The organism is Agathobaculum sp. LCP25S3_E8 (assembly GCF_052117165.1).
In the GTDB taxonomy this organism is placed as follows: Bacteria; Bacillota; Clostridia; order Oscillospirales; family Butyricicoccaceae; genus Agathobaculum.
In genome coordinates this window covers 1-57,671 of record NZ_JBQKJR010000015.1, presented here as the reverse complement: position 1 = coordinate 57,671, position 57,671 = coordinate 1, and the positions used below count along the sequence as shown (strand labels likewise).

57 protein-coding genes and 1 pseudogene (1 of these 58 running past the window's edge) are annotated in these 57,671 nt (G+C 53.2%); 13 read left to right on the top strand and 45 right to left on the bottom strand.

Features of this window, described 5'->3' with window-relative positions; all coding sequences use genetic code 11:
• Positions 1-911, top strand: the 3' portion of a protein-coding gene (locus tag ACTQ34_RS07625) for a DUF4179 domain-containing protein (protein ID WP_441363259.1). The gene continues 142 nt to the left of window position 1, outside the view; only the last 911 of its 1,053 coding nucleotides appear in the window; its start codon lies beyond the left edge, outside the window; it ends in the stop codon at positions 909-911.
• 80 nt (positions 912-991) lie between these two features.
• Here the strand turns inward: ACTQ34_RS07625 and ACTQ34_RS07620 are convergent, their stop codons facing one another.
• The 26 genes from ACTQ34_RS07620 to ACTQ34_RS07495 all read right to left on the bottom strand — a co-directional run bounded on the left by ACTQ34_RS07620 (position 992) and on the right by ACTQ34_RS07495 (position 27,615).
• Complete coding sequence (locus tag ACTQ34_RS07620) at positions 992-1,933, bottom strand: magnesium transporter CorA family protein (RefSeq protein WP_441363258.1); 942 nt, start codon at positions 1,931-1,933, stop codon at positions 992-994.
• 180 nt (positions 1,934-2,113) lie between these two features.
• On the bottom strand, positions 2,114-3,262 hold the full coding sequence (ftsZ, locus tag ACTQ34_RS07615) for a cell division protein FtsZ (protein ID WP_441363257.1): 1,149 nt from the start codon (positions 3,260-3,262) through the stop codon (positions 2,114-2,116).
• Positions 3,263-3,531: 269 nt separating this feature from the next.
• Entirely contained in the window at positions 3,532-4,521 is a 990-nt protein-coding gene (locus tag ACTQ34_RS07610; RefSeq protein WP_441363256.1) for a cell division protein FtsQ/DivIB, read from the bottom strand.
• A 20-nt stretch (positions 4,522-4,541) separates the two neighbouring features.
• On the bottom strand, positions 4,542-5,678 hold the full coding sequence (murG, locus tag ACTQ34_RS07605) for an undecaprenyldiphospho-muramoylpentapeptide beta-N-acetylglucosaminyltransferase (RefSeq protein ID WP_441363255.1): 1,137 nt from the start codon (positions 5,676-5,678) through the stop codon (positions 4,542-4,544).
• Between the two features lie 55 nt (positions 5,679-5,733).
• A complete protein-coding gene (locus tag ACTQ34_RS07600) occupies positions 5,734-6,999 on the bottom strand; it encodes an FtsW/RodA/SpoVE family cell cycle protein (protein WP_441363254.1) in 1,266 nt (421 codons plus the stop codon).
• A 36-nt stretch (positions 7,000-7,035) separates the two neighbouring features.
• Complete coding sequence (mraY, locus tag ACTQ34_RS07595) at positions 7,036-8,037, bottom strand: phospho-N-acetylmuramoyl-pentapeptide-transferase (RefSeq protein ID WP_441363253.1); 1,002 nt, start codon at positions 8,035-8,037, stop codon at positions 7,036-7,038.
• Positions 8,034-9,527 carry a UDP-N-acetylmuramoyl-tripeptide--D-alanyl-D-alanine ligase gene (locus ACTQ34_RS07590; protein ID WP_441363252.1) on the bottom strand — a complete coding sequence of 498 codons (1,494 nt, stop codon included), beginning with the start codon at positions 9,525-9,527 and terminating at the stop codon, positions 8,034-8,036. The genes mraY and ACTQ34_RS07590 overlap by 4 nt, the downstream gene beginning before the upstream one ends.
• Positions 9,466-10,908 (bottom strand): UDP-N-acetylmuramoyl-L-alanyl-D-glutamate--2,6-diaminopimelate ligase, encoded by a 1,443-nt coding sequence (locus tag ACTQ34_RS07585; RefSeq protein WP_441363251.1) that lies wholly within the window; start codon positions 10,906-10,908, stop codon positions 9,466-9,468. Before ACTQ34_RS07585 ends, ACTQ34_RS07590 begins: the two co-directional genes overlap by 62 nt.
• A 10-nt stretch (positions 10,909-10,918) precedes the next feature.
• Complete coding sequence (locus ACTQ34_RS07580) at positions 10,919-13,324, bottom strand: penicillin-binding transpeptidase domain-containing protein (RefSeq protein ID WP_441363250.1); 2,406 nt, start codon at positions 13,322-13,324, stop codon at positions 10,919-10,921.
• Positions 13,325-13,417: 93 nt separating this feature from the next.
• Positions 13,418-13,903, bottom strand: coding sequence for a hypothetical protein (locus tag ACTQ34_RS07575; protein ID WP_441363249.1), 486 nt, complete (start codon positions 13,901-13,903; stop codon positions 13,418-13,420).
• Positions 13,904-13,931: 28 nt separating this feature from the next.
• Positions 13,932-14,867 (bottom strand): 16S rRNA (cytosine(1402)-N(4))-methyltransferase RsmH, encoded by a 936-nt coding sequence (gene rsmH / locus ACTQ34_RS07570; protein WP_441363248.1) that lies wholly within the window; start codon positions 14,865-14,867, stop codon positions 13,932-13,934.
• Between the two features lie 21 nt (positions 14,868-14,888).
• Entirely contained in the window at positions 14,889-15,308 is a 420-nt protein-coding gene (mraZ, locus tag ACTQ34_RS07565; protein ID WP_302665823.1) for a division/cell wall cluster transcriptional repressor MraZ, read from the bottom strand.
• 407 nt (positions 15,309-15,715) lie between these two features.
• Positions 15,716-16,171, bottom strand: a complete 456-nt coding sequence (locus tag ACTQ34_RS07560) for a hypothetical protein (protein WP_297274869.1) — start codon at positions 16,169-16,171, stop codon at positions 15,716-15,718.
• A 3-nt stretch (positions 16,172-16,174) separates the two neighbouring features.
• Positions 16,175-16,660, bottom strand: a complete 486-nt coding sequence (coaD, locus tag ACTQ34_RS07555; RefSeq protein ID WP_441363263.1) for a pantetheine-phosphate adenylyltransferase — start codon at positions 16,658-16,660, stop codon at positions 16,175-16,177.
• Between the two features lies 1 nt (position 16,661).
• A complete protein-coding gene (gene rsmD, locus ACTQ34_RS07550) occupies positions 16,662-17,216 on the bottom strand; it encodes a 16S rRNA (guanine(966)-N(2))-methyltransferase RsmD (protein ID WP_441363247.1) in 555 nt (184 codons plus the stop codon).
• Between the two features lie 3 nt (positions 17,217-17,219).
• Entirely contained in the window at positions 17,220-19,043 is a 1,824-nt protein-coding gene (gene uvrC, locus ACTQ34_RS07545) for an excinuclease ABC subunit UvrC (protein ID WP_441363246.1), read from the bottom strand.
• An 86-nt stretch (positions 19,044-19,129) separates the two neighbouring features.
• On the bottom strand, positions 19,130-19,393 hold the full coding sequence (locus tag ACTQ34_RS07540) for an HPr family phosphocarrier protein (RefSeq protein WP_107632189.1): 264 nt from the start codon (positions 19,391-19,393) through the stop codon (positions 19,130-19,132).
• A gap of 205 nt (positions 19,394-19,598) precedes the next feature.
• Positions 19,599-21,992: an endonuclease MutS2 gene (locus tag ACTQ34_RS07535; RefSeq protein WP_441363245.1), complete on the bottom strand. Its 2,394-nt coding sequence runs from the start codon at positions 21,990-21,992 to the stop codon at positions 19,599-19,601.
• Between the two features lie 24 nt (positions 21,993-22,016).
• Positions 22,017-22,442 (bottom strand): hypothetical protein, encoded by a 426-nt coding sequence (locus ACTQ34_RS07530; protein WP_441363244.1) that lies wholly within the window; start codon positions 22,440-22,442, stop codon positions 22,017-22,019.
• Entirely contained in the window at positions 22,439-23,200 is a 762-nt protein-coding gene (recO, locus tag ACTQ34_RS07525) for a DNA repair protein RecO (RefSeq protein WP_441363243.1), read from the bottom strand. The genes ACTQ34_RS07530 and recO overlap by 4 nt, the downstream gene beginning before the upstream one ends.
• On the bottom strand, positions 23,201-24,097 hold the full coding sequence (era, locus tag ACTQ34_RS07520) for a GTPase Era (protein WP_441363242.1): 897 nt from the start codon (positions 24,095-24,097) through the stop codon (positions 23,201-23,203). It lies immediately after the preceding gene.
• Complete coding sequence (locus ACTQ34_RS07515; protein WP_441363241.1) at positions 24,094-24,561, bottom strand: diacylglycerol kinase; 468 nt, start codon at positions 24,559-24,561, stop codon at positions 24,094-24,096. The genes era and ACTQ34_RS07515 overlap by 4 nt, the downstream gene beginning before the upstream one ends.
• Before the next feature lies 1 nt (position 24,562).
• A complete protein-coding gene (gene ybeY, locus ACTQ34_RS07510; protein WP_441363240.1) occupies positions 24,563-25,057 on the bottom strand; it encodes an rRNA maturation RNase YbeY in 495 nt (164 codons plus the stop codon).
• Complete coding sequence (locus tag ACTQ34_RS07505; RefSeq protein WP_441363262.1) at positions 25,054-26,028, bottom strand: PhoH family protein; 975 nt, start codon at positions 26,026-26,028, stop codon at positions 25,054-25,056. The genes ybeY and ACTQ34_RS07505 overlap by 4 nt, the downstream gene beginning before the upstream one ends.
• An 84-nt stretch (positions 26,029-26,112) precedes the next feature.
• Complete coding sequence (locus tag ACTQ34_RS07500; RefSeq protein ID WP_441363239.1) at positions 26,113-27,339, bottom strand: sporulation protein YqfD; 1,227 nt, start codon at positions 27,337-27,339, stop codon at positions 26,113-26,115.
• Between the two features lie 18 nt (positions 27,340-27,357).
• On the bottom strand, positions 27,358-27,615 hold the full coding sequence (locus ACTQ34_RS07495; protein WP_373164719.1) for a YabP/YqfC family sporulation protein: 258 nt from the start codon (positions 27,613-27,615) through the stop codon (positions 27,358-27,360).
• An 89-nt stretch (positions 27,616-27,704) separates the two neighbouring features.
• Here ACTQ34_RS07495 and ACTQ34_RS07490 point away from each other — a divergent pair, with 89 nt between their 5' ends.
• From ACTQ34_RS07490 to ACTQ34_RS07480, 3 genes are read left to right on the top strand one after another with little or no spacing between them, the layout of a single operon-like run.
• Positions 27,705-28,748, top strand: coding sequence for a hypothetical protein (locus ACTQ34_RS07490; protein WP_441363238.1), 1,044 nt, complete (start codon positions 27,705-27,707; stop codon positions 28,746-28,748).
• 36 nt (positions 28,749-28,784) lie between these two features.
• Positions 28,785-29,024: a hypothetical protein gene (locus ACTQ34_RS07485; protein WP_441363237.1), complete on the top strand. Its 240-nt coding sequence runs from the start codon at positions 28,785-28,787 to the stop codon at positions 29,022-29,024.
• The gene (locus ACTQ34_RS07480; protein WP_441363236.1) at positions 29,014-30,507 is read left to right on the top strand and encodes a D-alanyl-D-alanine carboxypeptidase family protein; all 1,494 of its coding nucleotides are present in this window, start codon (positions 29,014-29,016) and stop codon (positions 30,505-30,507) included. The genes ACTQ34_RS07485 and ACTQ34_RS07480 overlap by 11 nt, the downstream gene beginning before the upstream one ends.
• A 133-nt stretch (positions 30,508-30,640) precedes the next feature.
• On the opposite strand, the gene ACTQ34_RS07475 is transcribed toward ACTQ34_RS07480, so the two are convergent.
• From ACTQ34_RS07475 to ACTQ34_RS07455, 5 genes and pseudogenes are all read right to left on the bottom strand, one after another.
• The gene (locus ACTQ34_RS07475) at positions 30,641-32,452 is read right to left on the bottom strand and encodes a polysaccharide deacetylase family protein (protein WP_441363235.1); all 1,812 of its coding nucleotides are present in this window, start codon (positions 32,450-32,452) and stop codon (positions 30,641-30,643) included.
• A gap of 94 nt (positions 32,453-32,546) precedes the next feature.
• Positions 32,547-33,437: a DegV family protein gene (locus tag ACTQ34_RS07470; RefSeq protein ID WP_441363234.1), complete on the bottom strand. Its 891-nt coding sequence runs from the start codon at positions 33,435-33,437 to the stop codon at positions 32,547-32,549.
• A 12-nt stretch (positions 33,438-33,449) separates the two neighbouring features.
• On the bottom strand, positions 33,450-33,638 hold the full coding sequence (locus ACTQ34_RS07465; RefSeq protein ID WP_441363233.1) for a hypothetical protein: 189 nt from the start codon (positions 33,636-33,638) through the stop codon (positions 33,450-33,452).
• 641 nt (positions 33,639-34,279) lie between these two features.
• A pseudogene (locus tag ACTQ34_RS07460) lies at positions 34,280-35,041 on the bottom strand (hypothetical protein); the annotation flags it as partial.
• 183 nt (positions 35,042-35,224) lie between these two features.
• A complete protein-coding gene (locus ACTQ34_RS07455; RefSeq protein WP_441363232.1) occupies positions 35,225-36,295 on the bottom strand; it encodes a tetratricopeptide repeat-containing glycosyltransferase family 2 protein in 1,071 nt (356 codons plus the stop codon).
• 176 nt (positions 36,296-36,471) lie between these two features.
• Between ACTQ34_RS07455 and ACTQ34_RS07450 the strand changes: the two genes are divergently transcribed.
• The gene (locus tag ACTQ34_RS07450; protein ID WP_441363231.1) at positions 36,472-37,788 is read left to right on the top strand and encodes a hypothetical protein; all 1,317 of its coding nucleotides are present in this window, start codon (positions 36,472-36,474) and stop codon (positions 37,786-37,788) included.
• A gap of 49 nt (positions 37,789-37,837) precedes the next feature.
• Here the strand turns inward: ACTQ34_RS07450 and ACTQ34_RS07445 are convergent, their stop codons facing one another.
• The 4 genes from ACTQ34_RS07445 to rpsT all read right to left on the bottom strand — a co-directional run bounded on the left by ACTQ34_RS07445 (position 37,838) and on the right by rpsT (position 40,752).
• Complete coding sequence (locus ACTQ34_RS07445; RefSeq protein WP_441363230.1) at positions 37,838-38,929, bottom strand: S-layer homology domain-containing protein; 1,092 nt, start codon at positions 38,927-38,929, stop codon at positions 37,838-37,840.
• A gap of 217 nt (positions 38,930-39,146) precedes the next feature.
• Positions 39,147-39,800, bottom strand: a complete 654-nt coding sequence (locus ACTQ34_RS07440; RefSeq protein ID WP_441363229.1) for an SdpI family protein — start codon at positions 39,798-39,800, stop codon at positions 39,147-39,149.
• Entirely contained in the window at positions 39,787-40,068 is a 282-nt protein-coding gene (locus ACTQ34_RS07435) for an autorepressor SdpR family transcription factor (protein WP_373164697.1), read from the bottom strand. The genes ACTQ34_RS07440 and ACTQ34_RS07435 overlap by 14 nt, the downstream gene beginning before the upstream one ends.
• Before the next feature lie 420 nt (positions 40,069-40,488).
• Complete coding sequence (rpsT, locus tag ACTQ34_RS07430; RefSeq protein ID WP_054326254.1) at positions 40,489-40,752, bottom strand: 30S ribosomal protein S20; 264 nt, start codon at positions 40,750-40,752, stop codon at positions 40,489-40,491.
• 141 nt (positions 40,753-40,893) lie between these two features.
• On the opposite strand from rpsT, the gene gpr reads away from it, so the two are divergent.
• From gpr to ACTQ34_RS07400, 6 genes are all read left to right on the top strand, one after another.
• A complete protein-coding gene (gene gpr / locus ACTQ34_RS07425) occupies positions 40,894-41,781 on the top strand; it encodes a GPR endopeptidase (RefSeq protein WP_441363228.1) in 888 nt (295 codons plus the stop codon).
• Between the two features lie 75 nt (positions 41,782-41,856).
• Complete coding sequence (gene spoIIP / locus ACTQ34_RS07420) at positions 41,857-42,915, top strand: stage II sporulation protein P (protein ID WP_441363227.1); 1,059 nt, start codon at positions 41,857-41,859, stop codon at positions 42,913-42,915.
• A 44-nt stretch (positions 42,916-42,959) separates the two neighbouring features.
• Positions 42,960-44,411, top strand: coding sequence for a spore germination protein (locus tag ACTQ34_RS07415; RefSeq protein ID WP_441363226.1), 1,452 nt, complete (start codon positions 42,960-42,962; stop codon positions 44,409-44,411).
• Positions 44,408-45,040 (top strand): Ger(x)C family spore germination protein, encoded by a 633-nt coding sequence (locus ACTQ34_RS07410; RefSeq protein WP_441363225.1) that lies wholly within the window; start codon positions 44,408-44,410, stop codon positions 45,038-45,040. The genes ACTQ34_RS07415 and ACTQ34_RS07410 overlap by 4 nt, the downstream gene beginning before the upstream one ends.
• Positions 45,033-45,866 (top strand): hypothetical protein, encoded by an 834-nt coding sequence (locus tag ACTQ34_RS07405; protein ID WP_441363224.1) that lies wholly within the window; start codon positions 45,033-45,035, stop codon positions 45,864-45,866. The genes ACTQ34_RS07410 and ACTQ34_RS07405 overlap by 8 nt, the downstream gene beginning before the upstream one ends.
• A gap of 61 nt (positions 45,867-45,927) precedes the next feature.
• The gene (locus ACTQ34_RS07400) at positions 45,928-46,263 is read left to right on the top strand and encodes an arsenate reductase family protein (RefSeq protein WP_441363223.1); all 336 of its coding nucleotides are present in this window, start codon (positions 45,928-45,930) and stop codon (positions 46,261-46,263) included.
• Between the two features lie 57 nt (positions 46,264-46,320).
• On the opposite strand, the gene ACTQ34_RS07395 is transcribed toward ACTQ34_RS07400, so the two are convergent.
• Positions 46,321-47,643: a class II D-tagatose-bisphosphate aldolase, non-catalytic subunit gene (locus tag ACTQ34_RS07395; RefSeq protein WP_441363222.1), complete on the bottom strand. Its 1,323-nt coding sequence runs from the start codon at positions 47,641-47,643 to the stop codon at positions 46,321-46,323.
• A gap of 228 nt (positions 47,644-47,871) precedes the next feature.
• Between ACTQ34_RS07395 and fba the strand changes: the two genes are divergently transcribed.
• Entirely contained in the window at positions 47,872-48,723 is an 852-nt protein-coding gene (gene fba / locus ACTQ34_RS07390) for a class II fructose-1,6-bisphosphate aldolase (RefSeq protein ID WP_441363221.1), read from the top strand.
• A 51-nt stretch (positions 48,724-48,774) separates the two neighbouring features.
• On the opposite strand, the gene ACTQ34_RS07385 is transcribed toward fba, so the two are convergent.
• Together ACTQ34_RS07385 and nagA are read right to left on the bottom strand one after the other, a co-directional pair.
• A complete protein-coding gene (locus ACTQ34_RS07385) occupies positions 48,775-49,305 on the bottom strand; it encodes a hypothetical protein (protein WP_441363220.1) in 531 nt (176 codons plus the stop codon).
• A complete protein-coding gene (gene nagA / locus ACTQ34_RS07380; RefSeq protein ID WP_441363219.1) occupies positions 49,298-50,443 on the bottom strand; it encodes an N-acetylglucosamine-6-phosphate deacetylase in 1,146 nt (381 codons plus the stop codon). Before nagA ends, ACTQ34_RS07385 begins: the two co-directional genes overlap by 8 nt.
• A 181-nt stretch (positions 50,444-50,624) precedes the next feature.
• Here nagA and ACTQ34_RS07375 point away from each other — a divergent pair, with 181 nt between their 5' ends.
• Positions 50,625-51,800: an AraC family transcriptional regulator gene (locus tag ACTQ34_RS07375; protein ID WP_441363218.1), complete on the top strand. Its 1,176-nt coding sequence runs from the start codon at positions 50,625-50,627 to the stop codon at positions 51,798-51,800.
• A gap of 22 nt (positions 51,801-51,822) precedes the next feature.
• Here ACTQ34_RS07375 and yajC read toward each other — a convergent pair whose 3' ends face one another.
• From yajC to agaB, 7 genes are all read right to left on the bottom strand, one after another.
• Positions 51,823-52,098, bottom strand: coding sequence for a preprotein translocase subunit YajC (gene yajC, locus ACTQ34_RS07370; RefSeq protein WP_373164684.1), 276 nt, complete (start codon positions 52,096-52,098; stop codon positions 51,823-51,825).
• A 193-nt stretch (positions 52,099-52,291) separates the two neighbouring features.
• Positions 52,292-53,473 (bottom strand): SIS domain-containing protein, encoded by a 1,182-nt coding sequence (locus ACTQ34_RS07365; RefSeq protein ID WP_441363217.1) that lies wholly within the window; start codon positions 53,471-53,473, stop codon positions 52,292-52,294.
• 116 nt (positions 53,474-53,589) lie between these two features.
• A complete protein-coding gene (agaF, locus tag ACTQ34_RS07360) occupies positions 53,590-54,018 on the bottom strand; it encodes a PTS galactosamine/N-acetylgalactosamine transporter subunit IIA (RefSeq protein ID WP_373164682.1) in 429 nt (142 codons plus the stop codon).
• Between the two features lie 29 nt (positions 54,019-54,047).
• A complete protein-coding gene (locus ACTQ34_RS07355; RefSeq protein ID WP_441363216.1) occupies positions 54,048-54,743 on the bottom strand; it encodes a hypothetical protein in 696 nt (231 codons plus the stop codon).
• Between the two features lie 111 nt (positions 54,744-54,854).
• The gene (locus ACTQ34_RS07350; RefSeq protein WP_441363215.1) at positions 54,855-55,856 is read right to left on the bottom strand and encodes a PTS system mannose/fructose/sorbose family transporter subunit IID; all 1,002 of its coding nucleotides are present in this window, start codon (positions 55,854-55,856) and stop codon (positions 54,855-54,857) included.
• A complete protein-coding gene (locus tag ACTQ34_RS07345; RefSeq protein ID WP_441363214.1) occupies positions 55,846-56,670 on the bottom strand; it encodes a PTS mannose/fructose/sorbose/N-acetylgalactosamine transporter subunit IIC in 825 nt (274 codons plus the stop codon). The genes ACTQ34_RS07350 and ACTQ34_RS07345 overlap by 11 nt, the downstream gene beginning before the upstream one ends.
• A gap of 34 nt (positions 56,671-56,704) precedes the next feature.
• Positions 56,705-57,181 (bottom strand): PTS galactosamine transporter subunit IIB, encoded by a 477-nt coding sequence (gene agaB / locus ACTQ34_RS07340; protein ID WP_441363213.1) that lies wholly within the window; start codon positions 57,179-57,181, stop codon positions 56,705-56,707.
• Positions 57,182-57,671: the final 490 nt, after the last annotated feature.

Below are 57,671 nucleotides of genomic sequence, written 5' to 3'. Positions count from 1 at the left end.
CGGCCGTAGCAGCATGCGTGCTTGCTTTCACCGCGGTCGCAGGTGCAGTTGTCGGCTTTTTCGCTGACCCGGAGGCAGGCCGCACACGACTTGCGGAATTTTTCCAGATGTCTGGCAGTGATGTCGAAACGGGGACAGGTTTTGTCGCCAGCGGTGCCAGTGATACCGCCCACGGTGTGACCATCTCGCTTGACGGCATCTACGCTGATGAGCAGACCGTATATGCAATTTTCTCCGCCGTCAAAGACGATGGTATACCGTTTGTCGATATACAGGAACACCCAAATACCGACTTCCTAACCTTTAGAGACTACGAAGTACGCACCGACGGCGAATGGAGCTTCGGCAGCGGAAGCCCAAGCAAGACAACCGACCTGACGCAGTTTTTCTTCCAGATTGAAATGGATATGAGCAACACTGACCAGTGGAAAGGCAAGACCGTACGCTTCACCTTCTCCGACATCATCAGCCATATGACAAAAGGCAACTATTGCGGACCGGATCAAACCCTTGTCTCCGGTAACTGGAGCATCGAGGTGCCGCTCGAAAGCACTGATACCGCAGTCTATGCGAAGGCCGGTCAGGTCATCCCCTATGGCAATCTAAACGTCACGATCGACAGCATCGCATTCACTCCGGCCTTCTATCATCTGGAATGGCACTTCGACAAAGAGATGACCTTTGACGATGATATGAACTTGTATTTGGACGGCGTGCCGGACGAATACGACAATCAGTATTACACAGAGGGAAGTTCCCCCATTTTGACACTTAAGGACGGCACAACCTATGATCTATGGCAGATCGGTCACGCTAACACCGGCCTGCTTCCGCAAATTATACCGCTGCAAGAGATGGAATCCATCACAATTTTTGGTCAGACCATTCCGCTTGTATGGGAAAACGAATGAACAGCAGAAAAGGGCGCGCAGCTGCGCGCCCTTTTCTTTTTCCCGAAAAATAAAAAGCGCCGCAAATGCGGCGCCGGAAATCAATCTAAATTCTTCTTTTTGAGCATGAACCACGCAAAAAAGCATGCAGCGACCGAAATCAGCAACGGAATCCACCAGACAAAGTCGCCCGGCAAGCCGCCACCCTCGATATTCATGCCGTAAAAACCAAAGATAATATTAGGAATGGTCATGATGATAGTCAGAACTGTGAGTACCTTCATGATGATGTTCAAGTTATTGGACACAACCGATGCATATGCATCCATCGTACCGGACAAAATGCTCGAATAGATACCGGCCATCTCGATAGCCTGTCGAATCTCAATCAGTGCATCCTCCAGAATATCACGGTCATCCTCGTACAGCTTGAGCACGCGCCCACGCAGTACTTTTTCCATCGTCACTTCGTTGCCCTTGAGTGATGCAGAAAAGTAAACCAATGATTTAGAAAGTCCGAGCAACTGAATCAGCTCTTCGTTTTTGAGCGAATCATACAACCGCTTTTCGATACGGGTAAAGTCACGCTCAATCATACGCAGGTTTTTCAAAAAGCGTCCTGCCACGCGCAGCAAAATCTGGAAAACAAATCGCGTACGCAGTGCTGTATGCACACCTTTCACCGCACCCTCCGCGATTGAACGCAGGATGATGCTGTCCTCCAGGCAGACCGTGATGACCGCATTCTGTGCCACAACAATACCCATAGGCAAAGTGCTGAACATTTGACCGCCATCTTCAACCGAGCTTTTTTCTACCATCGGAATATCGACAATCATCAACAGCTGATCGTCCTCCGTTTCGACACGCGAACTTTCCTCTGGGTCGAGTGCCGCGCGGATAAATTCCTCTTCTACATGCGCCTCACGAGCGATTTCCTCCAGCTCGTCCGAACTGGGGTGCACCATATTCACCCAGCAACCTTCAGCGAAGTCGCTGATCTCCGTAATTCTTCCGTCAACAGTCTTGTAAAATTCTACCATACCTTACCGCCTTTCCGAGGCTTCACATCGCCGTGTCACCGCGAGTTTGATTTATCTTTTTACTTCGAGGGTCTGCACTCACGGTAATCACGCTCCCTTTTACAAGAATTTTACAAGGTCTCATCACACCAAAACAGCCCTAAACAGGGCTGTTTTTCAAGGCGCTATTTTCAACTGAACTCAGCGATGATCCTTATCAAAAATACGCATCAACACATCAAACGCTGCATCATCTGAACCCAGATCGCTGGATTTGGACTGAGTCGAAGCAGGCTTCTCTTCTGCTGCCGCAGTGGATGCCTCGGTAAACAAACCGGAGCCGGAAGCCTGTTCGGGCTGCTTGCCATCCATATTCATTTTTGCAGAGTTCGGGATGCTGTCAAACCCGGTTGCGATGACTACCACGCGAATCTCATCATCCATGGTATCATCGATAAACGCACCGAAAATGATATGCGCATCCGGATGCGCCGCCTGCTGTACCATGGTAGCCGCCGTCTCAACCTCATCCAGACCAATATCATCCGAACCGATAACAGAAACGATGACACCGTGTGCCATATCAATCGAGGTTTCCAGCAGCGGGCTGGAAATTGCCATACGGGCCGCTTCGGCGGCTTTATCTTTCCCAGCGGCACGGCCGGTGCCGATATGTGCATAACCTGCGTCCTTCATAACCGAAGTAACATCGGCGAAGTCGAGGTTGATGAAGCCCGGAACCGTAATTAATTCGGAGATATTCGCTACCGCCTGACGGAGCACACCGTCCGCAATTTCAAATGCGTTCTTAAAGGTAATCTTCTGCTCGGATACGTACTTGAGGCGCTCGTTCGGAATGATAACCAGCGAGTCAACATTTTTGTTTAACTCATCAATACCACCCAACGCCTGCTCCAAACGCTTCTTGCCTTCAAATGCAAACGGACGGGTAACAACGCCAACCGTCAGGATACCCATTTCACGAGCAATCTGTGCAACCACCGGCGCCGCACCAGTACCGGTGCCGCCACCCATGCCGGCAGTGATAAAGACCATATGTGTGTTCGCAAGCGCCGCAGCAATCTGATCCTTGCTTTCTTCCGCCGCCTTGCGGCCAATCTCCGGGTTTGCGCCTGCACCCTGTCCTTTTGTCAGCTTCTCGCCAATCTGGATCTTGGTACCGGCCTGAGAATAGTTCAGCGCCTGCATATCCGTGTTGATTGATATAAACTCAACACCCTGCACACCACTTTCGACCATGCGGTTGACCGCGTTGCCGCCGCCGCCGCCTACGCCGATTACTTTAATGTTAACTACACTATCCAAGCTCTGTTCAAACTCGAAACCCATTATTGCCATCCTCCGTTTTATGATAAAGAATCGTTCAGATTATCTCATACGTTCTTTTGTGCGGACGCTGCTGTCTATCGCAAGCGAGCTGTCCCTATTGTTTTAATTTTACCTCTAATTGTTCCATTTTGCAACAGAAATTAGTGAATTACTCAAAAAAAACTGAAAGTTTTCTGTATCTTTCCACCAAATTTATGCCAAATGTCCTTGCAAATATATGCTACACAAGGTATTCCGGCCTTCTTTTGTCCCTTTTTCCTCCCTTTTCCTTACACATCCCCGTCAGCATCTTGTTCATCCGCCGTACTTACTTCTTCCCCAGAACCATTATTTGAACTCTGCATCTCATCAACGCTGTCCTCAGACAAATCAGACGATTGCGAAGCCTCTGTATCTGTTTGCTGCGTGGTATCTTCTGTCACCGCATCTGTCACAGTGGCGGATGTAGTCAGCCCCATACCAGCTTTTTCTATATTTTCCGCTGTATCCGGCACATAATGCAGACGATTCTGCGCATCCCAGTACAGTTGTCCAATATCGGACGGCGACAGGCGATCCTGAATGACCGTTTGTGCAAAACGCAGATAATACGCCAGATTATCCACCGAATTAACTCGGATATCAAACCGCTTTTGATACCCGATGTGAACATCATGCAGATCGGACAGATTAATAAAGTTGAGATCACTAAGCATATCGGCGGCATCCAGAGTCTGCAGGATGGTCAACAACTCCTCTGCCGACTCGCTGGAGTCTTCCGTCAAAATCTTTCCGAGCGGCACATCAGATAGGGTCATCCCCGTAACGACCGGCAAACCGTTACTCGTTGCACTCTGTTCCAGCGCCTTACCCTCTTTACTCAGCAGCAGATACCCCCCATTGGATGCAATGGCTACCGACGCCGAACACTCCGTCACCGAAACTACCAACGCATTGGGCAAATGCCGGCGAATCTGCACGCTTTGGAGATACGGAAACTTTTCCAGCATCGCATCGCAGACCTTGACTTTGTTCCATAGATAGAGGTTGTCCCCTTGCTTGACATCCATGCCTGCAACGATTTCTTCCGCCCGGTATTTCTGCGCACCTTCTACCGTTATGGTGTCCACCTTAAAAAAAACCGTCAGCGCCAAAATCGCCGCCGCCAGCAAAATCCCGAGAAACAGTATGCGCCCAATCGTATGGAAAAATCGTTGTCGCCGGCTGACGCGCCGGCGCACCTGCTCGGGCGTTTTATGTCTTCGCCTTCTGCGTCTCATGATGGCGCCCCTTCGTTTCTTTATTTCCCGTGATGCTCAATTGCCCACAGGATCTCACGATAAATCTTTTCACTTGCGTCATGTGCGGCCAAACTGGTCGCAGCACGTCCCATCTGCTGCAGCCGATCGCGATCGGCAAGCATCAGCTGTATCTCGTCATACAGCTTTTGCGGCGAAGCATCCTTTTCCAGCAGCACACGACAGCCGCCCGCCTTTTCCAGCGCACGGGCATTCTTCTCCTGATGGTTTTCCGCCACAAATGGAGACGGCACCAGAAGCGCAGGCCGTCCCAGCATGCACAACTCCCCCAGCGTCGCCGCACCCGCGCGACAGACAACCAGATCAGCCGCAGCCAGACGATCGGCCATATCGTAAATATATTCCGTCACTTCAATGTTGGGGTGCTGTTCCAAATCCGCACCTTGCTCTTTCGCCATACGCGGCAGCCATTCGCGTGCCGCCGCACCTGTGGCATGCACATGATGATACGGCACGTTATTTTTGCACTCCAGCGCGATCGTGCCCGCCATATGCTCATTCATATATTTTGCGCCCATCGACCCCCAGAAGGAAACCACCAGCTGATCCTGCTCGGTCAGACCAAAACGCGCACGTGCTTTCTCGCGATCCGCCGCGAGAATTTCCCCGCGCACAGGAGCACCGGTCAGCACAACCTTATCTCCACCACCTAGGATTTCCTTAGCCTGCTCAAAGCAAACCAGCACACGATCTGCTTTTTTGGAGAGCATTTTTGTCACCTTGCCGGGCAGCGCGTTCACCTCCAGCAGCACCGTGGGAATTCCCATTTGTTGCGCGGCCCGCACCACGGCAAACGACGCATAGCCCCCGCAGCCGATGACACAGTCCGGTCGCGCCTGACGCAGCAGCTTTTTTGCTTTACCGACAGCCGACACCGCCAGTTTTGCCGCCTTTATATTATGTGCCAAGCCTTTTGGGCTGAGCGAACGCGACATACCGATAATTTCAATCGCATCCAGCGGATATCCTTCGCGCGGTACCAGTTTATTCTCTATTCCGCGCGCCGAACCCGCAAAACGAACCACCGTGTCCGGGTGCTTATGTTCAAAGTAGCGTGCAATCGCCAGCCCTGGCGTCACATGTCCGCCCGTACCGCCGCCGGTGATATACAGTCTCAAGTGAGTTCCCCCTTTTCCGAAAGCCCTCTGCCTTATTGAATAGGTCAATCTTTCCTCATTCTTCCGCACGGGTCTCCACTCGTGCATAACGCGAAATATTCAGTAGTATGCCCATTTCTCCCATCTGCATCAACAATGCTGTTCCGCCGTAGCTGAAAAACGGCAGACTTGCACCCGTAACCGGAATGATGCCTGTGATAACAAACAGGTTCATCAGCGTTTGAATCGCCAGCTTTGCCGTAATGCCGGTCGCCAGCAGACAGCTGAATTTATCCGGGGCTGCCCGTGCAATGCGGAAACCGCGGAATATCAGGTAAGCAAACAGCAACAGTACCAGCAATGCGCCCACGAGTCCCATTTCCTCACACCAAGAGGAGAAAATAAAATCGTTTTGCGGTTCGGGCAGATACAGATGCTTTTGCATTCCTTTGCCCAATCCGCGACCCAGCAAGCCACCAGATCCGATGGCAATCTGGCTCATTGCGCCCTGCCAGCCCTCGCCCTGCATGTTGGCAAAAGGGTCCAGCCAGACGGAAAAGCGTTCTCGCACGTGCTCAAACGCAAAATAGAATCCGGTCAAAATGCCTGCAGCGGCCGCAAAGATCGGCCCGAAATACCACAGGCGCATACCGCCCGCCACCAGAATCACAACGCCCAGACCACAGATAATCATCATGGCCGAGGTATGCGGTTCAAGAAACAGCAGCACGATATATGCTACCAAAAGAAGGCCATACGGCTTGATTAGACCTCTAAAAGTTCGAATTCTCTGCGTATCGCGCGCAATCCAATAAGAGAAACAGACGATAACCGTAATTTTCGCCAGCTCGGACGGCTGAAAGCCAAACAGCCAGCGCTGCGCACCTTTGGACGCCGTGCCCAGCGGCGTGATGACCAGAACCAGCAGGATAAGCGATAAAATCATCAGTTCCTTGTGAAATCGTGCGTACAACTTATAGCTGATTTTGGAAATCACGATCATTGCAACAACGCCGGCTGCCGCATTGACACCCTGACGGGAAATAAAATATGTAGCGCTGCCCTGATAAAACAACGCATTGGAATAGCTTGCGGAAAACAGTGCGATAAGACCGACCACCAGCAACAGCAGCACCGACCCAAACACACCCACATCCCATGCATGCGCGCGTACCCGCGCCCGTTTGTGTGTCCGCGCAGGCGGATTTGCATGCGTTTGCATCATAGCTGCATCACGCGGTACAATCGCGCGATCCGGCCGAATCGTCGAACGGGTTGAAGCAACCCGCCGCCGTGGTTCCGGTCGGCGCGGCGAACGCGCCTGTCTGGTTGTTGAAGCCATGAGGACACCTCCGAAGGGTTTAGGTTTAAAAGTTGATTAGGGCAGCACCGGAGCCAGCGCCACAAAATATGCCAGCAGGCAGAGCAGCACCGTGATGCCCGAAAAGGTCAGCACGATTTTTTTCTCGCCCCAGCCACACATTTCAAAATGATGGTGAATCGGCGCCATTTTAAACAGGCGTTTACCGTGCGTTGCCTTGAAATAGGTTACCTGAAGAATAACAGACAGGGTTTCAATGATGTAAATCAAACCGACAATCAGCAAAATCAGCGGCATGTCGCATGCGAATGCCAGACCTGCCACCGCACCGCCAAGAAACAGAGAACCGGTATCGCCCATAAACACTTTGGCGGGATTGAAGTTATAAATCAGGAATGCTGCCAGACCGCCTGCCAGCGCTGCTGCAAAAATCACAACGCCCGCATCATCGCGCGCAATGCCCACAAAGACAAAGAACAGCGCGACCGGCAGCGTGACCCCCGCTGCAAGGCCGTCGATGCCGTCGGTGAGATTAACCGCGTTATCCGCACCCACGATGACAAATGCCGCAAAAATGATGTACAGCGGCCACGGCCAAATAAAAACAATGTTGGTAAACGGAATCCACAGACGCGGCGCGCTGTCTGCTCCGAGGAAAAGCACCAGAATAAATGCGCCCGCCACGAGAATCTGAAGCACAAGCTTCTGCTTAGGGGTCAAGCCCGCATTTTCCTTTTTGCGAATCTTGGCATAGTCATCCACCATGCCGACCGCACCGTATGCCACAGCAAGGCCAAGCACCGCGAGCGAGGACATGCAAATCTGCCCTGCGAAGCTATTGCCCGCCGCAACCGCAACAGCAATACCGATAATGAACATGAAGCCACCCATCGTCGGGATATTCTGTTTATTCATGTGCCATTTCGGCCCAATCTCAAGGATTTTCTGACCGAATTTCATCTTGCGCAGATAACGGATCACGGCAGGCCCGATCGCCGCGGTCAAAACGAACGCAACCGCACAGGCAATCAGTGCCGTGTAAAGATTTGCTGGTGTCATTCTTCCACGTCCTCCCCTAAGAACATCGCAAGCACGCGCTCCATCTGCATGCCGCGGCTGCCCTTAAATAGTAAGGCGTCTCCCTTTGCTGCGTCCTGCCGCAGCGCTGCGACCAATTCCGTCTGGTCATCAAACGCAAACGCCCGTTTCATTCCGTTTTCTTCAGCCCCCGCAACCATCGCTTTCGCATCCGGTCCGTAAGCATACAGCGCATCTGCATACCGAGCCGCCGCACGGCCCGCTCTGCGATGCCCTTCCTCCGCATAATCGCCCAGTTCGAGCATCGAACCGAGCACGGCAAAACGGCGACCCTCCGGTGCCATCGTACCCAGTACCGCCAGCGTCGCTTCCATAGCATCCGGGCTGGCATTGTAGCAGTCGGCATAAATCTGATAACCGTCCTGCTCGTAAATGTTCTGCCGCATACCGCTGGCTTCATAAGCAGCAAGGCCCTGCGCAATCTGCGCGGGTGTCTCGCCCAGCAGCAAACCAACCGCTGCCGCCGCCAAGGCATTGAGCACATTATGCGCGCCCTGAATGGCGAGCTTCGCAGTAAAGTGCTCACCGCATGGCAGAGCCACCTCGGGCAGTTTGTTGTTTATAATATCAAATGTACCGTCTGGATGCAAGCATGCGATCAAATCACATGCAGAATTTTCGATACCATAAGTGACCACCCGGCAACCCAAACTCTCGCGTTTGTCCCACAAAAGCGGCTCATCACCGCACAGTACGGCGCAGCCGCCCGGCTGAAGTCCTTCCAGAATTTCGAGTTTTGCCTTGCAGATGCCCTCACGCGATCCAAGAAACTCGATGTGCGAGGTGCCGATGTTGGTGATAACCGCGATATTCGGCTGTGCCGCCGCCGTCATGCGTGACAATTCTCCAAAGTGGTTCATACCCATCTCGGCCACCATCACCTCTGTATCCCGCGTCATACGGAATAAAGTCAGCGGCAGTCCAATCTCATTGTTCAAGTTGCCTTCCGTCTTTTGCGCACGCAGTCCCTGCGACAGCACCGCATACAGCAGCTCTTTGGTCGTAGTCTTTCCAACCGATCCGGTTACGCCAACCACTTGGCCACCGCACAAACGCCGGTATCCGCCTGCCAAATCCAGCAGTGCCTGCGAGGTATTTTCCACATACAGCGTCGGAACCGGATATTCTTCGTTTTGCCGGTGGGACATCACCGCAGCTGCTCCGTTTCCGATTGCCTTATCTATAAAATCGTGCGCGTCAAATCGCTCGCCTTTGATCGGCAGGAACAGCGCATCAGGTGGAATCTGCCGGGAGTCGGTCGAGACAGCCGTTAAAACTGCCTCACCGGTTGTTTCCCCTCCGGCCCACTCCGCCGCCTGCGCCAGCGTAAATTGTTCCATGCACTCGTTCCCCCACTGTTTGTGATTTGCGCGAATCTCGCGCTTTTCCTCATCCTTTATTGTCAAAAAACGACGCAACAATCTCGCGCTCATCCATATGATGCTTGACATGATTGACCTCCTGATAGGTCTCATGCCCCTTCCCCATCAGTACAATTACGTCATCCTTTTTCGCATGCGCCAGCGCCCAGTGGATGGCCTCCGGCCGGTCCACAATCACCTGCATCGGGGTTTTGGTTCCCTTCATGCCTTCCAAAATGTCGTCAATAATCGCGTTCGGGTCCTCGGTGCGCGGGTTATCGCTCGTTACAACGCAGAAATCCGCCAGTTCCGCTGCAATCTTCCCCATCTTCGGGCGTTTGGTGCGGTCACGGTCACCGCCGCAGCCAAACAGCGCAACCACACGGCCCTTGGCAAAACCGCGCACCGCTCGCAGCACATTTTCCACGCCGTCCGGTGTATGCGCATAGTCAATCAACACCGTATAGTCCGTATTGGTCGGCACAACCTCCACACGGCCCTTGACGCCTTTTGCCGTTGCCAGCGAATGAGCCGCATCACTCAGCGGCATACCGGTTTGCAGCACCATACCCAGCGCAGCAAGCGCATTTTCCACTGAAAAATGTCCGGGGATTGGCAGCTTAACACGTGCAATCTCACCTTTTGTCGCTGCAACAAACTCCACGCCATCCGCATGCAGCCGGATATTTTTGGCCGTCAAATCTGCCGCATCCTTTTCGCACGAAAAGGTCAGACACGGGCATTTGGCGTCCTCCAGCATCGCCTGTGCTGCGTCATCATCCAGATCGATGACGCCTTTGTCACTGATGGCAAACAGCATCGCCTTTGCTTTACGATACTCCTCCATGGTCTTATGAAAATCCAGATGATCCTGCGTTAAGTTGGTAAATGCGCCAACTGCAAAGCGAATACCGTGTACTCGGTCGAGTACCAGCGAATGCGAAGAAACCTCCATAACGACATGCGTGCAGCCTGCATCGCGCATACGCGCAAACAGCGCGTGCAGCTCATAGCTTTCCGGTGTGGTACGTTCGGTTTCGATTACTTCGTCGCCAATCAAATTCTGGTTGGTGCCGATAAGGCCAACCTTGTGACCTGCATCCTCCAACATATGCTTCACCAGATAAGTGGTCGTGGTTTTGCCGTTGGTACCGGTCACGCCCAACATGACCATGCTGTCTGCCGGATGTCCGAAACGGTTTGCGGCAATCTCCGCAAGCGCCTGCCTCGCATTTTCCACCACAACTGCCGGCACGCCTGCGGGCGCTTCTTCACACACCACCGCAACTGCACCTTGCTCAAGTGCTTTACCGATATATTGATGTCCGTCTGTTGCAAAACCGCGGATAGCGACAAACAGATCGCCTGCCTGCACAGCACGCGAATCATACCGCACTTCGCAGATTTCCAGATCGTCGGCTGCTGTGCTGTTTTTCACTGCAACCCCACGGAGCAGTTCCTGTAATTTCATATTTCTCCTCCTATCGGTCGTTGACGTTCGTGGTATCCGAGAATTCTACCGTTACCACTGCGCCGATATTCACCTTTGTACCAGATGCCGGGCTTTGCTTGCTTGCCGTCGTGTTGCCCGTAACCTGCGAAGAGGCGACGCCCTTCTGCTTCAGATACAACCCATATTCTTCCAATGTACTACGACATTCATCCGGTGTCAAGCCTGTCAGGTTAGGCACAGTGATCTGTTCGGTCGGTTTGCTCTGGCCCTTATACAGAATTACCTTGCCGCTTGCCGGGATGCGCACGCCACCCGACGGTACCTGATCGGTGACTGTATCGCCGTCACCCACCACACGGTATTCAAAGCCTGCCTGCTGCAATGTGTTTGCAGCCGCTTCTTCCGTCGAACCAATCACACTGGGTACAGTCAGTTCACGACGATCGTTTTCTTCATCCGTGTAAACCGGCGTTACGCCGATATACGGCAGCACATCTTCCATGATACGGGCCACTACTGGCGCTGCGATTGCGCCGCCGCCGTGAGGCGCCGACTCCGGCAAGTCGTTGATAGCCACCAGCACCGCGATTTGCGGATCGTCCATCGGCGCTACACCAATGAAAGATGCGGTATACCGAGCCTCCTTGTCAATCACGTTGCCCTCGTCGTCATACTCCGGCAATATCTCCGAAGTCGCTGTTTTGCCGCCAATGCGATAACCAGATACATAGGCATTTTTACCCGTGCCGCCGGATACAACCGCTTCCATCGCCTCACGCATATAGGCAGAGGTTTCCTCCGAAATAACCTGACGAACAACCGTCGTCTCGGTCGTAGACTTAACCGCTCCATCCGAACCAAGGATTTCCTTGACCACATACGGCTGCTTGAGCTTACCATCGTCCACAATCGCGCAAACCATGTTCAGTTCCTGCAACGGTGTTACTGTGAAACGCTGACCGAATGATGCCGTCGCGAGGGATACTTCATTCCATTCGCTGCTCACATTCACATCGTGGAACTGACCCTTACTTTCGCTGGGCAGGTCGATGCCGGTCGGCTCAGTCAGTCCAAACGCCTTGTAAAATTCGTAAAATCGGTCCTTACCAGTCTTGGCAACGATTTGCATCATTGCCACATTGCACGAATTCATCAATGCTTCCGTCAGTGTCTGCGAGCCGTGACCGCTGGTGTTCGAGCACTGAATCGGCTTGGACCAGTCGCCTACCATCATCGATCCGCTACAGTAATAGGTATCCTCTTCATGCGCCACCCCTAACTCATAGGCTGTTGCCACATTCATCAGCTTAAAGGTGGAGCCAGGCTCATAGTTATCCGTTACTACCGGATTATACCACATTTTGTAGAGCTGCTGTGAGCGAATATTGGTTAATTCGTCGACCAGTTCATCGTTTTCCTGTATGCTTGCCGGCAGGTTCGCCAGCCCGCCTTCCTGATAATATTTATCGCTGATTTCCGCTGTAACGCCAGCCTCCGCCAAGGCGGCCTGCACATTGGTTTTCAGCTCCTCAATGTAACACTCATCCGTAATTGTGTAGGAGTTATTGGGGTCATAGTCCGGCAGCGAAGCCATTGCAAGCACCTCACCGGTCTTGACATTCATTACAATACCGGAAACGCCATCGCGCGCCTGCGGGTTATCCGCCAGTGCGGTTTCCAAATGCTTTTCCAGAAAGTTCTGAATGTCGCTGTCAATGGTCAGCACCAGAGAATCGCCATCCTGTGCCGGAATATATTGTTCGGTATCGGGCGTCATATCTTTATTCTGCGCATTTTGCACACGCACAATACGTCCAGCCGTACCGGAAAGCACGTCGTTATATTGGGATTCCAAGCCATATGCACCATTATTGTCGCTGCCGACATAGCCAAGCACGGCAGATAGGAACGCGCCTTGCTGGTAATACCGTTTGGTATCCGGCTCAGAATACACGCCCGTACAGCCCGCCTGCTGTAGCTTCTCATACAATTCTTTGGAAACGTCTTTATCCACCTTTTGGGCAATAATTTCATACTGAGAATCGGTTTTTTGAATTTTTTTCAGCACCGTATCGTAATCCAAGCTCAGTTCGTCCGCCAAAATTTGTGCCAACGTCTGCTGCTGTGTCTGGGCAGAAATGCCATCGCTGACCTTTGCCTCGTCTACCGCGCCCTTCGGCGAAACAACGATACGCTCTACCTCGGCCGATTCCGCCAAAACCTGCATGTTTGCATCATAGATTTTACCACGGTTCGGTGTGATAAACGTATCGCGCGTCTGTAGCGAAGCCGCCTGTTGCACATAAAAATCATGGTTGAATACCTGCATAAACAGCAGGCGAACACCAACCAACCCAAATCCAAACACCACAAACGCCAAGGTCATAACACCGATTCGTGCGCGCATTTGATTGTTCGGTCCCTTTGCTGCCATGGTATTCCCTTTCCTCCGTAATCTCGTCATAAAAAGCGTAAGGAGTCAGAAGTTTCCACCTCTCACTCCCCTGTACGCATCCTATTCATTTACTTACCGAATATATTCCACAATTGCAGAAAAGCTGCGCGCCAAACCGGCAAAAAGCGATCCAAGCGATACGCCGCTATCCGCTACCGTCACGGTATCCGGATTGGTCAACTCCACATATTCTATCTGGGAATTATCCATCTTGACCATTCCCATATGATTTACCGCGTATTCCTCTACCTCATCCATATTGACGCTATTGATCTGCTTGGTTGTCAACGATACGTTTTCCGCCGTCAGTTCATTCAGCATATCGTTCTGCTCGCCAACCTCGGCGCTTAGCTGCGTCAGCTGCATCTGGCAAAACAAGATGTACACCGCGGCAATCGCCACAACAGCAAAGCAGCCCAGCAAACCGGGTCTTACGCGCGCTTTTCTACGCCGACGCGGTGTGGGCGCTACGCGCAAATTGCGTCTCTGCTCCTGAGGCACCGGAAAACGTTCTTCGTATTGTTCATAGGCCACGCTTTCCCTGCTGGCAGTCATCATTGCATTTCCTTTCTCCTGCGGTTGCTATTCATATCTTTTCGCAGACGCGCAGCTTGGCGCTGCGTGCTCTGGGATTTTCTCCGATCTCTCTTTCATCCGGAAGAATCGGCTTACGCGGAGTAAGCCGCACCTTCGGTTTTTTCCCGCACACACAAACCGGAAACTCCTTCGGGCAGGTACATCCCTGCGCCGCCTGTTGAAACGCCGCTTTTACGATACGGTCCTCCAAGCTATGGAATGTAATCACCGCAAGCCGTCCGCCCGGATTGAGGCAATCAATCGCTTTGTCCATCGCCTCCCGTACCGCACCCAGTTCATCGTTTACCGCAATACGAATCGCCTGAAAGCTGCGTTTTGCCGGATGCTGCTTTTCGCGCTTTGCCTTGCCCGGCATCGCGCCTTTGATCACATCAACCAGCTCCAGTGTGGTTTGGATCGGTTTTTTTGCCCGTTCGCGTTCGATCGCCGCAGCAATCAGCGGCGCATACCGTTCCTCACCATACTCGAACAAAATCCGTCGGATCTCCTCCCGGCTCCAGCCGTTGACCACCTCGTAGGCGGTCAGCTTTTGTGACCGATCCATGCGCATATCCAGCGGCGCATCCTGCATATAAGAAAAGCCGCGCTCCGCATGATCAAGCTGCGGTGAGGAAACGCCCAAATCAAACAGGATGCCGTCCGCACCCGGCAAACCAAGCGATTCCAGCACATGGTCGATTTCACGAAAATCACTTTTGACCGTTGTCACACGCTGCCACACGTCGTGCAGCCGCGTTTTGGCATTTTCCAACGCCTCATCATCTCGGTCAATACAAATCAAACGACCGGTATCATGCAAACGCTCCGCAATGCGGAGCGAATGTCCGGCACCGCCGGTTGTCGCATCGACGTACACGCCGTCCGGTTTAATCTGAAGCGCTTCGAGGCATGGTTCAAGCAGAATGGATACGTGATGAAATTCCATATTTCCCTCCTGCCTGTCCGGTTAAAAATCCATATCTTCCACGTCAGCGGCAACGCTCTCTGCATCAATCGCTTCATTGTAAACGCGCCACTTTTCACTGTTCCAAATTTCCGCATGATCCAGCTGACCGATAACAACTACGTCCTTTTGCAGATCGGCAAACTCACGCAAATTTGCAGGGATGAGAATGCGGCCCTGTGCGTCGAGCTGTGCATCAAACGCATTGGCAAAGTAGTACCGCTTTACGCGACGTGCCTTTTCACCATTGCCCAGACTGCGAATGCGATCCTCCAAGGCTTCCCATTCCTTTTCCGGATAAACCGCAAGGCATCCATCCAGACCCTTGGTGACGGTGAAGTGCTCGCCCAATTCCTCGCGCAACTTGGCCGGCATTGCCAGCCGCCCTTTTGCGTCAACGGAATGTTTGTATTCGCCCTTCACCGGATTCACACCACACTTTCGTTTTGGTGGAATCTGTGACACTTTACCCCACTTCTCACCACCTTGTTTCCATTATAGCGGTATGCCCAATATATTGCAAGGTTTTTTTCGTATTATTTTGCAGAAGATTATGGCCAGAAATTCGTTGTTTCGACGATTTTTGCAATTTTCAAACACTTGTTCGATAGTTTTGTTTTTTTCTCTTCCAGTGCCCTCCAGTGGGGGAAAATCCCACCATCTCCCCACTCTTCCAGCAGGATTCTTACGTCTCTGTGGAAAGGAATAATGCAGCATCTACCCTGTGTGGGACAAAGTGGGAAAGGCTATTACAACTATACTTTCCACCCAATCTTTTTTCGAAGCATAAAAAAACAGCTGCCCATTCGGCAGCTGTTTATCCCATTTTATCACTTGGCAATACTCTTAAAGCGCTGGCGTGCCTTACGCACTTCTTCCAGCGAAAGCGCCACTGCTTCCTCTGTGCGTTTCAGGGTATCCTCACAATACTCATTGGCCACGCGACGCAGTTCCCGCGCTTGAATTTCCGCATTTCCCTGCACCTCTTTTGCCTTACGGCGAGCCGCAACTACAATTTCAGTTTCCGAAACCATCTGGCGGGCATCTTCCTCCGCCTGACGACGGATTGCCTCTGCCTCGCGCTTTCCGGAAGCCAGCATCTCGCTGCGCTTGGCTACGATATCCTGCGCGGCCTGCAAATCATTCGGCAGCGTCGCGCGCAGCTCATCGAGCAGATCGAGCAGATGATCACGTTCGATGATGCATTTTTCGCCCGCCAGAGGAATTCCCTTTGCATCCTGCACCATATCGTACATGCTGTTGATCAGTTCGTCCAAAGTTGCCATCGTTTAGCCTTCCTTTCTTGTGCGGCGCACAATATCCTGCACGATCCTGTCAGGGACAAAGCCGACGACACTGCCGCCGTGTACTGCAATGTCCTTCACCACGGAGGATGACAGGTACATATATTCCGCGCTCGTCATCAGGAACACCGTATCCAGTTCCGGATTCAGCTTCCGATTCGCCAGCGCCATCTGAAATTCATATTCAAAATCCGAAACCGCACGCAAGCCTTTGACCACCGCGCAGGCCTCCTGCTGTCTGGCATAATCCGCAAGCAGACCGCCAAAGGACGCAATCTCCACATTGTGCAGCTCATCCGTTGTCCGCCGGAGAAACTCCATCCGTTCCTCCACCGAAAACATCGGCTTTTTGTTCTGATTGTGCATGACCGCAACAATCAAGCGGTCAAACATGACCGACGCACGGCGTATAATATCCAGATGGCCCAAAGTGACCGGGTCAAAGCTGCCCGGATAGATCGCAGTTCTCATGTTATTCATCCGTTCCGCCGTCCCGCTGACGCAGAACGCTAATCATTGTTGCACCATAACGACGCTCACGAACGGTCTCAAAACCGTGCGCGAACCGATCCTCTGCTGCACTTTCGCATATTATTATACCATCCGCAGAGAGAATGTCAAACGTTTCTATGCTTGCCAGCGCATTTTCCAAAATCCTACCGCCGTACGGAGGATCGAGAAAAATCAGGTCATAGCCCTGTTTTTTGGCGTGCGAAAGGAACACATCCGACTCCATTCGATGTAAGCCGGCACGCTCAGACACACGCGCTGCTTCTGTATTTTTACACACGATATTGTATGCTGCTTTATTATGCTCCACAAAATCACAGTACTGTGCACCACGTGACAGCGCTTCGATACCAAGCTGTCCCGTACCTGCGAATAAATCGAGCACGCGCGCACCACGCACATGATCCTGAATCAGATTGAACACATTTTCCTTAACACGATCGGTTGTCGGTCGGGTATTCATCCCAGGGACAGGCTGCAGCTTACAGCCTCGCGCCGTACCGGATACCACACGCATCACTCAGTCCTCCTTGTGGAAATAATCGAATACCGCCTGCGCAGCATTGCGCGGCAAAATCCGCGCCAGCTCCTGTTCGCTTGCTTTGCGGATATTATCAATACTGCCGAAATGCCGCAGCAACTCTGCACGACGCTTATCACCCACGCCCGGAATTTTATCCAACGTCGAACCGCGCACCTTTTTACCGCCCAGCTTACGGTTGTACTCAATGGCAAAGCGGTGTACTTCCTCCTGAATACGCCCAATCAGCGCAAACAGTGCAGGTGTAGCCGAGATACCGAATTCACGTCCGTCCGGCGCCACCAACGCGCGCGTGCGATGCTTATCATCTTTTACCATGCCGAAGCACGGCGTTTGCAAACCAAACGAATCGAGCACCTCTTTGCATATGCGGACATGTCCCAGACCGCCGTCAATTAGGAACGCATTCGGCAGTGGGGTGAATTTCTCATCCCCGTCCACGTACCGCTGTACGCGGCGCGTCAGCATTTCCCGCATGGAGGCATAGTCATCCTGTCCATTCGCGGCGCAGGCAATCTTAAACTTGCGATAGGCGCTCTTTTTCGGTTGTCCTTCTACGAACACAACCATCGAACCGACGGTATCCTGTCCGGCGAAGTTGGATATATCATACGCTTCCAGCCGCAAAGGAAGCGCCAGCATACCTGTTACGTTTTGCAGCAATTCCAGCGATTTATGCCGTCTTTCCGACTGTTTTTCGCGCCGTTCAATCTCCTCGCGCGCATTTTTTTCCGCCATCCTCGTCAGTACACGGCGTTCGCCGCGCTGTGGCACCGCAAGTTCGACCTTACGCTCCGCGATTGACGACAGATATTCCCCCACCGCGTCCTGCTCCTCAATTTCATGCGAAAGCAATACGGTTTTGGGCACGGTGCCGCGCTGCGCATAGTATTGCTTGACGAAAGAGGACAACACTTCAGCCGGGTCGCTTCCGGTCAAGTGGAACAGCGTATATTCCTTATCCTGCAAAGCGCCGCCCGCATAGTGCAGCACGCACACACACGCGCGCGTCTGGCCCTGCACAAATGCAATCACATCCAATTCAGCAAACGCGCCCGCGACAACATGCTGCCGCGTGCCTAGCTTTTGTACCGCACGCAGCCGGTCGCGCAGCATTGCCGCACGCTCAAACTGCAGTTCCTCCGCCGCTTCGTTCATCTTTTCAGTCAAGTCTTTTTCCAGCTGCTTTGCATTGCCCTCAAACAATGCAATCGCCTGCTGGATTAGCGCATGGTATTCCTCCGGGCTGACCTTGCCCGTACAGGGCGCACAGCAGCGCCCCAAATGCAGATTGAGGCACGGGCGGTCTTTGCCGATATCACGCGGGAAAACTCTCGAACAGGTTTTGAGCAGCAACGCTTCACTAATCGTATCAATCGCGCGACGTGCCGCTACACGCCCCGGATAGGGGCCGAAATAGCGTGCGCCGTCATGCCCCGGACGGGAAACAACGGTAAACGCCGGATAAGGTGCATCCGTATTCAGCCGAACATAAGGATAGCCCTTGTCATCCTTCAAGAGGATGTTATACTTGGGCTTGTACTTTTTAATCATTGAGTTTTCCAAAACCAGCGCTTCAAACTCGCTTTCGGTCACGATGATATCGAAATCATCAATGTGACTGACCAACTGTCTGGTTTTGGCGTTAAGCCGCTCGGGCGGCTGAAAGTAATTGGATACGCGATTGCGAAGCAGCTTTGCCTTGCCGACATAGATCACCTTGCCGGTTTTATCCTTGTGCAGATACACGCCCGGCTGCATCGGCAGACGGCGCACACGCTCCTTGAGTTGTTCTCTTGTCACGGTAAACCGCCTCCTTTTTTCGCTGCCAACTCCTCCGATAAAAAAAGCGCCGAGTAATTCGGCGCTTTTTCTCAGGATGCGATAACTTAGTCAGTAAAATTGGACGTAATCAGCTCAACCAAAGCAGAAACAGCCTCTTCCTCGTCCGGGCCGTCCGCGATCAGGTTGATGGTAGTGCCCTTGGTGATGCCCAGGGACAGAATGCCGAGCAAGCTCTTCGCATTGACGCGGCGCTCTTCCTTCTCTACCAGAATCGTCGACTTGAACTCATTTGCCTTCTGAATAAAAAAAGTTGCGGGACGGGCATATAAGCCTACCTGATTGGTAACCTGTACCTCTTTCGAATACATAATCTGCATCGCTCCTATTTCTTCAAATCCGATATATATAGTCTATCCTCTTTTGTCGATTTCGTCAAGGCCCTTTTCCCCTTGCGCCATTTGCGTTTTTGATGAAATTTTTCTTGCATTCCGTCAAAATATATGGCATTTTGCCCTGTATGACAGTTTTACGCGAAAGGATGTTCAAATTTTTACGCATCTGCCGAAACCGATTTCACCGAAGCTCTACAATGGTCACGCCCTGCTCGCCTTCGCCGTATACACCGCTGCGCACGCTTTTGACCCGCTTATTACTCCGCAGATGTTGCTGTACGGCGTTTCGCAACACACCCGTTCCCTTGCCATGAATAACCGTCACCGAAGGCAGTCCCGCCATGATTGCACGGGACAGAAAATTATCGACTTCGAACAGCGCTTCCTCCGCGCTCATACCACGCACATCGACTTCGCTGGCCGCCGAACGCAGGTTCAGCTCCCGCGCAGGTGCGCTGCGACGTGGCTGCGGTGCAGGCTTTTTCGCGGGTTTGTTTTCCTCCACCAATCGAAGCTCATTTTCCTTGACCGTCATTTTCATCGGTCCGGCCTGCACCTGCACATTGCCGCTCTTGTCCGCAGGTGCCAGCACATCCGCCAACACACCGCCGACATTCAGCAGCCGTACACGATCACCCTTTTTAACAGGACGCTGCTCATTGGCCTCGACCACACGCTTCTGCACACCGCGGCGCTGTTCGTTCTCGGTCTGCGTAATGACGCCACGCAGCGCCGCCTTGGCCGCAGCAAGATTCTGGTCTGCGTTTTTCTTCTGCGACTTCTTTTTCAAGTCTTCCAGCTCGTCAAATACGGTTTCCGCTGTCATGCGCGCATCCTTGAGAATGCGATCAGCCTGACTGCGCGCGCTTTCCAGCAGCTTATCCGCGCGCTGTTCGGCCGCGTCGCGCTCCGCGCGCATCTTATCACGCTCAGACTGTGCCATCGAACGCATTTTGGCAGCTTCATCCCGCATCTGTTCGACGCGGCGGCGCTCACGTTCCAACTCCGCCAGCACATCCTCAAAGCGCGCGTCCTCGGTCGAAACCTGCTCCTTCGCCCGCTCAATGATGGTCGGCTGCAGCCCCAACCGCGCGGCAATGGCAAACGCATTGGATTTGCCGGGAATACCGGTCAGCAACCGATAGGTCGGCTGTAAGGACTGCACATTAAATTCGCACGAGGCGTTTTCCACACCGTCGGTCGTCAATGCAAAGGTCTTCAGCTCCGCATAGTGCGTCGTCGCCGCCACACACGCGCCCATCTGGCGCGCGTAGCCGATGACCGCAACGGCAAGGGCCGCACCCTCGACCGGGTCGGTACCTGCGCCTAACTCATCAAACAGCACCAAATCGCCCTGCCCGCAGCAATCCATGATGGACACAATGGTTTTCATATGCGCAGAGAAGGTGGACAACGACTGTTCGATACTCTGTTCATCGCCAATATCCGCATAAACATGCTCAAACAGCGCAATCTCGGATTGCTCATTTGCCGGAATATGCAGACCGGAAGCCGCCATGAGCGATAGTAGTCCCAGTGTCTTGAGCGACACGGTTTTGCCACCCGTGTTCGGACCGGTGATAACCAGCGTGTCATACTCGCCGCCAATAGCAATGTCAATCGGCACCGCCTTGCCCTTATCGAGCAGCGGATGCCGTGCACGCAGCAAACGGCAGCGGCCGTTTCCTTCTGCAAGCACCGGCGGAGCTGCATTCATCTCAAATGACAGCTTTGCCCGCGCAAACACAAAGTCAAGCGATACCAGCGCATCAAAATCCTGCTCAATCGCGTTTTTGTACCCCGCCACCTCGCTGGACAGCTCTGCGAGGATACGCTCAATCTCGGCCTCCTCGCGGCCTTCAAGCACCTTAATCTGATTATTGATTTCAACCACCTGCTGCGGCTCGACGAACACAGTCGCGCCAGTGGAAGAAGTATCGTGTACCAAACCCGGGATATCGCCGCGATGCTCTGCCTTGACAGGAACAACAAAACGCCCGTTTCGCTGGGTGATGATAGTTTCCTGCAAATATTTCGACCGTTCACCCGAAATCAGACGGTTAAGCGTCTCTCGCACCTTGCCTGAAATGCGCCGCAGTTCGCGACGGATAGACAGCAATTCAGGGGATGCGCCGTCCGCAATCTCCTCCTCGGATACGATTGCGGTCGTAATCGCTTCCTCCAGCATTCGATTGCCGGACAGCAGGCCGAAAATCGGTGTCAGCGCGGTCTTTTCCTCCTGTTCCGCATCATATACCAACGCGCGGCGCGCAGTTTGCAACAGACTCGCAACATCGAGCAACTCACGTGGGTTGAGCGTGCCGCCACGGTCGGCGCGCTGCAAAATCGCGCCAACTTCGCGGATGCCACCGAAGGACGGACTACCGTGCCGCACCATGCGGTTTTTCGCATCTGTCGTCTGGTCCATCCAAATCTGCGCCTGCTCATGGTCATCCAGCGGCCGCAGCGCGCGGCATTTCTCTTTCGCCGCATCCGATGCGGCCTGAGCCGCGAGACGCTCTAAGATTTCATAGTATTCCAGTGTTTTTAAGGATTTTTCACCTAATTTATTCATAGCTTCCTCTCCAAAAGCAAGGTTTCACAACAGAAAAAACAGCAGCAGAAACAGCAGATAAATCCCCAGCATCGAGCCGGCAATTAACCCGATTGTCCCCAGCCAAATACGCAGAATCGAGCGACCCGTTTCGCCGGTCATACCGCGAAGCTGCCTGTATTGCAGCAGTACCCACAGCCAATGGCTGCCATAAGGAAAATATCGCGCGGCAAGACGCTGATACTCCTCATTCGGCAGATACTGCTTGAAGTCGCGCAGCAGATAATGGCCGCACAGAAACGTGTTGGCCAACGAAAGCAGCATCAACCCCAGTATGACAATATACGGTTTTATGCTTGCAAGCCAGCTAAACAGAAAGACTGCCGCCGCGATGCCATCGAGCACGCACTGCACATATATCGAAAAACGCAAAGAGGTCTGCTTTACCAACATATTCTTTATTCCAATCATGGTTTTTTCTCTTTTGGCTGGAGTGAACGATAAAAGGCCAAACTATCAAACCCGCGGCCAAGGTGGTACTGCACATATGCTTCCGCCATACGACAAAACTGTTCACGTGCCGGACCAGTAAGTGAAAAAGCATACGCTTTCTGCGGCTCTGACGACAGAACATGCAAAATTGCACGCAGCGTCCCGTCCGCAAGCCGTTCATACCCACCGACGCGCGCGGCGCACTTGTCATCCGCCGCCGTACCCGCACGCACGGAAAAACACACAGGCGACTGCTCGATCGGCTGTCCACACACGCCGCACTCGGTAAAGTCAGGCGCATATCCGCTCTCCGCCAGCACACGCCACTCAAACGCGGCCTTGACCAGCGTGGGATCGCGTTTTTGACCCTCGAGCGCATACAATGCGTGCAGCAGCAAGCGACACACCGCGGGACTATCCTCATCCGGCCCGGTCACCGCACCGGCAACCTCCGCCAGATAGCAGGCAAGCGCATACCGCTCAATATCTTGCGCAAGCAAGAAAAACGAATGCACCAAATCGGCGTCGCGCAGCGCGTATTTCCCTCCCCGCTCGGACAGAATCAACTCGGAATAACAAAACTGCCGCGCGGCAGGGTTCTGTTTTTTGCCCCGCCGCGCATTTTTATACAGAATTTCGCTCTTGCGGCCGTATTCGGTCAGCACAGTCAGATAACGATCAAAATCACCGAAGTCCACCTCGCGCAAAATGAGCGCGCGCAGCCTGACCTCTGCCATTTACTGATCCTCGTAGCCGAAATTGCGCATCTGGTACTGATTGTTGCGCCAGCCTTCCTTAACCTTGACCCACAACTCAAGGAACACTTTCGCATCCAACATGCGCTCGATATCTGCGCGGGCCTGACGACCAATCTCTTTGAGCATAGCGCCCTGCTTGCCGATGATAATCCCCTTGTGACTGTTCTTTTCACAGTAAATAACCGCGTTAATCTCGATCAAACCGTCCTCACGCTCGTGCCAACGCTCGATACCGACGGCAACACCGTGCGGCACCTCTCGGTCAAGCAAACGCAGCATTTTCTCACGCACAATTTCAGCCACAAGCTGCCGCTCCGGCTGGTCGGATACCATATCCTCCGGAAACAGCTGCGGACCTTCGATGGCATATTTGTCCACCTCGGACAGAAAATCATTCAGTCCCTCACCTGTGCGCGCCGATACCGGCACAACAGCATCAAAATCATGCGCCTCGGCATACTTGGCAATAACCGCGAGCAGCTCTTCCTTTTTGACCGTGTCGATCTTATTGATGACCAGAATGGACGGCATATGATGCTGCTTAATCTGCTGGATAAGGCTCTCCTCCGCCGGGCCGATGTTCGCGATCGGCTCAACCACAAGCGCCGCCACGTCCACTTCGGACACGGTATCGGTCACAACCTTACACATGTAATCGCCCAGACGAGAGCGCGGCTTATGCAGACCGGGCGTATCCAGAAAGACATACTGCGTATCCCCGCGGCTGAGCACACCTGTAATACGGGTGCGTGTGGTCTGCGGTTTACTGGAAACGATGGCAACCTTCTGCCCCACCAGCTTATTGGTCAGCGTGGATTTGCCGACATTCGGGCGGCCGACCACCGAGACGACCGCAGTTTTCGTAATCTTGATCATTGTATTCTCCCATAATAAAATATAAACCAAAGTGCAGCCGGTACTGTCACCAGCAGCACCATCAACGCCCAAAGATGCGCGATTAGAAACTGTGCGGCCGTCCACAGCACACCTTCGCCGATAAAAATGCATACGCCTACCGCTGCACACGCCGCGGCGCACACGAATACACCCGCTGCGGCAATGTCCTTGGCATTGCGGACAAAGCCATCGTATCCGCTGGCCTGCCGGTCGCATAACCGCTCAATGGTGGTGTTCATCAGCTCCGCACCCATGGTCAGGCCAAAGCAGATGCATAAAATCGCCGCCTCCGCTGCACTTGCGCGACCCATCAGTGCAAAAACCGTCACATAAAAGGCCGTGACCATGTGCACGCGGAAGTTGCGCTCCCCATGAATGCACAGCCCCAGTCCGCGCAGCGCGTGCTGAAAGCTCTCATGCAGTTTTCGGATGTTCTTTCCCATATCAGTTCTCTCTGGTCAGGCCGAGGAAGGTAAGGTTGTCCTCCTCCTTGGCGCGCATCAGGCGTGTGTCCTCGTCGTTGCGCTCATGATCGTAACCCAGCAGGTGCAGCACGGAATGGGTCGTCAGATATCCGCACTCGCGTGCCGGCGAATGACCAAACTGCGCGGCCTGCTCCACCGCGCGTGTGTAGCACAGAATCATATCGCCCAGCATCACACATCCCGAGTCAGGCTCAACCTCTAGTTCCTCCTGCGGCATGCCGTTAAAAAAATCATACATCGGGAAGGACAGCACATCGGTTACCGCATCTTTGTCCCGATATTCCGCGTTGAGCCGCCGAATCTCGTCGGCATCTACGACGGTCACGTCGATTTCCGCATCAAACGGCACGTCCTCGCTTTCGAGTACGCGTTTTGCACAGGTGCGAATGAGTTCATCTACCGCCTGCGCGTCCTCCACTTCGGTTTCAAAGCCGATATTGATCTGATGGCTCATCGTTTCTCCCCTTTTCGGCGAAAAGCCGGATGTTTGCTGTCCTGCGTCCTGCTTTTCCCTTTTTTGCCCTCGTAATCGGCATACGCCTTGACGATACGCTGCACCAGTTCATGCCGCACGACGTCCTTTTCGGTCAGATAGCATTGCGCGATACCCTCTACCCCGTCGAGTACACGCAGCGCTTCTTTCAAGCCGGACTGCTTACCGTCCGGCAGGTCAATCTGCGTAATATCGCCCGTGATAACCGCCTGCGAACCAAACCCGAGGCGAGTCAGGAACATTTTCATTTGCTCGGGCGTCGTGTTCTGCGCTTCGTCCAGAATAATGAAACTGTCATCCAATGTGCGGCCGCGCATATAGGCCAGCGGCGCCACCTCGATTGAACCGCGCTCCTGATACTTGGCGAAGTTTTCCGCACCGAGCATATCAAACAGGCCGTCGTACAACGGACGAAGGTAGGGATCAACCTTGCTTTGCAGGTCGCCGGGCAGGAAGCCCAGCTTTTCGCCCGCCTCAACCGCAGGACGTGTCAGAATAATGCGGGACACCTGCTTGTCCCGGAAGGCCGCGACCGCTGCGGCCACGGCAAGATAGGTCTTGCCCGTACCCGCAGGGCCGACACCCATGACGATGGTATTTTTACGAATCGCTTCCATATACCGTTTCTGGCCAAGGGTTTTGGCTTTAATCGGCTTACCCTTGGCCGTGATGCACAGCACATCACGGCTCATGGTGTGCACCTCAGCCTCACGGCCATCGCGTGCCAGTCCAATGACGTACTGCACGGTCTGTGTGCCAATCGCGTCCCCGCGCGCCGCCATAGAGACCAGCGCCTCAATGGTATGCGATGCCGTCTCCACATCCGCCACCTCGCCCGAAACCTTCAGCTCAGTTCCTCGACTAATAACTGAAACGCCCAATTCCCGCTCAATCAGCTTGATATTCTCGTCAAACGCACCGAAAACCGACATCAGCAGTTCGGTTCTCTCTACCTGTATTGTCTTTTCTATGGTTTGCACCTTGCTTTCTTTGTTCTCTCCGTCTGTCGCTGTGTGCTATGGCGCAGTCTCGTCCTCAGACGGCGGTTTTTCCGGAATCGTGCTGTCATCAACCGCCTCAACACCAATCTGCTCGACTGCGTGTACCGTCATCTCCAGCACCGCCGCGCCGTCCTGTTCCGTGAGCGTTTCGCTGTGCTCTGTGACCGAACCGTCCATACCGGAAGCAATCTCCTCCAACGCACGAGAAAGCATCTCGACACGTAACTCTTCCACTGTGGCAGTTTGCGGCTCACGCTCGTAAAACACATAGGTCTGCACGACCAGCGACACCGGGAACACCACGCTGTCCGACAGGCGCAGTGTTCTGGTTTCTATTATTTTATCACAGGTTCCCCCGTCAATTCCACTCCCAATATATAAATTTAACCGGTGATTTCCCAAAACCAGCGCATACTGCCGCCGCACCTTACCCGTGTATACTTTGTTCTCGGTTTCCAGCGCGCGCGCTGCCGTCACATGATGCACCGTATATGCCTCTACCTCGCCGCGTGCATGCGTTAAGTGATAATTCCCATCCTCACGGGTCGGCGCGACCAGACCGCTGATAAGTGTATCGCCCGTTTCGACCGCATCGCCCGCCTGCACCATCGGCTGTCCTTCCAGCGCCTTCACACTTTTGATGACGCCTTCCCGCGCAGCAACGACCTTGACAATCGCATTCTGGTCAATCTTTTCCTCGGGCGGCGTCACACCGTACGCCTCAATGGTCAGGCTGTTTCCACGAAAATTGAGCGACAAAAATGTCATATTCGGCTGCATGCCGAGCATGGTCCAACGGATACTGCGCGTGTCCAGCGAGCTGATGCGCGCACCGATATGCACCCCCAACTCTTCCAGCTGCTGCATCACCTCCGCCTCATCCAGCACGGGGTCAATATGCGCCTCAATCGACCAGATATGGGCGCACAGCACCCAGCAAAGCAACATAAGCAGCACCAGACCGCCCCACAGCGCGGTGCGCGGCCGTAAGCGCGCCGCCCAAAACGGCATGCCGCGCCGCTGTTCTATATGCACTCGGCAGCCCGTACGCCCCATATACCGCCGCAAGGCACGAAAATCTGCAAGCGACAGCGTAGCATACATTTCATCCCACGCGGTGCGCTCCATCCGCCGCAGCATTAGACCTTTCTCGGCGCACAGATTGAGAAAGCGCGGCAGGCTTGCACCCGTCACACGCACGCGCACCTGTCCGCGCGCCAGACGCCAGAGCCGCGCAAGCATAATTTCATCCCCTTTCCGTCATCCCGCCGTCGTATACTCCACCGAAACGATCGTCCCGGTAACCGCCAGTTCGTCAAGTGAAAGCGCCGTCAGCTCCAGCCCCGCTCCCACGATACGCACCTCGCAGCCGCTGCATTTGACCCGCAGCAGCCCTTGCTCATATTCCTGAATGCCGCGATGATTCTCCACCACCACCCGGCTGTTGCCGATGATTTCCACGCGTGGCCGGAATCCATGCAGATCGTCGATCAGCTCGCCTAACCCCTCATGCGCCATGTGCGTCCCTCCTCCGTTCGGGCTATTGTATGCGCCCACAGCATCAAACTTGACAGCGCTGCATATCCTGATGCATCGGAGGTGCGTGCATGAAACTCTTTTTATCCCTCGCTTTATTTGCGGCATTCCTGCTGTTTCCCGCCGCCTGTGCCGACGGCGTGCGTGACGGTCTTTCACTGGCCGCCGGACAGGCGCTGCCCGCGCTGTTTCCTTTTTTCCTGGCAAGCGGTCTGCTGGTACGCAGCGGACTGGCGCAAACGCTCACCCGTCCCGCCGCACGTCCGCTTGCACAGCTGTACCATCTGCCGCCTTCTGCTGCGACTGCCGTCATTCTCGGACTGACCGGCGGTTATCCGGTTGGAACGGCAACCACGGTCGATTTGCTGCGGCAGGGCGCGCTTTCCCGCGATACCGCAGCGCGGGTCAACAGCTTCTGCAACTGCGCCAGTCCGGGCTTTTGCATCGGTCTGGCGGGTCTCGGTATTTTCGGCAGCGCACGGACGGGTGCAGTGCTGTACGGCATCCACATACTCACCGCACTGTTGACCGGCCTTCTTGTTGCGCGTCCAGCACAGTTCACGGCGGAAGATGCCGCGCCACATACATCGGGCGTCACGCCATGCCAGAGCTTTTCCGCCATTTTTTGCGCTGCGGTACAGCAGGCCGCTGCCACCGCCCTGACCGTCACCGCCTTTCTGACCGTCTTTTGTGTATTTCTGCATCTGGTGCAGCCTGTTTTATCGCATCTTCCTTACAGTAATGCACTCTCCGGTATGCTGGAGCTGACCTCCGGTCTGGATGCACTTCGCGCATTGCCGTTTCCTGACGGCGTGAAGCTGACGCTCGTCTCCTTCCTGCTGGGCTTCGGCGGACTGGCCGTACAGTTTCAGGCGCGTGCATTGGCTGAACCCGCCGGTCTGCCCATGGATGGTTTTGCAGCCAGCAAACTGCTGCACGGCGCCATGGCAGCCGCTTTCACCGCATTGCTGACACGCATTTCTCCTACCGCACTTCCGGCTTTCGCACCGGTGGACAATGCACTGCAGCAGCGTCACTACCCAGCTTTCTTCCTGATATTGCTTTTCATGTTGTTTACAATTTGGTCTGGAAAAAAAGCGAAAAATAAGATATAATGGGTCACAGAACATTGGATTGGAGTGATCTGACGCATGAAGCTGAAAAAGCTGCTGCGCAAAAATATTGAACCACGCTGTACTTATTGTGCTCATGGCACACCACTGGCTGATGGTCAGCGCATTGCGTGCCGCCGCCGCGGTGTGGTAGACGGCACGGATCACTGCCGTGCGTTCCGATACGACCCCCTGCGCCGTGTGCCGCCCAAGCCTGCGGCTCTGCGCGGCCATTTCACCGACGCTGACTTCTCACTGGGGGATAGCAATGAAAAATAATATACTACGAAACCGACTCGCAGCACTTGCCCTGTGCTTCATTTTATTGATTTCTGCCGTCCCTCTGCCGCAAGCCTTTGCCGCACCTGAAGATGAGGACACGGTTTCCGATTCCACAGATACTGGCAGCGATACCGAAAGCACGGACACAGAAAACACGGATAGCACCAGCCAAGCGGATAACACAAACATCATTGCCGCTGCACCCGGCGCGCCCACGCTTAATGCTGAAGCGGCGCTGCTCATCAGCCCGGACTCCGGCATGGTACTGTACGAAAAAAATGCGGACGAGCGTCGTTACCCGGCCTCGACCACCAAAATCATGACGGCACTGCTCACACTGGAAAACGTGACCGACCTGAATGAGACAGTTACCGCCGAAGCCTCTGACTTTGAAAATGTCACCGCAGACAGCTCAAACGCAGGCATCAAACAAGGCGAACAAGTCACGGTCAAAGACCTGCTGTACGCGCTCATGCTTCCCTCAGCCAATGAGGCCGCCTATATGCTCGCTCGTCACGTCGGCGGGACCTATGAAAATTTCGTCAATATGATGAACGAACGCGCTGCTGAACTTGGCTGCACAGGTACCCACTTTTCTAACCCCTGCGGCCTGCACGAGGACGACCACTACTCCACCTCACGCGACCTCTACAAAATTGCCTATGAGGCCATGAAGGACGAAACCTTTGCCAATATCGTTAACACCGTACAGCACATGATGTCAAAAACCAATATGCACGAGGAGCGTAAAATCTACACGACCAACATGCTGATTTTCAGTTCGTATGCTCCCTATGCTTATCCATACTGTCAGGGCATCAAAACCGGCCATACCTCGCAGGCGGGTAACTGCTTCGTCGGCTATGCAGAGTATGGCGACGCCAAGCTGTATTCCGTGGTCATGGGCTGTGATGACCAGTCGGCTGAATATCCTGAAATTGCAGCCAGCTTTACCGATACTTCCGCTTTATGCAAATGGGGCTTTGAAAACTTTATCTCCAAAACACTCGTCAAGCAAGGCGATACCATCAAACAGATTAAAGTGGAACTATCCACCGATACGGACAAGCTGGTACTGACAGCCAAAAACGATTTGGTTTCTCTTGTTCCCAAGGATTTGGATATTGAAGCGCTCACCCAAGACCCTGTCATTACCGCACCGGAAAGCGTGGATGCCCCAATTAAAGCAGGCGATGTGATTGGCAGCGTCACCTATTCCTATAACGGTATGGACTACGGCACGGTCGAGCTGGTGGCGCTCAGCGATGTGGAAATGAGTCCCGTACTCTATTACGCCGATAAACTGAGCAACTTCTTCCAAAGCACCGTATTTAAGGTCATCTTGATTGTACTGGCCGTATTTGTCGTATTATATATTCTGTTCAATCTGACTTTTGGTGGTATACGCCGCCGCAAACAACGCAAGAATCTGCGTTCTCGGTATGAAAACACCAATTTCCAGCGCAGACGCCGCAGATAATAGATGACTCCAATAACATCATAAAAAAACAGGCAGATGCTAGAGCATCTGCCTGTTTTTTTACAAACAAAGCCACCAGTATGGCGTGACACCGTACTGGTGGCTGAAATTGCTTTTGACTAAAACTTTGCGATCAGGTAAATTCCGTCGGCGCATATGTGCCGTCTGCAATCTGCTGCGCAACCTTGTCAGTCAAACCGTTATACACAACACCCGGCTCCAGCGTAATGCCCTTGATTGCCGCAAGTTCGGAAACCGTAACAAACGCATAGGTTTTATCTGTGCGTTTTTGTAGGTCATCAATGGCCGACAACGCACCCTCCACCGAAGTCGGGTACAGGTCGTGCATCAGAACCACTGAGCCATCCGCCGCATTCACAATCGCATCGTGTACGCTCTGCTTATTGCGGTTTTTCCAATCCTGTGTATCTACATTCCAGTTGATAATTGGCAGCCCCAGTTCCTTAGCAACGGCCTTAACATCGCTGTTCACACCGCCGCCAACCGGACGCAATACCGTAGGCGGTTGTCCTGCCTTCTCTGTGATGGTACTCGTTGCGGAGGTAATTTCCTTCTGAATGCCATCTTTCTTCAGTCCGGTCAAATGCTGCATCGGATGCGTCATTGTGTGGTTGCCTAGCTCATGTCCTTCGGACACCAGTCTCGGCAGCGTGCTGCTGAACATATTGACACGGTCACCGACCATAAAGAAGGTCGCATGCGCACCGCGTTCCTTCAGGCCGTCCAGCAAATATGCCGTCAGTCCGTTCGGATAGCCATTGATTGCACCGGTCGGTCCATCGTCGAACGTCAACGCGATATACACGTCTGCATCCGGCACATTCACATTGACCGCCTGCGTCAATCCGCTCGTCTGACCGGACAGATAAGCCTTCTGGCTGTCAAAGCCATCCAGCGAGGTAACGGCAAAAGCAAACGATCCATCATCCAGCGCTGTATACTCTTTGCCGATTACTGCAGCAAACAACGGCGCAGATACATAAAATCTTCCGCTGTCTCCATCTGTAAAAGCACTGATATCGTCGCCGCGCACACGGTCTCCATTCACCTTGGTTTTACCGTCCTCGTGTACCGTCGATTGAATGCCGTTATACTCTACCGTCCATTCGCGATCCCCGTCGAAAGAAGCCGTTCCACCCAGTGTGGTGATCGCTGCGCTGAGCGGCACATATTGCAGTCCATCCCGCTCTACTACGGCTGCACTGCGAGACTGGCCCGCTTCCTTCATCTGCCGGACCTCACCTTGATACTGCAGCTTATCCGAATCCGTGCGCATGAGTACGCTGTCAGATGCAAGCTGTGCCTCGGACGGTCCAAGCTCAGACAGCGCTTCATCCGCAATCTTGCCCAGCTTTTCATCATCCAACGTTTTTTTGGATTGCGAAATCACAACCAAATCACCCATATCTGCGCCCAACTCACCTACCTGCCAGGAGAACAACTGGCAGATATCGTGCACTGGCACATAGACTGTCCCGTCTTTCATCACGGGCGCAGTCGACATGGTCTTTGTTTCTTCATTCAACTGCGCGGTTTTACTGTTCACTTGTACACGCAGCGTATCCTTCTGATCCGTAAGCACAGAGGTTTTGCTGCTTTCCTCCCAGGACAATTCAAGTCCCAGATTCTCGCACAACGATTTTACCGACACAAAAACGTTTCCATTGCTGTCCCGATACGGCGTCGCATTGCCCAGATCGACTATTTTACCATCTGTAAATGCACGCGCATTGTCAACTTGGTATACCAGCTGATTCCGATCCCCACCAAAAATCGCACTGGATACTCCTTTCACAACGTGAAACGCAACCGGAACCGCAACAATTATCACCAGAATCAGTGCGATCAACACACCATAGTGGCTGTTACGGCGACGGTGTCTGTGGCGCCGGTAAGTCGTCCGGTACGCCGATTGATATGTCATTTTCCGTTCATTCCTTCCTACCTATTGTTGATTATATATGTTCTCTATTGGTCTATTATAGCATTAAAACCAGAATACAAAAGTTACAGTACCGTTAATTTTCTTTGCCTGCAGCAGAAAGTGCTTCGGTCAGCATCTGCACGCCAACGCCCAGCAGGTGCGGCCCCACATACGCCCCCAACGTGCAATCGATTTCCCCCTCCATCAAATGCAGGTAGTCGGGCAGGCTTTTCTGCGCCATCTCTCGTATTTCCTTGAGTTCTGCCGGTGCATCTCCGTGTGCCACCGCTAAATTGAACGGTACGCCGCGCGGCACCAGTGCGGTCGCCAGCTGCACCATTTTCTGCATCGCAGCCTTATGTCCGCGAATTTTGGCAACGCTGGTCAACTCCCCATCCGGCGCAAAGGAAATAATGGGTTTGATTTGCAAAAGCGTTCCTGCCACAGCCGCAATTTTTCCGATGCGTCCGCCCTTTCGCAAATATTCCAACGTATCCACACAAAAAAACACATGCGTATCCCGCATCAACGCAGGTATGGCACGCAGCAGTTCACTCCAAGACCACCCCTCTTCGATCCAACGCGCCGCTTGTATTACCGTCATTCCAATACCCAGAGAACCGCTCAGCGTATCAAATGCCGCAACCTCAAGCCCGACAGTCTGCTCCCCGATCAGACGCACCAAATTGCCGGTACCGCTCAGACCGCCGGACAGGTTAATCGCCAACACCTTGGTATATCCTGCCTGTTTGATACGTGCGTATGCCTGTTCTACCATATCCCCGCCCGGCAGCGTCGTTTTGGGAATTTCCTGCGGCAGTCTGCGATAGACCTCGGTCGGAGTAATATCCACACCATCCGCATATTCACCGTCCGAAAAAATCAGTTTTAGCGGAACGACATAGATATCGTACCGACGCACCAGTGTCTGCGGAATATCCGCACAAGAATCCGTCAGCAGCGCAATTTTTTGTTTATTTATCATTTCTTTCACCTTTTACAAATCTTCCCCCGCGCTCCAGTTAATTAGGTGCGGCGAGGGCTTGGGTTCATTTTGCCCGGGCGGCGCTACTTTCACACCAAAAAAATCATACCATTGCCCGCATGCATCACACTGCCATGCCGTAGCCTCGGTTTCATCCATAATATAAATTTCATTTCCGCATTCGCAGGTTAAAATTGTCATGCCATTTCCCTTCTTCACTATTCAGTCGAGCTTATGGAACACGTATAGTATAGCATATCTCGTGCAGGAAGTCGAACCTATTTATTCCCATTTTAGAATAAATTCGAGCTTTTTCAGCATTTTTATTTATAAAAGTAACACAAGACCCAGCCGTTTAATCGGCTGGGTCTTGTAATCGACAGACGTTTGCATCAACTGACATGTTTTCAGCTCGGTATGCTGCCGTTTCTGGTCACGGTTGCGGAAATATTGCTGTACAAAAAGCCATTCGCCGTACTAACCACTTGCAGCGTTGCCGGAGCGGAAGAAACCGTAAACGGCACAGTAAATGCCAGATTCACGACATCGTTTGTGTTAGTAAAATTGTGTTGTGCCGCAGCCCCCGGCAAACTCATACCGTTGAGCTGAGCAACTGTACTCAGATTGAGTGGGAAGCTGACGCTTTTCGCAGGTGCAAAACCACCATTAAATGCAAGGTTATAAACACCCGGCTGATTGATGGTAAAGCTCGGGCTGTTGGCTGCATGACTGATGGCTGTGCCATAGGACAGCGAATTCCGGTCAAACAGCAGCGGCGTTTGTCCGGTACCGGATTGAGGCGGTATGGAGTAGGCAGACAATAACTGCACATCTGTACCGGTACCGGCTGGGCCAGTGGCTCCGGTGGGGCCGGTTGCACCCGTCGGGCCGGTCGGGCCGGTTGCTCCGCTTGGGCCAGTCGGGCCGGTTGCTCCGCTCGGGCCAGTCGGGCCGGTTGCTCCGCTCGGGCCAGTTGGGCCGGTTGCTCCGCTCGGGCCGGTCGGGCCTGTTGCACCACTCGGGCCGGTCGGGCCGGTTGCTCCGCTCGGGCCAGTCGGGCCGGTTGCGCCACTCGGGCCGGTCGGGCCGGTTGCTCCGCTCGGGCCAGTCGGGCCGGTTGCTCCGCTTGGGCCAGTCGGACCGGTTGCTCCGCTCGGGCCAGTTGGGCCGGTTGCTCCGCTCGGGCCAGTCGGGCCGGTCGCGCCGCTTGGACCAGTTGGGCCGGTTGCTCCACTCGGGCCGGTCGGGCCGGTTGCTCCGCTTGGGCCAGTCGGGCCGGTTGCTCCGCTCGGGCCAGTTGGGCCGGTTGCTCCGCTCGGGCCAGTCGGGCCGCTCGGGCCAGTCGGGCCGGTTGCTCCGCTCGGGCCAGTTGGGCCGGTCGGGCCGGTTGGACCACCCGCCGGACCAGTAGCTCCTGTCGGACCGGTTGCACCAGTGGGGCCAGTACTGCCACTCACGCCAGTTGCACCCGTCGCACCCGTTGCTCCGGTGGCTCCCGTTACGCCCATCGGCCCTTGTGGACCCATGGGGCCCATCGGACCGCGCTCTCCGCGGCAGCCGCGCGGTCCAGCCGGACCGGTCGCACCCGTCGGCCCGGTCGGCCCTCGTCGGTCTTCCGAACTACAGTCACCGCAAAGCGGTTCTAGCCATTCATCTGCTGAACGATATCTGTCTCCACATCCACCGAATTGAGGACGATGATACATATCATTCTTCCTTTCGAGGAATTTGCCGAAAAAGCATTCGGCATTTCAATCTATGCTTCTTCCCCTCTCCTTGCCACCGTCTTAATGCTGCACATCTGCAAAATACCGTCGATTATAAGCAACTGCCGGAGAGTCCGGCCAATATACCGCAGCCCGTTCATTCCATTCCGCTGCTTCTGCATGCCGCCCAAGCCGGTCACAGCACATGCATAACCCCAGACAAGGAATATATCCATAACACAACGGCTTGACAAACGCACCATTTTGCTCAGCATACGGAACTTGCAAGGCGGTTTCATACCAAAACCGACTCTGCTCCAGCCTGCCATCCTCCATTTCCAGCGCTGCAAGCGCACAGCAGGTTTCGCCGCGCGGACTGTCCAACACAAATGATCGCACCAGCGCCTGCCGCGCCTGCTTTCTTTCTCCTAATGCCACTAGGCAATCCGCCAGATTTCTGCACGCTTCAATCTGATTTTCGACCCAGCCATCAGGTCTATGCAAAAAATTCTCAAATGCCGAAACCGCTTGCATAAATCTCTGATGCGTCATCAACTCACGTGCATAATAAAATTGCGCGCGCGCATCCAACTTCTCTCCACGAGCCAACATGCGCTCATAAATTTTCAAATTGCGATCACTGTCCACCATTTTTTCTTTATGATGCGTTACTGCCGCATCTGCATACCGAATGTGTCCGCACGGTGTAATGCATTCATGTACCGCCCCAACCCAGTGAAATCCTGCTGCACGCCGGAGCAGTCGTTCTCGATAATAGGTGTAGCACGGACGGCCGCGCTCGTCAAAAGCGGTGTGATACGGCAGCATAACCACATCTGTCGTCTGGTCCAGCTCCTGTTTCAGCTGCAAAAAACGCACTTTATCCTCCGGTGTGATAACATCATCCGCGTCCAGCCACAGAAGAAAATCCTTTGTTGCCTGCGAAAATGAATAATTTCGTGCAGCTGCAAAATCATCACACCAAACAAAATCAAAAACCCGTCCGTAGTTTGCCGCAATTTCCTTTGTCCGGTCAGACGATCCGGTATCCACAACCACTATTTCATCTGCAATCTCCGCCGCACTGTCCAGACATCGCGCAAGAACAGCTTCTTCATCTTTCACAATCATGCACAAACTAATCGTAACCACATAAATCCCTCCCATCCAACGTATGCTTTTTTCACGACAAGTGGGACCGAACAATCGCTCCGACTCTCGTCCTGCGCCGAAAACCTCTGTTATGTTTTTCCAAATTCTGCGTTGATTCACTGTTTTTTTAGCGTGATTTGATTTATAATATAATAATGTAATGGGAGGTGTCTGTTATGAATGAAGCCTATCAAGATGCGCTGCTAAAAGTAGATAGTTACGGCGCCATTTTTATGTATGCAACGCACAAAGACTTGACCACCGCACCGCGCCACATTATCCGCATGACCGAACCGGTTGACCCGCGCGTTCTGCTGGCCGCTGTGCGCACCACACTTGACCGCTACCCGCAATTTGGACTGGGACTTGTCCGCGGCGATACCCAATACAGCTACCGCATCCTACAGCAACCCCCCAAGGTGCTGCCGATGAATGACCTGTCTCCGTACTATATCGGCTCAGAGGACACCAACGGTTATCTGTTTCTGTGCGGCTACAAAGATAACACCATCTATCTGGAATATCAGCACTGCATTTCGGACGGCCGAGGCTTCGACCAGTTCATTCGCACGATTTTATACTACTATCTCAAGGGCATGGGACATGAGGTAGAGCCCGGTCGTTCTATCCGCACTAATGAAACGCAGTTTACGCCGCAGGACTGCGAGGACGGCTACCTGCGCCTGCGCGGTATGCCGCAGTCGGACGCCGACCACCATCCGGATATCCCCTCCTTCCACATGCCGGAATATGACAGCCGCAACGATGACAACGAGCTGACCACCGAGCTGACGATGTCGCTGCCACAAGTGCTTGCATATACCAAAGGAAACGGCGTAACCCCAATGACCTTTCTGATGACCGCAATCTCCATGGGCATGTACCGCACCTACTATGAAGGCACGGACCGTACCGAACCGATCATCGCAGAGGTACCGATGGACCTGCGCGCCTACGTCAAAACCACTACCACACGCTTTTTTGTTTCTCTGCTTGATCTCCCATTTTTCTATGAATATTTCAGTATGCCGTTTTGGGAGGCCTGTCAGGCGTGCAAAGCCTACTTTGACACGCAGAAAAATTTACCGCATGCGGTATTCTGGGCGCTGAAAAACGCAAACCGCGTTGCCAAATCACACAAATTGGACATGCCCATTGATGAAAAAGAGCAGATGATGCGCCAGCAGGCGCGCGATTATATTCGCCGCGACAGCTTTATTCTGACCAATATCGGTGAATTTAAGCTGCCGCCCAGCATGGAACCGCTCGTAGCGGATTATTCCGCCATTTTGCCCTGTGCCTTCCAGCCATTCGGCATTCTGGTTAGCTCGTATAAAGATACGCTCAAGGTATCCATCTCTCAGCGTGACTTTAACTATCATCTAGTTGAGAACATCCGCGCCGTTCTGCGCGAAATCGGTTTTGAAACCACCGCATTACCCTATACCTTCCACGTTACCCGCTACGATGGATTGCATTTGGCAAAGGACTGACAAACGAAAAAAATCCACCGGACACATCCGGTGGATTTTTTATGCCTTGTTATGCGGTTGTATAGTAGATTACCGAAACCTCTCCGTTCACTACGGACGGATAGCAATGCCGGTACTCACTCCCTGTGCTGACCGGCGCATCAATCTGATGATACGGCTGCGTTACATCAACCGCCACACAATTGTCTGCCGCAGGTATCGTGAGCGTGCTTTCCTCTTGCGGAACAGTAAACGTGAACTGTCCATTGGCATAGGATACCGTGCGGTTAATCTCCTGCCGGTTAGTCAGCGTAATATAGGTTACGCCGTCCTCCTGCCGCAGATTGGTATATTGCATCAACCCCTGATACTTCACGCTGGAATCATAATTTTCGATGACTACATCGCAGTAGCTCTGTGCGCCGATGCAGATATTAACCACATTACCACGCTGCTCGTAAACCGCGTTTGTACCCGCATCCAACAGATGTGTTGCGCGATACAGCATGACCGCCATTTCCGCACGAGTGACATTCGCCGTCGGACTCAGCTTACCATTTGAACCGCTGATAACTCTCGCATTGACCAATGCACTGACCGATTCACGGGCATAATTGGAAATCTGGTCAATATCCGAATACCCTGATAAGCTGCCTGCCGGCAGTGTTAATTGTGTGCGATCCAGTGTACGCTTAAGAAACACCATAGCGTCTTGCCGCGTCATGTTTTGCTCCGGAAGGAAACGGTTATCGTCCGTTCCAGTAGCCACACCGAAAGCCTTTGCCGCAGTGACAGACTTGCTGTAATAGGTATTGCCCGGCACATCCACAAAGGTGCCGCTGGAATCAATCAGGCCACTGTCCAACGCCTTGCTCATACCGAAAGCACGATCCAGCATCACAATAAAATCTGCCCGAGTAATGGCACTGCCCGGAAAAAACAGATGATTACCGCTTCCCTTGATTACCCCTGCTACCGCAAGCGTATCAATTTCGCGGTGAGCCCATGCGTACTGCTCTGTAACGTCATAGAAATAAACAGAGTGATCGGGCAAATACGCATAGGTTTCCGTGTCGTCCGTTGCAAGCGCAGCAGTCAGCACGCTTACCGCAACAACGACAACCAGCAGCATCGCTGCTACCAGCTTACGCGTTCTTGTCATAATCTTCTCCTTGCCGTAAGGTGAACAACATGGGGGATTTCCTCCACTCATGTAAACTTACTGCAAAAGTATAGCATATCTGTCCCCACTTGGCAAGTTAAAAGTTGAATAAAATTCTTATTTCGGTTTTCATTATCCGCAATTTTCCACGTTTTTCCCGCTTTTTACGTCTCTTTTTGTAACCTCTACATGTGGGGAACGCCGCACCGCTTTACTGTCAGCAGACGCGCTGTTCCGCACGATACCACAGATAGCTCAATGCCGTCGACACAAGAGAAGCCGCCAACAGCGGAACCAGTAGCAGTCCAAAACGCACGATATTATTCGGTATAAATGCACCCAACACGCCCAACACACCCGCCGCGAAATACAGCCGCCCTGCTACGCGATGTGTGCGTCTCCATACGGTTTCACTGGACAGCGTCCACGGAGTTTTGATACCACAAAACCAATTCATACGAAACTTCGGCATGACGTTACCCAAATATACCATCATCAGACCAATCACCAGACAGATCACCATTGCGACATCGACCGTGCCTGGCCGCAGCCCCTCCACCACACAGATGCCGTTTATAATCAGGACAAACAGCATCATCACCGCTTGAAATCCTAGATACGAGCCGAAGAACTTGGTATAATTTCGTGTTTTTGGATCAAACCGTGGCATAAAATAAAATAATACTGCCAGAAACGGGCCAAGACATGCTATAATCCACAGATGCCATTTCGGTTCATAGCCGACCTCTCCTCCCAAGTCCCACTGCATCGGAATTTCCGCCGGCAGACGCGCATATACTGCCGCCGCCAATATTACCGGTATAACCGCCAAAATCCACACAGCCACTTGCCCTTTACTAATCTTTTTCATTGCTGCTACCACCTTTCAAAGCCGTGACCCATTCCAGAATTTCGTCGACCACAGACATGTTCAATTCATAATAAATGTATTTGCCCTGCTTATCGTCCAACACCAGTCCTGCATCCTTCAGTATTGATAAATGATGTGAAATGGTCGCGCCGGAAACCGAAAAATGCGAAGCAATCTCCCCTGCTGCCATGGGGCCTGCACGCAGCAATCCGAGAATATCCCGCCGAATGGGATCGGACAATGCTTTAAAGGTTTGTTGAAAACTCATTTTGCATCCTCACCCTTTCTCGGGCGGCGCGCCGGACACCAACCCTTGCTGCCGCAATGCGGACAGGTCAGTCGCCATTCGTCGTTAACATGCTGGCGAAACAACAACCTGGTCCACGGAAGAGAAAACAACGTACCACACGATTTACACCAAAACCGACATCGCGCCAAAGCCCGCGCCTGCCCTATAATCAATGCCACCAAAATCAGCAGTACTACACATACGCCAATTCCCATAGGCTGTGCCCTCCCAACATTTAGATTACTATCTAATTGAAAGATACCTCATCTTACCCCATCTGTCAAGCATTATTTTGACATTCTTCTAAATATTAACCTATCCTATTCTTGTGCCGGAATCGGAAACAAAAAACCCCCGAGACGATAGTCTCGGGGGTTTCCTTTGTTCTATTACGAACTCTTACGCCATGCCGTTGAGCTTGACAGTCATCTTGCTCTTCTTGTTGGCCGCGTTGTTCTTATGCAGGAGGTGCTTGGCAGCCGCCTGATCAACCGCCTTGACAGCGGTCGTATAAGCAACAGTCGCTTCCGCCTTATCACCGGCAGCAACAGCCGTATCGAACTTCTTCAGCGTGGTCTTGAGCGCGCTCTTGGCCATCTGGTTGTTCATCGCCTTGACAGCGTTAACCTTGACACGCTTCTTTGCAGACTTGATGTTGGGCATTCCGAAAACACCTCCTTCGTTTTCTATTCGTCAGTGTTTCTATTCTACCATCACTTTTCCCAAAATGCAAGTCTTTTTTCCATGATTCTGTATAAAAAATCCGGTGTGCCGTAAAATACTCAAAAAAAGGAGTGAATACACATGGCTTTTCGCACAGATTTGGCAGTTGAGGCGGTACAAAATCTGTCCCACGCAGCCGACGTACAACAGGTCCGGCAGTCCGACCGCACCATTGAAGGCTTTTCAGTCAACGAAGTAGAAATCCTAACCGAGCACGCAGCGCACGAAATCGGCAAGCCCTGCGGCCGATATGTGACGCTGGAACTGGATGCGCTTGTTCGGCGCGAAGAGGACGCTTTCCCCCGCGCCTGCCGCGCACTGAGTACGCTGCTGGGGGAACTGCTGCCGAACAGCGCAGCCTCCGGTCCGGTGCTGGTTGCAGGTCTGGGTAACCGCATGATTACCCCAGACGCCATCGGCCCGCAGGCAATCGACCATGTGATAGCCACACGGCATTTGGTCGAGCAGGTTCCGGACGTATTCGCTTCCTGGCGGCCGGTGTCCGCCCTTGCTCCCGGCGTACTGGGACAGACCGGCGTGGAGACGGGCGAAGTTATTTGCGGTGTATTGGACCGGGTCAAACCCGCCGCGGTACTCGCGGTAGACGCACTTGCCGCCGGACGGCTCAGCCGCCTGTTGCGCACCATTCAGCTGGCTGATACCGGCATCACACCCGGCGCGGGCGTAGGCAACGCGCGCGCTGCACTCAACAGCCAGACACTCGGTGTGCCGGTCATCGCCCTCGGCGTGCCGACTGTCGTCGACGGCGCAACGCTTGCGCACGAAATCGCCGCGCAGCTTGGAAGCCCTTCCTGTGAAGCGCTTGATGACCTATCCCTGCCGGTTATGGTCACCACGCGCGACATCGACCGCGAAGTCGCCGATATCGCCCGCGTCATCGGCTACGCCGTCAACATGGCGCTGCACCCCCATTTGACCGTCAGCGATATCGACCTGTATTTGTCTTAAACTTCCCGCCATCTTTCGGTCATACTCGCGCACGGACGGGCGTATGATATAACAAAACGCAGGGAGGTGGCAACGATGAGAATACACAGAAAATCCACCCGGCGGCACGGCATCGGTCTGCCTGCCGCCGTTACGCTGTGCATTGCTGCCTCGCTGCTGCTGTTTTCGCGTATGGGCGGCGAATCCACCGCGCAGCAGGCGCTGACCCGTCTGGCCGGAAACGGTGATTTCATTTTACGCGCAGTGTCGCTTGAACTTGGACTTTCCCCCGATCAGGCTGCGGTTTTTGTACCGCGCACAGCGGCATCTGCCCTCAACGAGGACGCGGAAAGCCCGCTTGCAGAGAGCACCTATATCCCGCAGACGGACGAGAACGATAATCCGGTGCTGGATGCCGCAGATAAGGCCGCTACCATCACCATCAATAATGAAACCTCCTATGCGGTCGATGTGGCGGCCTGTCTGGCATCGGATGCTACCATCCATGTCAACGGAGACGGCCCGCAGGTGCTCATTGTACATACGCACGGCAGCGAAAGCTACACACCGGATGCCGCCTTCCCCTATACGCCAACCGAAAATGAACGCACAACCGACACTCGCTATAACGTCGTGCGCGTGGGCGACGAACTGCAAAGCATTTTACAGGATAACGGAATTGAAACCGTGCATATCCGCGACATTTTCGACTCTCCCGCCTATTCCGGCTCATATGACCGTTCGCTTGCTGCCATTGAACAGGCAATAGACGAATATCCGTCTATCCAAATCGTCATCGACCTGCATCGTGACTCCATTCTGACCGATGACGGGCAAGCCTACAAAACCTCCTGCACTATCGACGGCGAGGAAATGGCACAGTTAATGTTCGTTGTCGGCACGGATGACGGCGGACTGACCCACCCGAACTGGCAGGATAATCTGAATTATGTCACCGGTCTGCAATACCAGCTCAATAGAGCCTACCCCGGCCTGATGCGTCCGGTCAACCTGCGCACACAGCGCTTTAATCAGCATGTACGTGCCGGCTCGATGCTGATTGAAGTCGGTTCCTCGGGCAACACCATGCCGGAAGCGCTCGCCGCAATCCGTCTGTTTGGACAGACGCTGGCTGATGGCCTCAACAACGTATAACCCTGTCCGGTTTGGCACAAAATACCCCAACAAGGGGTGAAACCATGGATTCCATCACATTTTCCACCGATTTGGAAAGCAATATCCGCCTGATGCAGGCGATTTTTCAAGGAGATAACACCTTCGTCACACGCCGCGCAGTTGGTCATGCCGGTCTTTCCTGTGCCGTTTTCTTCTTTGACGGCATGGTTAATAACATCGCCATCAACCAAAGCGTCATTCGGCCGATTGTCTGCTCCGACCTGACCCGCGCCTCGGCGGAAACACTTTGCCAAACCGTGCTGCAAATCAACGACAGCCGCGTCGAAACCGATGCTTCTAAACTGTTTGCCTCTTTCCTGTACGGCGACACAGTGGTATTCACTGAGGGCGACGCGCGGCCGGTCGTGGTTAACACCAAAGGGTTTTCCGTGCGCAGCGCGTCCGAGCCGGAAAACGAGCGTGTGCTTTCCGGCCCGCGCGAAGGCTTTACCGAATGCTTTATGCCCAATCTCGCCCTCATCCGCCGCAGGCTAAACGACAAGCGGCTGAAATTCACCTTTCTGCGCATCGGCAGCCGCACCAATACAGTCGTCTGCCTTTGCTATCTGGCAGGCGTGTGTGAGCAAAAGCTGATCACCCATCTCAAGCGCAAGCTGGAAGCACTTGAAATCGACAGCGTACTCGACGCCAATTATCTGGCTGAGCGTATCCGCGACCACCGCTTGTCACCCTTTCCCACCCTCGGCACGACCGAACGCCCGGACGTAGTCGCCGCACGGCTGGTGGAGGGCCGCTGCGCCATCGTAGTAGACGGCAGTCCAGTCGTGCTGACCGCCCCCTTTCTGTTTCAAGAGTGCTTCCAGTCCAACGACGATTACTATATTAACTTTTTGCAGGCCAACCTGTCCCGCCTGCTGCGTGTAGCAGGCTTTGTATTTACCATCACCTTTCCCGCGGTCTATGTTGCACTGATGCTGTATCACCGCGAGCTGGTTCCCGCTCGGCTGCTGTTCGCCGTGTCGGCGGCGCAGCGTGGGGTGCCGCTGCCCATTGGATGGGAAACTTTTTTGCTGCTGCTCGTGCTGGAAGCGCTCAAGGAAGCCGGCGCGCGCACACCGGGCGCAATGGGCCAGACAATGAGCATCGTGGGCGGCCTGGTGCTGGGACAGGCTGCGGTGTCGGCGCGATTCGCCGCCGCGCCGACCGTTATTGTAGTCGCCATTGCAGGTGTGACCGGACTAATGGTTCCTAAACTGCAAACTGCGACCCTGTGGCTGCGTTTTGCGCTGCTGGCCGGAGCTGCCGCTTACGGTCTGTACGGTGTCAGTCTCTCACTCGCGTTGGTATTAACGTGGCTTTGTCGGATGCACTCGTGCTCGGTGCCCTATCTGCTCAACCTCATTCCGCGCGTGCAGGCTGAGCAGGAGGACGCATGGCTGCGCGCACCATGGTTTTTCATGCGGCATGACCGTTTTGCGGTCAAACGGAATTCATCAAAGGGGGACAAACCTTGAAACTGCCCGGAATACTACTGCTAATTTCCCTGCTGCTGTGCGGCTGCGCACGCGAAGTCTCACCGGTTTCTGCGCTTGCACTCGACCGCACGGACGATGTCTACCGGCTGACCGCCGAGGTAGTGCGTCAGGACAGTCTGGATGATGCCGCCTCACCTGCTTATCTTTCCGCCACAGGACGCGACCTGCCCGAGCTGCTGACCAACCTGAGCAACATCCTGCCGGGAGAGCTGTATCTGAGCCACGCCCAAGTACTGCTCATCAGCGAAAGCGTCGCAGAGGAAAGCATCCTGCCGCTGGCGGATTACCTGTGCACGGAAAATGACGTGCGCCTCAGTCTGCGTGTCGCGGTTGTGCGCGACGGCACAGCAACCGACCTATTGCAAAATGATGACGAAGTTTATGCACTCAGTGAACTGCTTGACCGCGCCGCACAGGAAGGCACACTGCCTGACATGCCGCTTTATCGTGTTTCCGAAGTACTGCACGCCGACGGCACCGCCATCCTGCCTGCACTGTATCTGGATGAATTCGGTCAGACTGCACCCGCAGGCACAGCCGTTTTTGCAAACGAGCGCCTGTCCTGTTTCCTCGACGGCGATGAGATTGGAGGCGGTACGCATGCGTGAACGTCTGTTTTCGCGTTGGGGAGCTGCGCTGTTCGCCCTACTCCCCCTGAGTGAAATCCTGTACACCCCCGCAAACGGACAAACCGTATATGCCGCAGCGCTGGCCAGTCTCATCTGCGCACTCCTATGTGCGGGCGGCGCGCGGCTTGCCCCCATCTGGCAGCAATCCCCCGTACTGCAATGGCTGCTTGCGCTGTTTGCCCTATGGCCGATTGCATCCTCGCTTGCTCGTATGGGTGTCTTTCTGCGCAGCACAGTATTTTCCACCCGTCCGCTTTGGAGTCTAATCCTGCTTCTGACGGTCTGTTCGCTGCTCGCTGCGACATCCGGACTTAACCGCTGCGCTATGTGGGCACTACCGGTGGCATGGCTGGCGGGTGCGGTCATCGTTCTGAGCGGCATATTGACCGTCTCTCAGCTTCAGCCGACGCACTGGAGTATGCCCGACGCAACTCTGCCGCACGAAACCGTTCGCATTTTGCTGCGCCTACTGCCCGCATCACTTGTGCTGTCCCTGTCGTTACCGGAACGGCTTTCCGGCGCTGCCGCGCGCGGGTTATCCGCCGGCGGTGCACTGTTCGCATTAATTTCGCTGCGCACAACGCTCCTTCTGGGCGTACACACCGCCGCACTGCTGCCCTATCCCAATTTCTCCGCAGCCGGACTTGCCGCCATCGGTGATTTTGCGCGCCACGGAGAAGTATTTTTCGCCGTACCGCTGCTACTTTGTGAATTAGGGCGCTGCGCTGCGCTCGCCTGCGTACTGCTGCTGCCCTTCTCTCACTCCTACGGTGTTTTACACCTATCACGGCGTGCAAAGCAATAGCGGATTGCCCTTGCGTCCCGCCGCACGCTTTGCTATACTGATGGCAAAGGAGAAGGATGCAATGAATATTCAGATTTTCGGCAAAAGCAAGTGCTTTGACACAAAAAAAGCGCAGCGTTGGTTTAAGGAGCGCGGCATCAAGTTTCAGATGATAGATTTAGCGCAAAAGGGTATGTCGCGCGGCGAGCTGGACAGCGTACTGAAAGCCGTGGGCGGGCTGGACGCAGTGCTGGACGAAAAAAGCAAGGGCTATGCTTCACTCGCCTATCTTGCTTACGACGAGGACAAAAAAGAAAAACTGCTTGAGGACGGCACGTTGTTCAAAACACCAATCGTGCGCAATGGCAGACAGGCCACTGTCGGCTACCAGCCCGACGTGTGGGCAAACTGGGAATAAATTACGTGCAAAACAAAAAAGGACGGCTTTCGCCGTCCTTTTTGCTATCCCAAATGCTTACATCAATTCCTTCTGATGGGTTGCGTACAGATATTCGTCCATGGTGTTGATGATACGGTCCTCGACCAGCTCAACCGGATCGTTCTCCAGCAATCCTTCGCGCACCTTGGTGTACTGGATAGGCATAAACTGGCTGAGCAGATTGAGCGGAATACCCAGTTTGCGCAGATTGCCGATCAGGCGCTCCTTTGCCGCTTCCACCCCTGGGGTCGGCATATAGTAGCGGCAGCGGTCGGAGAATGAGAACTTGCGCTTCATGCGAATCTCCAATTCCGTGCCCTGATAGTGCTTCTTCCAGTGCTTGTCGTCGGCGAGCATCGCCTCATCAAGAGCCTCGATAAAGTGGCTCGGCTCGATATCTGTGCCGTAGAGCAGCTCCTGCTCGATATATGCCAGCGCGAACATACCCTCGCGCATTGCAAACGTCAGCGCCGGACCAACCTTGAGGATACCTACACCGTCCTCGACCAGTTCGCGCAGCTTGATTTTAGTCTGGTAGTCGGTCGAGTGTCCTTCGAACACAAGGTTCGGGAAGTCCTTAATCGACGCCATCAGCTCCGCTGCCTTGGCGCGGTCGTACTCGGTGCAGCCGCTATCCTTTTCTTCCACGCCCGGCTGCACGACAACCGCGATAACATTGTTCCACGCCTCATCCAGACCTTCCTTGCGGAAAGCGTTCTCAAAAGTCGCAACCGTGTTCTTAAAGTCCTCTACGCGGGTGACCTGCACGCCTTGATCCGCGCCAACCTGACCGCCCGGAATCGGCACCTCGCTGCCGACGATGTAAACCGGCGCAATGGCGTTCGAATCGCTCTCCAGCAGCTTGTGGTAGGTGTCCTCGGCCACACGCGCCAGACGCGCGCCGCGGCGAGCAATCGTCTCGTCGCTCAAACGGGTATTCGGGTCGTCATCTGCAACCTTCATGCTGGTGTCGATATGAATTTTGGTAAAGCCCGCGCCAACATAGTGACGGATAAGCTCCTCCGCATCTGCCATTGCCTCTGCTTCCGGCTTACCTGCAAAAGTCAGCGGGCCGAGATGGTCGCCGCCGAGGAACAGCTTAGATTTGTCAAAACCAACCTTGTCTGCAAGGCCCAGCACAAACTGCTTGAAATCCATCGGCTTCATACCGGTATAGCCGCCGTTCTGGTCGCACTGGTTGGCGGTCGACTCGATCAGCACGCAGGAACCGTCCGACAGGCCGCGCTTGAGCGCTGCTTCGATAACATAACCATTTGCACTGCATACTGAATAAATGCCGACGCTTTTGCCCTGCTTCTGGAGTTCTACCAATTTTTTCAGCGGATTATAATTCATCAAAATTCCTCCTCTTATTTTCAGCAATCCCACAGCAAAGCCATGCGGTTCTGCTTATATGGTAACATAATTTCTAATTTTCTGCTTTGGGTTTGAAATAATAATTTCATTTTTATAACAATCTGCCACGCAGCGCATTTATCACAAGCAAGGCTTTTCATCCAGAATCCCCTGTGGTAAAATAGATGCAACAAAACATCCCGCATTATGCAGGAGAAAGAGGGTTGGATTATGCCTTTGGTAACAACAGAAAAAATGCTGCTGGACGCACAGGCCGGTCATTATGCCGTCGGCGCGTTCAATGTGGAAAACATGGAGATGGTCATGGCCGTCCTTCAGGCTGCGGAAGAGATGCGTTCCCCCGTCATCATGCAGACCACTCCGTCCACCGTCAAGTATGCCGGTCTGGACTACTATCTGGCAATGGTAAAGACGGCAGCCGCGCGCACAAATGTACCGGTCGCCATGCACCTTGACCACGGCGACAGCTTTGATCTTGCCATGCAGGCACTGCGCACCGGTTACACGTCCATTATGATCGATGGATCACACGATGCCTTTGAGGACAACATTGCACTGACCCGCCGGGTTGTCGACGCCTGCGCTCCGTCCCGCGTCAGCGTAGAAGCTGAACTGGGTAAGGTCGGCGGCAAGGAAGACGATCTCGAGGGCGGCGACGGCAACCCGTTCACCGATCCGCAGCAGGCCAAGGAATTCGTTGAGCGTACAGGTGTCGGCTCACTCGCGGTTGCCATCGGCACGGCGCACGGCCTGTACAAGGGTACCCCCAAACTGGATTTCGATCGTCTGAGCGCTATCCGCGAAGTCGTATCCATCCCGCTGGTGCTGCATGGCGCATCCGGCGTGCCGGACGATGCGGTACGCGAGTCCATCACCCGTGGCATCTGCAAGGTCAACTTTGCCACCGAACTGCGCATCGCGTTCAGCGACGGCGTCAAGGAGTATCTCCGGAAAGACCCAGATGTATTTGACCCCAAGAAATACTGTAAAGTCGGCATTGCAAACGTCGTTGAGACGGTCAAGGGCAAAATCGCAGTCTGCGGTTCCGCCGGCAAGGTCTGATTCCATTGTTTCGGATAAAAACCCATCGCGCAGGCGATGGGTTTTTCTTTGTTACTTCATCCGGGTCAGCGCCACGATATGCAGCACACAGAAATATGCGCCTACGATGGCCAAACCCACGCTGAAGACCATCAGGCCGATGGAATACTGCTCCATATAGGCGTTAACCAGCACGAGCACCGCGAAAGCAGCCCACAGCACAATAAGCGCCAGCACTTTTTCACGGCTTTTTCTGGCAACGATAGACTGAAGCGGTGTCAAACGCCGTCCAAAATCCACATCTGCGACTACATCCAGTTTTTTGAAGAACACCGCGCGATAGTAGATTTCCACCACCGCAAACAGTGCTACACCGGCAAGTGTCGCCTGCATCCAGTTCAGAAACGTACCGGCGCACAAAATTGCCAAAAACAGGATGATGGTCAGACGATTCTGAAAGAAAAGAATCTTCCCTTCGTTCTTCTTTTCAATCACATAGCCTTGCTTGGTCAGAGTGTCATAATAAATCACACGTTTTTTCTTATCCGAATAAATATTCCGGCCAGAAAGCTGGGTATTAGGGATTTGCTGTTTCTTACTCATCTAACATTCCTTTTCCCTTGCAATAAGTCTGGAGCACATTGTAATCGCGGTCAAGCACGACCAGATCCGCATCCAAGCCGACCTTGATCGCACCCTTGCGATCCTCAATGCCGAGGCAGGCCGCCGGATTCTTGGTGCATGCGTTGATGGCTGTGCTGACCGGCACCTGCGCCTCTTCGATCAGGATACGCAGACCCTTGTTGACGCACAGTGTCGAACCCGCCAGACCACCAGTTGAAGTCAAATGCGCGCTGCCGTCCGGATAAATTTCAATCTCGTTGCCGCCAAACAGGAACTTCGAGCCGATCGGCTTGCCTTTCGCCATCAGCGCGTCGGTGACCAATACCGCGTGGTCCGCGCCCTTCTCGTGGAAGAACTGGTTGAGCGCCGCCAGAGTCGAGTGATTGCCGTCGCAGATGACCTCGCCATACATGCTGCGGATACGATAAGCCGCACCAACCAGCCCGTTGGCACGGTGGTTAAACGGCGTCATGCCGTTGTAAACATGGGTCATCGTATGGGCGCCGTTGGCAACCGCCATCACTGCCTGCTCATAAGTCGCAGCAGAGTGTCCGATGCTGACGACCACGCCGTGCGCGCTGCAGTAACGGGTCAAAGCAAAATCCTCATCGGTTTCGGTCGCCATAGTGATATACTTGATGAGACCGTTCGCCGCCTCCTGATATTTTTTAAATTGCTCCACCGTGGGCTTGACGATATACTGCTCCGGCTGTGCACCCTTATATACCATATCCAGATAGGGACCTTCAAAGTGCGCGCCCAGAATCTCCGCACCTTCATAGCCGTCCGCAACCACCTTGGCGACATTTTTCAGCGCCGCAGTCAGGACCTGCTCACTCTGCGTAATCGTAGTCGGCAGGAATGTAGTGACGCCTTCCTGCACAATATTACGCGCCCAATAGCGTAGACCCTCCTCTTCCGCATCATTGGTATCAAAACCATATGCGCCATGGCAATGCACATCGATAAAGCCCGGCAGGATACGCTCGTTGCCATAATCCTTGTCAACCGGTTTCGTGCCATACGGATAAATGCCGGTAATTTTCCCATCCTCAATCTCAATCTGCGCTGCGACAAACTGATCGGCAAACCAAACCTTTTTACTTTGAATGATCATTTTTCTCCTCCTGCTATCCCATTGTACCTATGCGTTTTTCATACACTATTGCAGTTTCGTGCATGATTTCTTGCGCTTTCATACGGGTATGCTTGCAATTACCTTAAAAATATACTAGAATAGAAAGTAGATTTGTACTTGCTGAAAGATATGCAAAGCAACAGACAATAGGGGAATCGCCATGAATAATCAAGCTTTTTATGACAGTTTTCTCGAATTCGGGTCGGTTTATTATGAACCGATCGACTTAGAGGAACACCATCTTGCCTGTATGCAGTTTTTTACGCATACCAAAACAATGGAGCAGCTCTTCTGCTTTCCTTGTGAAGTATACATTGAATTGATTAGCGGGCTGGCTTCGATTGTGGTCGGCTCCCAGCCCGATCCTGTTGATCTAAAAGCCTTTCCTATTCACCACTATTTGAAAATCAATCCAGGCGTTTGTTTCAACATTTTGCCGGTCTCCGATGAAGCAGCCTATTATCTGCTTGCGCCGGAAAACCGCTATACCAAACTTACAATGCCGGAACCATATACTTTCCAGCTCAAGCCAGTCCGCTTCAATGTGTTGGAAATTCTGGACCACTATTATTTCACTGAAGAACGTGCCTATTGCTTCAACCGAGCGAGCCATGCATATTTTGAATTGCTCTACGTACATAACGGCACACTGACTGTAACCCTTGCCGACACAAGCTGCACACTGGCTGCAGGCGATCTCATCCTATGTAAACCGGACAGCAACCATGCCAAGCGGTTGACCAAGGACAGTGCGTGCAATTACTTATCCATATCCTTTGATATGGAGCTTTCCGAATCACAAATCCTGTTCAATCATGTATTTCATTGCACCAACGGTTTACGCGATGCACTCTATAAAATCATCGAAGAGCGCACAATGCATTCGCCACATGCGCAAACGCTGATGCTTTGCCATTTGCAGGAAGTCATCACACGCCTGTGTCTGCTCTGCAATGAACTGGAAGAAGAACACAATCTGCTTAGTCTCAACCAGAACTCGCAAAGCGATCTGCTTCAGCAGATTTTGGCATACATGGAAGAAAAGGTAACAGAACCTATTACCATCGAGCAAATTTGCCACAAGTTTTTTATGTCCCGCACCTCTCTGCAGGCCTTGTTTAAAATGTATTTGCACAACTCCCCGAAAAGCTATCTGCTCAATATTAAGTTGCAAAAAAGCAAGGAGCTGATTCGAGAAAGCCAGTATACCATCAGTGAAATTGCTGATATGCTTGGTTTTAGCTCTATTCATTATTTTTCTCGGCTGTTTAAAAAGTACTTTGAGCTTTCTCCCAGTGAATACGCAAAGGAAGTTGCGGCCAGCGAGAACAACTGACCGCCCAGCCGTACGTTCTTCTTTATTCTGCCGTCTGGATACTATAGCGGGAAATCTGAATGACAACGCCTTTGCTGACTTCCACGTCAATCAGATCATCCTTGATCTTTACAATCTTGCCGTAAATGCCTCCCGCAAACATGATGGATGCTCCAACTTTGATATCCGACTGCAGTTGTGCCATCCGTTCACGGCTTTTGCGCATATTGCGCGCCGACATAACGGAAACAACCAACGCCACCACGATCAGCAGTACAGCAATGGTTATACAGGTCCACAGGATTACTTCCCAATTCATATTGTTTTAAAACTCCTCGCATTTGGTATCTCTCCCGTATGACACGGCAGACAAAATGCAAACGGGGCGGCTGCGGCCGCCCCGTTTTCTTTACGCATGCCGCACGGGGAACGCATGATTCTACCACCATCTCCGCGTAAACATGATATTATCTCGGACGCGGTAGTCATGCTTCTTTTTTTAACAGGCTTTCTTACGCTCTGGTGTAGGGATACAGCGTAACACCCTTCACCACACGGTTTACTTCGCCGGTCGGGCACGGGTTATCCGGGGTGATGCCCATGGACAGAGACTTGAGCACAGCCAGCGTCTGCGCAAACAGAATATAATCCAGACCAAGCAGCGCGTTCTCATTCTCATCTGCCAAGTCGCAAACCACCGTGTAATCCACAAGCGCCGCCACCGCATCATCCGGCTTGCTCATAACAGCCACAATTTTGTTGCCCTTGCGCTGGCCGCTCATTTCCTTGACCAGATCCACTTCATACTGACGGGTGTATGCATTATCACTCAGGTAAACCACGGTGATCGTGTTGTCATCAATAATGGACTTGGGACCATGACGGAAGCCAAGCGGCGTATCATACATGGTTACCACGCGGCCCGCAGTCAGCTCCAGCATCTTAAGCGCAGACTCCTGTGCAAAGCCCTTCAGGCAGTTGCTGCCCAGATATACGATGCGGTTGAAGTCGTACTCGTCCACAATCTTCTGTGCAACACCATATTTGTTGTCCAGAAAAGCCTGACCGGCCGCCATGATCTTCTCTACCTTGGCAATTGTCTCATCCAGATCATCCAGATGGAAACACAGCAACGTCGCCAGATACATGTTCGAGAAGCTGGAAGTCATTGCAAAGCTCTGGTCGTGCGTCTCTTCGGTCAGATTGATGGCGTAGCAGTTATCCGTTGTCGCCGCACGCTTGGACAGCGCGCCATCCTTGTTACAGGTGACGAACAGGTGATGGATATTGTCGCAAACTGCCTCGGCAGCATCAATCGCGCCGACAGACTCCGGCGAGTTACCAGAACGGCCAAAGCTGATGAGCAGCGTGGGCTTGGTGCGGGACAAGTATGCCTCCGGCGTTGCTACAATATCGGTTGTGCCGTAGGACTTAACCTTATAGTTCAGCTTGCTGGTCAGCGCCGGGAACAGTGCGTTACCCACAAACTCGCTGGTGCCGGCACCGGTCAGAATAACATCAAAATCTTCACAGGTGATCACCTGATCGATAAACTGTTTCAGCTCATCCTTGTGCGCTTTGATCTGCGCGCAGGTCTTTTTCCATGTTGCCGGCTGCTGATAAATCTCGCTGAGCGTAAAGGTGGACATAGTCTCCTTCATCTTATCTGCGGTGACATCAAAAATCTTGTTCATTTTGTTTTTCTCCTTTCGGGCCCGCCCTGCGTATTTTTATGCGCATGGCAGGTCATGACCCAAAATGTTTTTTATGTGTGCAAGGGGAAAGCAAGCATGCTGGCAAACCGTATCCTTTAGATACCGTCGTCCGATTCCTGCTGCTCAACCTTCTTAAATTCGTATCTAACAACCTGCTCCTTGCCGGTTTCCAATGCGGTCTGCGTCAGCGTCTCCAGATCATCAATGAATTTGCGCGACATCGCAATCTCCACCATCATCGGCAAGTTTGTGCCGGCAATTACATTCACATTGCCGCGCGGAAAACCAACCTCAACCGCCGTCTTGAATGGTGTGCCGCCCGGCAGGTCGGAGAAGACCAAAATCCCTTCGCAATCCTTCAGCTCATCCATTGCCTTGGTCAGTTCCCGTGACAGGTCCTCCAGACTGTATTCCGGCAGAAAATCCACATATTTATAGTTTTCCTGCTCACCGGCAATCAAATTGAGCGAGCTTGTCAGTCCGGAACCGAAATTTGCATGTCCAGTTACCAGTAATCCGATCATTGTTCTTCTCCTATCTCCATCATATTGTTTCAACGGCGGCGTGCTTGTGCACGCATTCCTTCCTGTATGTCCTCCGGCTGTCCCAACCGTTTCAGGCTCTCTCGTATCGCAGGGATATAGATGGCCTTTGGCGGGAAACATACCTTTGCACTCCGGTAATTGATTCCTGCGTTTTCCTCGTCACCAAGATACTCATACTGTCTGGCAATCATGTAGAGGATTACGCCCAAACGAAAACCATAATACTGTTTTGCATCGATCTGCGAATCCATGGTTTCAATTAGATCACTGCGCTTGTTAATCACAACCTCGTAGGCCTGTTCCGTGTACCGTATGAGCTTCTCGTCCCCGGTCTGCCGAATCGCTTCCAAAAGCCAATCCACATATTTTTTATTTTCTTTTAAAAGGAACGTATGGAAATACTGCTCCAGAAAACTTTTCTTATCCGCCGGATTTTTATACGTTGCGGCAATCATGTGATGCAGCATTTCCTCAAACCGCGCGGTATCTTTCGCCAAATACAAAGCGCGCAGCTTATACAGATCACACGTATAATCACCCAGCAGCTTGCGGGACATCGACATATCTGCCACTTTCTCCACTGTTTCATAATCCCTGCGTCCAAGACTGCCGTTCAGTTGCCGAAGCTGAAAATTTTTTATCACCTGAACGCCCATATAACAGGCAAACAGAAGAAATATGACCGACGCCGTAATTGCACTCACACAAACACCTGATTTCTCACATTTCAATCAATAGGGGGAAATGATCCGAATCGCCATCTCCCCCTATCGTTTTATCTTGCCGGAGCACATGCTCTGACAAATTGTTCTATTTTATTCGGGCATGGTAACCGTCACGCCGGACTGCTGCAGCTCGGTAACAACCGAAGTCAGCGCATCCCAAGCCTGCTGGCCGGTCTTTTCAGCCGGAGCGGGTTCCGGATAATCATACCACTCGACCAGCGGATTGTAGCCGCCGGGGATGGTATTGCCGTCAGCGTCCATCGCCTGCGAGTTACCGGTCCAGATGCCGAATGCACAGCCTACGATACCGCAAACCAGAATGAGCAGGATGCACTTAACCGGCGTCCAGCCCTTCTTGATGAGGGCATACAGAGCGAGGGTGATCAGCAACGGGATCAGCTTGGGCAGAATGCCGTCAAGCAGATACTGAATGTTGATCTGGGTATCGCCAACGATCATACGAACGGTGGTGCCGCCGTAGTTTGCGATAAGGCCGCCGACTACAAATACGCCGAGGATGCTCGCCGCACGGGTGAACTCCTTCGCACTCGAGGTCAGCATGGTAACTGCCTTGGTGCCCAGACCGTAAGACCAGTACATCAGGCCGAAACGAACGGCAAACTGCACTGCGTTAAAGATGATCAGGAACAGGATTGCACCGAGAATATTGCCCTGCAGAGCGATATTCGCGGTCAGACCTGCAGTGATCGGAACCAGTGTCAACCAGAACAGCGCGTCACCGATACCGCCGAGCGGGCCGGCAGCAGAAATACGTACAGAACGGATCGTCTGGGTATCAGCCTTGTTCTGCTCGAGCGAAAGCACAATGCCCATAACGAACGTTACGAGGAACGGGTGGGTATTCAGGAAGTCCAGGTTATGTGCCATGGAAGCCTTGAGGTCTTCCTTGTTGGTGTGGATCTTCTGAAGGCCGGGAAGCATGCCCCACAGCCAGCCGCAAGCCTGCATTCTCTCGTAGTTGAAGGATGCCTGCAGGAAGCAGGACAGCCAAACCATCTTATTCAGGGTCTTTTTGTCCAGCGCCGGGGCCGGTGTCAGATCCTGATATTTCTCGGGAATATTATATGCCATCCGAGTCACCTCCCATGTTGCCAGCGCCAGCGTTCGCCTTGATCTTCGTGTTGATCGAGAAGTCATAGATCGCGATTGCAGCGCCTACGAATGCGCACAGAATCAGGGTTGCGCCAGAGGTGGAGGCGTTAGCAGCGCACAGCAGAGCCATAGCAAAGCCTGCCAGCAGGAAGCCCCACATCTCGTTGGACATCATAACCTTCATCAGAATTGCGAAGCCGACAAACTTCATCGCGCCGCCAGCAGCGTCGAGGCCTGCCATGACCCAAGAGAACCGGAAGGACAGGTCCTGCAGAGTCTGGCCAAGAGCGGAGCCGCCGTACAGACCGGCAACAGCCAGCAGGCCAAACAGCGCACCGAGGATCGCCATTTCCATGAAGTTGATGTTACGAATACCCTTGACATCCGCGTTCTCCGCGCACTTGTCAGCCTTGGCCATCATACCGGACATGATGGTGAAGGTCAGGGTAACTGCATACTGGCCGAATACCGCGAACGGAATTGCCAGACCCAGCGCAGCGCCAACGCCTTCAGGCGTAGCTTCCATGCCGAGCGAAACTGCGAATACGGTAGCCATGATGCCGCCGAGGATCGCATTGGGGGGTTGAGCGCCGCCGATCGGCATCGAGCCGATCTGGATGAGCTGATAAGAACCGCCGACAACTACGCCAAGCTCAAAGTTGCCAAGGATGGCACCGATGATCGGGCAGGTTACGATCGGCTGATACAAAGATTCCAGGAAGCTGAACTGGTCGATACCCATGATAAAGGCTACCACAAAGACCAAGATCGCCTGGATGATGGTAATTTCCATTACTTACTCCTTTCCAGGTGCTTTCGGGTAAATATCATTTAAACAGTTTTTCGATATTCTCCGCGGGCGTATCCGGAACTCTCTTAATTTCAAGCTCCACACCCAGCTCCTGCAGCTTTCTAAAGCATGCTACATCATCGTCGTTCACTGCGACGGAAGTTGCAACCTGACGTTTCCCATCCGCCATATGCATATTTCCAATGTTCACCTTTTTAATCGGTACGCCGCCTTCGACCAGCTTCAGGACGTCCTGCGGCGTTTCGCAAATGATTGCGATATGCTGATTCGGCGACGCCTTACCGATGATGTTGATGGTCTTCTCAATCGAGAAGAAACGGGTCTGCGCATAAGACGGCGCAGCCATGTTCATCAGTCCCTGACGGAACTCATCAGTCGATACAGCATCGTTTGCAACAAGCAGCAGATTGGCCCCGACAATGCCGCACCACTGGGTAGCGACCTGTCCATGGATAAGACGGTTGTCGATTCTCGTTAATACAATATCTGGCATAAACCTTCCCCTTTCTCCAGTTTTTGCATTGGCCGTGTTGACTAATTCCCCTCTCTTTCACAAAGCGGAAACATTTCATCTGGGAACAATGAAATGCATCCTCTAAACTACATTTTTTATTCTACCAGAAAAGTGTTTTAATGAATTTGCACTTTTTATCCGTTTTTTTGCATTTTTGATTTGGTCATTTTACCCAAAATGCACAGGACAATTGTCCCCACATCATGGACACTGTACATTTTCGTCTTCCTAGGCAGGATAATTGCACAAAATAAGTTAAAATGTTAACAATCTTCTTTTCTTTTTCTGTTTAAACAACCGATTCAGTACACGTTTCCCGTTAAAAAGTACAAAAAGGCCGTCGGCATATGCCGACGGCCTCAGTCTGTCGAGAAACCCGGCCTATGCGTCAGGCATAAGCCGGGTTTCTGGCGTATAAAGGCCAAAAAAGTACAAACATGAATGGAGAAGACTTCTCCTTCCACAACCA

Coding starts and splice junctions, on each gene's coding strand:
- ACTQ34_RS07620 (WP_441363258.1), bottom strand. CDS start 1,933: ATGGTAGAATTTTACAAGACTGTTGACGGAAGAATTACGGAGATCAGC.
- ftsZ (WP_441363257.1), bottom strand. CDS start 3,262: ATGGGTTTCGAGTTTGAACAGAGCTTGGATAGTGTAGTTAACATTAAA.
- ACTQ34_RS07610 (WP_441363256.1), bottom strand. CDS start 4,521: ATGAGACGCAGAAGGCGAAGACATAAAACGCCCGAGCAGGTGCGCCGG.
- ACTQ34_RS07600 (WP_441363254.1), bottom strand. CDS start 6,999: ATGGCTTCAACAACCAGACAGGCGCGTTCGCCGCGCCGACCGGAACCA.
- mraY (WP_441363253.1), bottom strand. CDS start 8,037: ATGACACCAGCAAATCTTTACACGGCACTGATTGCCTGTGCGGTTGCG.
- ACTQ34_RS07590 (WP_441363252.1), bottom strand. CDS start 9,527: ATGTCAAGCATCATATGGATGAGCGCGAGATTGTTGCGTCGTTTTTTG.
- ACTQ34_RS07585 (WP_441363251.1), bottom strand. CDS start 10,908: ATGAAATTACAGGAACTGCTCCGTGGGGTTGCAGTGAAAAACAGCACA.
- ACTQ34_RS07580 (WP_441363250.1), bottom strand. CDS start 13,324: ATGGCAGCAAAGGGACCGAACAATCAAATGCGCGCACGAATCGGTGTT.
- ACTQ34_RS07575 (WP_441363249.1), bottom strand. CDS start 13,903: ATGATGACTGCCAGCAGGGAAAGCGTGGCCTATGAACAATACGAAGAA.
- rsmH (WP_441363248.1), bottom strand. CDS start 14,867: ATGGAATTTCATCACGTATCCATTCTGCTTGAACCATGCCTCGAAGCG.
- ACTQ34_RS07560 (WP_297274869.1), bottom strand. CDS start 16,171: ATGGCAACTTTGGACGAACTGATCAACAGCATGTACGATATGGTGCAG.
- coaD (WP_441363263.1), bottom strand. CDS start 16,660: ATGAGAACTGCGATCTATCCGGGCAGCTTTGACCCGGTCACTTTGGGC.
- rsmD (WP_441363247.1), bottom strand. CDS start 17,216: ATGCGTGTGGTATCCGGTACGGCGCGAGGCTGTAAGCTGCAGCCTGTC.
- ACTQ34_RS07540 (WP_107632189.1), bottom strand. CDS start 19,393: ATGTATTCGAAAGAGGTACAGGTTACCAATCAGGTAGGCTTATATGCC.
- ACTQ34_RS07535 (WP_441363245.1), bottom strand. CDS start 21,992: ATGAATAAATTAGGTGAAAAATCCTTAAAAACACTGGAATACTATGAA.
- ACTQ34_RS07530 (WP_441363244.1), bottom strand. CDS start 22,442: ATGATTGGAATAAAGAATATGTTGGTAAAGCAGACCTCTTTGCGTTTT.
- recO (WP_441363243.1), bottom strand. CDS start 23,200: ATGGCAGAGGTCAGGCTGCGCGCGCTCATTTTGCGCGAGGTGGACTTC.
- era (WP_441363242.1), bottom strand. CDS start 24,097: ATGATCAAGATTACGAAAACTGCGGTCGTCTCGGTGGTCGGCCGCCCG.
- ACTQ34_RS07515 (WP_441363241.1), bottom strand. CDS start 24,561: ATGGGAAAGAACATCCGAAAACTGCATGAGAGCTTTCAGCACGCGCTG.
- ybeY (WP_441363240.1), bottom strand. CDS start 25,057: ATGAGCCATCAGATCAATATCGGCTTTGAAACCGAAGTGGAGGACGCG.
- ACTQ34_RS07505 (WP_441363262.1), bottom strand. CDS start 26,028: ATGTCGGTTTTCGGTGCGTTTGACGAGAATATCAAGCTGATTGAGCGG.
- ACTQ34_RS07500 (WP_441363239.1), bottom strand. CDS start 27,339: ATGCTTGCGCGGCTCTGGCGTCTGGCGCGCGGACAGGTGCGCGTGCGT.
- ACTQ34_RS07495 (WP_373164719.1), bottom strand. CDS start 27,615: ATGGCGCATGAGGGGTTAGGCGAGCTGATCGACGATCTGCATGGATTC.
- ACTQ34_RS07490 (WP_441363238.1), top strand. CDS start 27,705: ATGAAACTCTTTTTATCCCTCGCTTTATTTGCGGCATTCCTGCTGTTT.
- ACTQ34_RS07485 (WP_441363237.1), top strand. CDS start 28,785: ATGAAGCTGAAAAAGCTGCTGCGCAAAAATATTGAACCACGCTGTACT.
- ACTQ34_RS07480 (WP_441363236.1), top strand. CDS start 29,014: ATGAAAAATAATATACTACGAAACCGACTCGCAGCACTTGCCCTGTGC.
- ACTQ34_RS07475 (WP_441363235.1), bottom strand. CDS start 32,452: ATGACATATCAATCGGCGTACCGGACGACTTACCGGCGCCACAGACAC.
- ACTQ34_RS07470 (WP_441363234.1), bottom strand. CDS start 33,437: ATGATAAATAAACAAAAAATTGCGCTGCTGACGGATTCTTGTGCGGAT.
- ACTQ34_RS07465 (WP_441363233.1), bottom strand. CDS start 33,638: ATGACAATTTTAACCTGCGAATGCGGAAATGAAATTTATATTATGGAT.
- ACTQ34_RS07450 (WP_441363231.1), top strand. CDS start 36,472: ATGAATGAAGCCTATCAAGATGCGCTGCTAAAAGTAGATAGTTACGGC.
- ACTQ34_RS07445 (WP_441363230.1), bottom strand. CDS start 38,929: ATGACAAGAACGCGTAAGCTGGTAGCAGCGATGCTGCTGGTTGTCGTT.
- ACTQ34_RS07440 (WP_441363229.1), bottom strand. CDS start 39,800: ATGAAAAAGATTAGTAAAGGGCAAGTGGCTGTGTGGATTTTGGCGGTT.
- ACTQ34_RS07435 (WP_373164697.1), bottom strand. CDS start 40,068: ATGAGTTTTCAACAAACCTTTAAAGCATTGTCCGATCCCATTCGGCGG.
- rpsT (WP_054326254.1), bottom strand. CDS start 40,752: ATGCCCAACATCAAGTCTGCAAAGAAGCGTGTCAAGGTTAACGCTGTC.
- gpr (WP_441363228.1), top strand. CDS start 40,894: ATGGCTTTTCGCACAGATTTGGCAGTTGAGGCGGTACAAAATCTGTCC.
- spoIIP (WP_441363227.1), top strand. CDS start 41,857: ATGAGAATACACAGAAAATCCACCCGGCGGCACGGCATCGGTCTGCCT.
- ACTQ34_RS07415 (WP_441363226.1), top strand. CDS start 42,960: ATGGATTCCATCACATTTTCCACCGATTTGGAAAGCAATATCCGCCTG.
- ACTQ34_RS07405 (WP_441363224.1), top strand. CDS start 45,033: ATGCGTGAACGTCTGTTTTCGCGTTGGGGAGCTGCGCTGTTCGCCCTA.
- ACTQ34_RS07400 (WP_441363223.1), top strand. CDS start 45,928: ATGAATATTCAGATTTTCGGCAAAAGCAAGTGCTTTGACACAAAAAAA.
- fba (WP_441363221.1), top strand. CDS start 47,872: ATGCCTTTGGTAACAACAGAAAAAATGCTGCTGGACGCACAGGCCGGT.
- ACTQ34_RS07385 (WP_441363220.1), bottom strand. CDS start 49,305: ATGAGTAAGAAACAGCAAATCCCTAATACCCAGCTTTCTGGCCGGAAT.
- nagA (WP_441363219.1), bottom strand. CDS start 50,443: ATGATCATTCAAAGTAAAAAGGTTTGGTTTGCCGATCAGTTTGTCGCA.
- ACTQ34_RS07375 (WP_441363218.1), top strand. CDS start 50,625: ATGAATAATCAAGCTTTTTATGACAGTTTTCTCGAATTCGGGTCGGTT.
- yajC (WP_373164684.1), bottom strand. CDS start 52,098: ATGAATTGGGAAGTAATCCTGTGGACCTGTATAACCATTGCTGTACTG.
- ACTQ34_RS07365 (WP_441363217.1), bottom strand. CDS start 53,473: ATGAACAAGATTTTTGATGTCACCGCAGATAAGATGAAGGAGACTATG.
- agaF (WP_373164682.1), bottom strand. CDS start 54,018: ATGATCGGATTACTGGTAACTGGACATGCAAATTTCGGTTCCGGACTG.
- ACTQ34_RS07350 (WP_441363215.1), bottom strand. CDS start 55,856: ATGGCATATAATATTCCCGAGAAATATCAGGATCTGACACCGGCCCCG.
- ACTQ34_RS07345 (WP_441363214.1), bottom strand. CDS start 56,670: ATGGAAATTACCATCATCCAGGCGATCTTGGTCTTTGTGGTAGCCTTT.
- agaB (WP_441363213.1), bottom strand. CDS start 57,181: ATGCCAGATATTGTATTAACGAGAATCGACAACCGTCTTATCCATGGA.